The sequence below is a fragment of the Pedobacter gandavensis genome, assembly GCF_032677645.1.
Classification (GTDB): domain Bacteria; phylum Bacteroidota; class Bacteroidia; order Sphingobacteriales; family Sphingobacteriaceae; genus Pedobacter; species Pedobacter gandavensis_A.
On the sequence record NZ_JAVTSB010000002.1, the window covers coordinates 403,700 to 461,370 of the forward strand.

Below are 57,671 nucleotides of genomic sequence, written 5' to 3' on the forward strand. Positions count from 1 at the left end.
ATCAACGCATCAATCGTTGTAACTGTAAATTTCAGTGACGTAGTATCTGTAACAGGCACCCCCAGAATCAGCCTCAACACCGGTGGTTTTGCCAATTATACCGGTGGAACCGGCGGTAAAGCCCTTACTTTTAACTATACGGTAGCGCCTGGCGAAAGCAACGCTCACCTTGATTATAGCAGCATCGCTGCACTTGAATTAAACGGAGGAACTATTCTGGATTCACAAAATGATCCTGCCCAACGCACACTTCCGGCTATTGCAAGCCCGCTTTCTTTGGCCGGTAGTAGTACCCTTGCAATTGATGGCGTTGTCCCGATCGTTTCTTTCGCTGGCTCCAGCACTGCCAATGGCAGTTATGGTCTCGGACAAAACATCGACATCGTACTCACATTTCCTGAGAACGTAACCGTTACAGGCACACCAACACTCGCCCTAAATAATGGAGGTATTGCTACATATTTCTCCGGAAGCGGTAGCCCAATTTTAACTTTCCGCTATACGATCGGCGCAAATCAGAATACTGCTCATCTTGAATATGCCGCTGCGAACGCACTTGCCTTAGCTGGTGGAACGATCAAAGACGCTGCATTAAATGATGCAACCCTTACCCTGAAAGCGCCGGGATTACCCGGATCTTTAGGCAGCAATAACAGCTTCATCATAGACACCACCATCCCAACAGTGGTCAGCGTAACCGGAACAAACGGGAATTATGGGATAGGATCAATTGTTCCCATAACGATTACCTTTTCAGAAAACATCATCGTTACCGGAAATCCTGAACTTGCCCTTAATGCTGGCATGCCTGCCGCAAAGGCAATTTATGCCAGTGGTACTGGAACGCCGAACCTGACTTTCAACTATACTATAGCGGAAGGTCAAGCCAGTCCGGATCTGGAGTATATGGGCACAGGTTCCCTTACCCTGGCAGGAGGAACATTGAAAGATGCGGCAAAAAACAATGCCCTTTTAACATTACCAGTCCCGGGATTATTAAATTCTCTTGCAAACACTTCGGCCATCGTGGTGAATACGACACGCCCAAGGGTAATGAGCATTCTAAGGAAAAGCCCGTCCAACAGCATTACCAATGCAGATGCAGTGGAATATACAGTCATCTTTTCTGAAGCAGTTAACGGAGTAGACGTTTCTGATTTTGAAAGCACTGGCTCCATTCCAGGTGCCGTCATTTCATCAGTAGCTGGATCAGGATCAGTTTATATCGTTGGGGTATCAACCGCAACTGTAAACGGAAACATGTCAATTAATTTAAAATCCAGCGGTACAGGTATTGTAAATGCGTTTTTAAATCCTATTAATACCGGATTTGGACCAAGTGATATCTATACCATTGATAAAACGGCACCAACCCTTACCGCCATCTCTATTCGGTCCAACAGCGCTGCCGGCACAAGTCTCGCCAAAGCCGGTGATATCATTACCATCAACTTCAGGACCTCTGAAACGATCAATACGCCTGTAGTGAACATCAATGGGAACACCGCCACAGTTCTGAATACCGCAGGGAATGACTGGGTAGCGACTTATATTACGAAGGCATCAGACAACGACGGATTGGTTCCTTTCAGTTTCACTTATTCGGATCTTGCCGGAAATACTGGTATCCCAAGAGGTACAACAACCGATTTCACCAATGTATTTTTTGATAAAACGGCACCAACTTTACCCTTCGTATCTATTGTAGCTAATAATGCTTCCTATCCTGCTTATGCAAAGGCCGGGGCTTTAGTTACCTTATCCTTCAGAGCTTCTGAAAGCATCACCACCCCAATAGTAACTATTGGAGGCGCAACGGTTACGGCATCTCCTGCGGGAGGATTTAACTGGGTAGCGCTCTATACGCTGCCCTCGGGTCTGGCAGATGGCGTAGTTCCTTTTACCATCAACTATACAGATACTTATGGTAATACCGGAGCGCAACAAATTTCAGTCAACACCGGCTCCATGGTGACCTTAGATAAAACTATACCTACACTAAGTAATGTGAGTATCAGCAGTAATAATCCAAATCCTGCTTTAGCGAAACCCGGAGATCAGGTGACCCTTACTTTTACTGCTTCCGAAGGAATTCAATCACCAGGCGTATTCTTTTATGGATCAGCATCGATGAGTATTGTACCCCAGGGAAACAATGTATGGACTGCAATAGGAGTCCTGAGCGCCTTGAACACGGAAGGAGCAGTTCCTTTTGAGATCCGTTATTCAGATTTTGCAGGAAATGCAGGTACTGCAGTGACTACGACCAACGATGCTTCTACCGTTAGATATGATAAAACGCTTCCTGTTCCACCTAATTTCCTGGGTGTAACGCCTGGAAATCAACAGAATACGATGACCTGGTTTTTAGACTCAGACTATGCGAAATATGAATTGATTGGTGGAGCTACCGGCGCGTTAGGTAATAATGTGCTGACCACCATTACCGCGGCTAATGCCACTAATCCAATGAGCTTCACGCAGACGGGCCTGACGAATTTCCAGACCTATTACTATGCACTTCGGGTAACTGATGCTGCAGGTAATATAAACACCAGCAGTACATTCAGCGGAATACCTCTAAATGCACAGACCATCACTTTTGATCAACCGGTTGCTGCAGAATATGGCAGTTCATTTACGCTCAATGCTACCAGTACTTCTGGTTTACCGGTTACTTTCACTTCCAACGAACCTGCACTGGCTACGATTTCCGGCAATACAGTAACTATAATAGGCGTAACCAGTCAGAAATCAGTGTCTATCATTGCTACTCAACCTGGAAATGCGAATTATTCTTATGCCCCACCGGTAGTCCGACTGTTGGAAATCAAGCCAAAACCGGTTACGGTAACGGCTACTGCGCAGACGAAAGTATTCGGTGGTTTAGATCCTGCCATAGCTGCCCCGACCATCAGTCCGGCGCTATTTGGCACCGATGTCAGCACAGGAACACTAGCCAGAGCATCTGGAGAAAATGCGGGTAATTATGAGATTGGTGTTGGTACTTTCACACTCGATCCTCTAAAATATGCCATTACTTATGTCCCTGCTAATTTCAGCATCAGCCAAAAAACAGTGACGATTAATCCGTTTGTAAATACAAAAGTATTCAACCAGAATGATCCTACACTAAGCTTTATGATTGATGTTCCCGGCGTGCCGGTTACAGGTGCACTCAAAAGAACTGCGGGAGAAAATGTAGGATCATATGGTTATGACCTCAGTGGAATGACAGTAGGTTCAAATTTTCAACTGGCACTGAATCCAACGCCTAAATTCAACATTACCCCTTTAACTATAGAGGTGACAGCGACCGCTGCTAGCAAACAATATGGCGATACGGACCCATCACTGGCTTATACTAATGTTCCTGCACTAAAAATTGGCGACAACTTTAGCGGCAGCCTAACCAGGGCTCCAGGAGAAACTCCGGGCAATTACGCGGTAAGCAAGGGAACACTGGCATTAAGCACAAATTATCTGCTTAATTTTAACCCAGCTACAGTGAACTTTACAGTGCTTAAAAAGGACATCAACATTACCCCTACTGCTGGTCAGGGAAAAGTTTATGGTGAACTGGATGGCAATATCAATTATGTAGCTAGCCCTGCTTTATTGAATGGCGATACCTTTAGTGGTGCTTTAGGCAGAGCTGCTGGTTCAGCCGTTGCTGATTACCCAATCTCTATCGGTAGTCTGGTTGCCCGTAACCCACAGAATTACAACCTGCAACTGAGTCCGGAAAACTATGCCATCACCAGAAAACCGATCATGGTAATTGCAACTGCGGTAAGCCAGGTTTATGGAGATGCTGACCCGTTGTCCTTGCCATATACCTTATCTGTTCCTTTGGCAACCGGCGATTCTTTTAGCGGCAAGCTGGCTAGAACTCCAGGATCTGCTGTAGGAAGCTATCCTGTTAACCAGGGAAACCTGGCTTTAGGTTCAAATTACGACCTTGATTTTACTACTGCAGATTTAACGATTACCAAAAAAGCTATCGCCATTACTGCGGTAAGCAAGGCTAAAAATTATGGTGAAAATGACCCTGCATTTGAGTACAATTTTAGTCCTTTGGTATCACCTGATGTGATTACCGGAACATTGACAAGAACACCAGGAGAAAATGCAGGCACTTATAACTTTGAGCTGGGAACACTAAACGCAGGTTCAAATTACACCCTGAACTTAAGTCCACTGCCTCAATTCACGATTAACAATGCGACCATTACAGTAACGCCAATTGCGGCAAGTATTCAATATGGTGATACAGAACCTGTAATCGGCTATAACTTTACACCTGCGCTTAAATCTGGTGATGTCTTTACAGGAGCATTGGCCAGAGCCGCAGGAAATACACCAAATTCTTACCTGATCAACCAGGGTACATTGGCTTTAAGCAGCAATTACACGCTTAACTTCAGCGCTGCTCCGGTGAACTTCGTGGTGCTTAAGAAAAACATTAGCATTACGCCTGCCGCTGGTCAGGGGAAAGTATATGGAGAGATAGATGGTACGATCAATTATACGTCGAACCCGGCTTTACTCAATGGCGATACCTTTAGTGGTGCTTTAGCGAGATCTACAGGTTCAGCTGTTGCTGATTATCCAATCTCTATCGGTAGTCTGGTTGCCAGTAATGCAGGAAATTACAACCTGCAACTGAGCCCGGAAAATTATGCGATCACCAAAAGATCAATTACATTAACTGCTACTCCGGTAACACAGGTTTATGGCATTGCAGACCCTGCTACTTTACCTTATACCTTATCTGATGCCTTGCCAAATGGCGATGTAGTTTCGGGATCTCTGGTTAGAGCTCCGGGATCAGATGTAGGAACCTATGCCATTGCCAAAGGGAATATCTCTTTAGGTTCGAATTATGATTTCAGCTTTAGTCCGGCAAACCTGACGATTACCCAAAAACCAGTAGCCGTTACTGCAGCTAACAAGAACAAAACTTATGGCGATACTGATCCGGAATTTACTTATACCAGCGCTCCTGCATTAATTGGCAGCGACAAGTTTAGCGGTTCATTAGGAAGAGCTGCCGGAGATGATATTGGCAAGTATGCCCTTACTTTAGGTGATTTAGCTTTGAGTAATAATTACCTGCTGACTTTAAATCCTGGTGCTGAACTGCAGATCACTAAAAAAACCATCCAGGTAACTGCCGAAGCGAAATCTAAAGTTTATGGTACTGCCGATCCTGTACTCACTTATCTGTTGAATCCGGCATTGGTGGCTACTGATACTTTTAGTGGTAGCTTATCCCGCCAACCAGGTTCGCATGTTGGCAGTTATGTCATCGGACAAGGTGACCTGACCCTAAGCACAAATTACCAGTTGAATTATACACCAGCTAATCTGGACATTACCGCTAAGGCAATTGCCGTTCAGCTGACTGCTGCTGGTAAAACTTATGGCGCCACAGATCCTGCCCTGGCTTATACTACGATTCCTGCGCTGGAAAGTGGCGATACATTTAGTGGTTCGCCAACCAGAGCCCCTGGAGAAAACAAAGGAACTTACCTGATTACTAAAGGTATATTAAGCGCTGGCCCGGATTACACGCTAAACTTTACCAATGCCAATTTCGTGATTGATCCAGCTCCGCTAACGCTGACTGCCGATGATCAGTCGAGATTTGTAGGATTGCCAAACCCTGTACTTACCGGTAAATATGCTGGTTTTGTAAATGGTCAGGATGCTTCAGTCTTAACTAGTCAGGCAGTATACAATACGGTTGCTACGGTTGCCAGTCCGATTGGAACGTATCCGATTGTCCCTTCCGGAGCGGCAGGTCTTAACTACACGATTAAATTTGTAAATGGGGTGTTAACCTTAAAAGCAGCTGCCCCAACCTCGGTATTACTGGCCGCGAAAACAGTTTATGAAAACCAGAGTTCCGGAACCTCAGCAGGTACGTTATCGAGTATTTCCGATGATCCACAAGCAACCTTTACTTATAGCTTAGTGACTGGAAATGGTGACACCGATAATGCTGCTTTCCAGATTTCCGGCGATCAGCTGTTAACCGCAGCCAGCCTGGATTATGAAAACAAAAAGGTGTACAGCGTGCTGGTTAGAAGTACCACACAACATGGTTTCTTCCTGGATCAGGCTTTCAAAATCAACCTGAATGATGTGAATGAAATTCCAACCTTAAACGCGATTGCCAATGCTACGATTTGTTATACAACGACTAGTCAGGCAATAGATTTAACCGGAATTACCGCAGGTCCGGAAAACGGACAACATATCAGTATCAAGGTAAGCAGTAGCAATGCTGCACTGTTGCAAAACTTAACGGTTACGCCAGATATGCTTTCTGGTTCTTCTGCCGGTAAAGCGGTGATTAACTATCGCATCAAAAGCGGCGCTTCCGGTGTTAGCACGATCACCGTTACGGTAAAAGATGACGGTGGCACCGATAATGGTGGTGTTGATACGTATAGCAAAACCTTTGTGTTAACTGTAAATGCCTTACCGGTAGTTTCAATTGCGGCCGATAAAGGAACCGACAACAACCCGAACAGCACTACAGTAAGTAAAGGGGAAACGGTTGTATTGACCGCCAGCGGTGGCAGCAGCTACGCATGGGCAGTTAGTAACAGCGCAGTTGGCAGTCTGAACGCCGCCAGCTTAACGGTGAGACCAAGAGAAACCACTACTTATACGGTTACCGTTAGCAATGCCAACGGTTGTACGGAGCAGAAAAGCTTTACCGTAACTGTATTGGACGACCTGGAGAAAATCAAAGCCACCAATATCTTATCTCCTAACGGTGATGGATACAACGACAAATGGATCATTGATAACATCGATTTCTACCCGAATAATGAGGTGAAAATCTTTGACAAATCAGGAAGAATGGTCTATAGTAAAAAAGGCTACGACAATACCTGGGATGGTATGCTAAATGGCAGCCCACTAACTGAAGGCACCTATTTTTATGTGATTGACTTCGGTAAGGACCGCCAGAGATTCAAAGGTTTTATCACCATCGTAAGAGAGAACTAATGAGCGCAGTTATTCTAACAACCACCGACCTTAACATCAACAAGATGAAAAATACTTATAAATTAGGCTTAGCGCTGCTTATGGTTTTCGCCATAGGTAGCAGCGCTAATGCTCAGCTCAATCCTTTAACGGCTCAATATTTTACCAACCAATACCTGATTAATCCTGCAATGGCAGGGACAGATCAGGGGCTGAAACTGAATGCCGCTTACCGTAAGCTCTGGAGCAATGTGCCCGGCTCTCCGCTAACCCAGAATATCACCGCCGACTATGGTTTTGATAAAGTAGGATTAGGCTTAAATGTCTACAATGAAAGCGCCGGTCTGCAAAGACAAACGCGTGTAGTTGGGACCTATGCTTATCACCTGAAACTGAATAATGAGGCCAACCGCCTGCATTTTGGAGTGTCCCTGGGTTTTATGAGTCAGCGCTTAGAGAATAGTGATATTTATGGCAATCCGAATGACCCTGCCGTTGGTCAGTACAACGACCGCCAAACTTATCTGGATGGTGATTTCGGTATCGCATACACCTCAGAAAAACTAACGGTTCAGGCTTCTGTTCCTAACCTGAAAAGTGTGCTGAAAAAGGATGTAATCAAACTAGCCGATGTTTCTACTTTTTATGCCGCAGCTAGTTACCGCGTGAAGCTGTCAGAAGGGGTAAATGGTTTCGACCTGGAACCGAAAGTAGCGTATAGAGGGGTTCAAGGGTATGATAATATCTGGGATGCCGGTGCGCAGTTAGCCATCGCCAATAAACAGGTGTTCCTGACCGGGTTGTATCACAGCACCGAAAATGCAACGTTCGGACTAGGTATGGATTTCAGGAATAAATACCTGATATCAGGCACGTATACGACTCAGACTTCGGCGTTAAGCGGGTATACGAATGGTAGTTTTGAACTTAACCTGAGGTTGAATCTTTCGAAATAATTATTAAGAAAGAGTTAGCAGGAAAGAATTAGCTGGAAAGAGTTAGCACTACTCCAGGTCTGGAAAATTTCATTGCTCCCTTTGAGGGGAGCATTAAAATCCCCCTGGGTCCTGTCGCAGGCTATTCTCTTTCTTTGGGAGGTTAAAGAAAACCGATACGGTCATGGTTGGGTTGACTAGCCTATCTGTGTACTAACCAATCGGTATTTCTGGGAGGCTAAAGAAAACCGATACGGTCATGGTTGGGTTGACTAGCCTATCCGTGTACTAACCAATCGGTATTTTTGGGAGGCTAAAGAAAACCGATACGGTCATGGTTGGGTTGACTAGCCTATCCCCTTTTTTGAGAGAAAAACAAAAATATTATTGATCATTTTAAGCAGGAGATTAGTTTAATCTCCTGCTTTGTATAACTTAGAATCCTAAAATTATGCTTCCAAGTCATCTTAAATTTAACTTTAGTTACGACCGGCAACAGTTGCAACAGGAATTGAATAATTGCCTGCAACAGGAATGGCCTATGCATTTCAATACCAAAGACTTTAATGGAGACTGGCGAAGTATCTCGCTGCGCTCGGCATCCGGTCTCAGCAATGATATTTATGCGCATAGTGGCAGCTATCAGGATACGCCATTGTTAAAAAGCTGTCCGTATTTCAGTAATATTCTGGAGTCCTGGCAATGCGAAAAAGAGGCTGTCCGGCTTCTGGCTCTAGCGCCCGGGAGTATCATCAAACCACATCGGGACCTGGGTTGCTCCTATTCGGAAGGTAGTTTCAGGATCCATATTCCAATAGTAACCAATCCCGGAGTGCATTTTATAATTAATGAACAACAGCTACATTTGCAGGAAGGCGAATGCTGGTATCTGGATTTCAATGAAACGCATAGCATTATTAATGAAGGAAATGAAACCAGGGTTCACCTGATTATTGACGGTATTAGAAATGCATGGACAGACGAGTTGTTCAAAATGCAGGGTTATCCAATTGATTTACCGCCTAAAGGTTCATCCTTTGATGAGGAAACTAAACTAAAGATCATCGCCGAACTGGAACTCATGGATACCGATACCGCCAGAACCCTGATCCTTCAAATGAGAAATAACTAAAGTACCGAGGCCTGATGAATCAATCACTTTTAACAAACTGGATTCCCTACAAACTCTCCATTTCGGAAAATGAAGAATGGATGCTCCATTGGATGGATCTGGAAAACCGGCAAATGCTGGAGCCCTTTTTTGATGAAACGATTACGCTCTGCTCCTGCCGACGTAAGGAAAAAAGACGATTGCCCAGTGTTAGTACCACAGATTTCTTATTAAAGGTGGTCGCTGACGGAATTCCACACCTTGCCCCTACGGCCTTTGTGTTTCATGTTTCGCGCTGCGGTTCTACCTTGCTAAGTCAGGCTTTTACCGGAGATTCCCAAAATATTATCATCGCAGAAGCACCTTTACTGGATGAGATCCTGAGGGCTTCAGAAAAGAAGGAAATTACGGAGGAGGAAAGAAAACAGTGGTTTATGGCAGCAATACAGCTGATGGGTCAGCTTAGAAATGGAACCGAATCGGCTTACATCATAAAGCTCGACAGCTGGCACCTCCATTTTTATGATCTCCTGCGCAGCTGGTTTCCTGAGACACCGTTCTTCTTTTTGTCGCGCAGACCCGATGAAGTACTGGCATCCCATGAGAAACGGGCCGGAATACATACGATTCCGGGAATGGTCAACAAAAAGCTACTTAAAATCGATCCACAGCTAAATTATGGCGGCAATTTTAGTCGATATGCAGCGGATGTTTTAAAAGGATTTTATGAACAAATGGGTTTGATTCAGCAGCTAAAACATCCCAAAAATGCCTTTGCAGATTATGAAGATGGGGTATCCACAATGGTCGCAAGATTTTCCGAATTTTCGGGGATCCGGATTAAAGATCAGGAACAGCTCAACAACCGCCTCAATTACCATAGTAAAACAATCAGTTTACCTTATCAGAAAGACCGGAAGCCGGAGCCAAGGCACCAGTATCCGTATTGTATGGAGGTTTACGAAACCATAAAAAGATAACCATGAAAGACTGTAGTTTCAGTACCTTATTTTACCAACATCACGAACTCATCAGAACCGGGAAAGCTAGTCCGCAAACCGAAGATTTCCTGCATACCGAAGATATATGGCTCAGTATGTATGGTCTCGGAAAATTCGAAACTTATTCATTTATCTATCGTGATTGCCGAGATTTTTCTCATTTCTTAACCTGGGCAACGGAATTAAAAGGTGCAGATTTTATCGATAAAGCAAGTCAGGAGTTTCATAACTGGCAGGAAAACAAAGGGGGCTCCCCTGTTCCTGAAGAACCAATTACGAGGGTACTCAGCGATGAACAGATACAATTCTGGGAGGAAAATGGTTATTTAAGAATTCCAGAGGCAATAGAAGCCGCGCATTGCGATCGCCTGAAAACAAGGATTTGTAAACACCTGAACCTGCATATGGATTTCCCGGAAACCTGGTATATTCCACATCCCGACTGGCAGGGAACGATGCTCCAGATGTATCAAAATGAGGATATAGAACTGGTTAGGCAGTCGCCATTCATCAGACAGATTTTTGCAGAACTCTATCAGACCGATTATCTGGTTCCAGTGCCTGAAAAGTTAGGCTATAACCCGCCGCAAACCGAAAGCTGGAACCCGGGTCAGGGAAAATTACATTGGGACCTGGATATCAACGAACCGATTAAATTCCATATTCAAGGAATGATATACCTGGATGAGGTTCCTGAAAACCGAGGCCCACTACAGATTATTCCTGGATTTCATCATCATTTCGAGGAATGGATAAAGGATTTTTCCAGCTTAGAAAGGGCGCATGATTATATCCGGATTACCGGTAAACCGGTACTTGTTCCGGGTGCAAAAGCGGATTTAATCTTATGGCGCAATACTTGTCCGCATGCCGCAAGTATGAACTCCTCGGACTTGCCGAGATTTGTGCAGTATGTAAGTTATAACCAGTTGTAAAATGGGTTTGATCATTTCGTTTTGTGGTTTGTCGGGCGCAGGAAAAACAACATTGGCAGTCGGAATTGCCTCAAAAATGAGGGAAGAAGGGATGAAAGTGCTGGTCATGGATGGAGATCAATATCGACAGTCGCTGTGTAAAGATCTTGGTTTTAGTAAAGCAGACCGGCTGGAAAATGTACGCAGAATCAAGGAAGAAGCAATGCGTCTGAATGCGGAGTATGACCTGATTTTAATGGCATTAATCAACCCATTTGAAGAAGGAAGGATTATTTCCGGCTCTTCTCAAAACCTGATATGGATTAAATGTAACCTGGAAACGTTGAGGGAAAGGGACACAAAAGGGTTGTATTTTAAAGCATACTTACCTGATGGGCATCCGGATAAAATTTATAACCTGACCGGAGTAAATGATACTTTCGAAATTCCTGAGGATGCCGGCCTGGTTATCGAAACAGATGTGATGAGTTTAGAAGAATCTCTGGATGGTTTGTATTTGTTTTTAATGGAAAGGGTTGGAAAGGGATTTCGCCAAAAAAAGCTTTCATGAAAAAAGAGGCAGGAACTACTCCAAGGCTGGAATATTTTAATACTCCTTTAAGGGAGTATTAAAATCCTCCGAGGCCTTGTCCTAGCCTATCCTCTTTTTTTGCGACGCTCAAGGCTACCATTCCAGGCAGGTCTTATCTTTGATTTAGATTTGAACAGATTTGTTTCTAAGCAAGCAAAACATATTATAATACCTGCTTTATTTTAAATAAATAAATTTATTGCGCTACATTTAACACGAACATAAATAATTTTAATAGCTATTGAAGTGTATTTACATTTCCGGATTTCCCGGAAACGGCGATACCTCTTCCAAAATCTCTTTTATGAAAACCTTAATTTTTACGAATAGCGCTTTATACTTAAATACCGCTTTAAGCATTCACGAACATTGCGATGTAGCAGGAATTGTTGTTCCTGAGGAACTAAACTACGAACTAATTGGCACCATCGCTTATGCGGAAAGCAGAGGCATTCCTTTGTTAAAAATCGCTAAATCTGACCTTGAGCAAGGTGGAAAAGTTGCTTCCTGGATCCAGGAACTTCAGGTGGAAGCGGTATTGGTGATGACTTTCCCATTTATCATTCCTGAACATTTACTAAAATCAACTGAAAAAGGCTTTTTCAACGTTCATTTCAGCAAGCTTCCTTCTTTTAAAGGATCTGCACCGCTTTTCTGGCAATTGAAAACCGGAGCGCTGGAAACCGGCTTAACCATTCATAGAATGACTACTACCGTAGATAGTGGACCTATGGTTTTCAGACAGGAATTACAATTGTACCCTGGCGAGAATTACGGTCTGGCAAAAGCTCGTTTAACCGCTTTACTTGGTGAAAGTATGCCTCAGATCCTGGAAAGAATCAAAGAGGAACAATACCTATACATTGCTGATGAAGAGAACATTGAAAGCTCTTACGGCATTCCGGAAATAACCGACCTGACCATCAACTGGGATACCGACACCGCCAGCGAAATTGAACATTTAGTAAATGCTGCAAACCCATTATATCAAGGTGCAATCACCTATATCGGCGGACAACAAGTAAGAATTTTTGAAGTAACCTCCGTAACCGGTGAATTCGACCCTGCTGAAGTAGCTCCGGGAACAGTTTTCCATATCGATCCGGAACACGGCCCAATGGTACTTACCTCCGATAAAGCATTGCTTTTATTGAATGTTGTAGGCACGATGGAAGGTATTTTTAGTGGTAAGAAAATGTGCGCAATCGGCCTGAAAGTCGGTGATCAGTTCATTACTTTAAGCTAAATTTCAATGCTAATAACCTTTGGAAGCTTCCTGGTTAACTCCTCCAAACAGAGGAAAACTACGGTGTTTCCCCATTGTTATTAACAGAAACAAAAACTCCTATCACAAAGAACTACTGATAGTTAACATAGTTATACGCATAGTTATTAACAATATTTGTTGATAACTATGCGTCAGTTAACAGCGCTTTAGGCACCCAATCCTGAAATAATCACAATTTATTGATCTGCATATTAGATAGATTCTCCTCATTCATACTCCCTCTTAATAACTTTAGGTCTTCCGGCTTGTTATCAACACTAAACTAAATTTGTATCTAAATGACTTACTGCACTTTAACAAAGTTATCATCAGGGTTATCCACAGAATATGTTGGTAACTTTGCGTAAGTCGCCTGAGAAATTGCAGTGATTTTTACCCCTGATAATCAACTACTCTTTTCTTCATTTCAGCATAAAAACAAGATAATTCTTTTCAAAATTGTCAGGTAAAGGCTTTGTTCTCTGGTGGCTTAATGGTATAACTTCCTCCTGCCCTGCTGGCATTGTTTCTTCAGAGGAATTAAAATCCATAGCTTTGCGTTTACTCGATAGACATAAAAAAGCTAAACCATGACATATCAGGAAAAATTAAGCGCGATACGTTCTCAAATGAAAGCCGACAATGTACAGGCCTATATCATCCCATCCGCAGATCCACACATTAGCGAATACTTACCAGACCATTATAAATGCATTCCTTTTGCTTCCGGATTTACCGGATCGGCAGGAACATTGGTGATCACGCATGATTTTGCCGGTTTATGGACCGACTTCCGTTACTTCGAACAAGCAGCAGAAGAGCTGGAAAACAGCGGTTTTGAATTAGTAAAACAAAAGATACAACACGCCCCTGAATACATACAATGGTTGGGTAGCAAACTTGAAAAAGGTGCTATTGTGGCCAGCAATGAAAAACTGGTTTCCATCCTTCTTGGAGACTTACTAACGCAACAATTCTCTTTCAAGGGGCTTGTATTAAGCGATAAAGACTATTTAAGTCCAATCTGGGAGAACAGACCTGCTTTACCCGCAGAAAAAGCCTACCTGATCGACGAAAAACATATCGGACAATCCGTGTCCTCAAAACTTGCTTCGGTGAGAACAGAATTGAGCAATAAAGGAGCAAACTATCATTTGATTTCTTCTTTAGATGACATGGCCTGGTTGTTTAACATCCGCGGTAATGACGTCAGCTACAACCCTGTAGTCTTAAGTTTTGCTTTAATCGGGCAAACGGAAGCGACCATTTTCATCAATCCGGAGAAGCTTACTGAAGCAGAAAAAGCATCGCTTTTAGCCAGTGGTGTACAGGTAAAACCATACGAAGCAATTGAAGCGGCCTTAGCTGCGATCCCTGAAAACAACAGCATTTTTATTGACCCTAAGCGCAATTGTTTTGCTTTTGCCAAGCAATTACCGGCCTCCGTAAAGGTGATTAAAGATACCAACCCTTCCACCAGTTTAAAGGCGATTAAGAATGAAACTGAGTTAGCGAACACCCGTATTTCGATGGCGAAAGACGGTGTAGCGATCACCAGGTTCCTGAAATGGTTGTCAGAAAACATCGGAAAAATCAAGATTACTGAACTTTCTGCCGCAGCGGAATTGCGTAAATTCAGGGCTGCACAGGAAGGTTTTGTTGGCGATAGTTTCAACACCATCAGCGCCTATGCTGCACATGGAGCTTTACCTCATTACGGTCCGACACCAGAAAGCGACGTTGAGGTAAAAGCACAAGGATTATTCCTGGTAGATTCTGGAGGTCAGTACAATTACGGAACCACCGACATCACCCGTACCATCCCTATGGGCAACTGTACAGGAGAAGAAAAGACCGACTACACCTTAGTTTTAAAAGGTATGATCGATGGTTGTAAAACCCGTTTCCCTAAAGGCACTTGTGGTTACCAGATTGATGCCATTACCCGCAAACCATTATGGGATTACGCCATTAACTACGGTCATGGTACCGGACATGGTGTAGGGTATTTCCTGAATGTTCATGAGGGTCCGCAGGTGTTTAACCCTACTGCAACACCTGTAGCTATCGAATTGGGAATGATTACTTCCATTGAACCAGGCGTTTACCGTCCGGGCAAACATGGGGTAAGAATCGAAAACCTGGTGAACACCATTACGGATGTGAGCAATGAATTTAACGAGTTTTACGCGTTTGAATCCTTAACTATCGCTCCGATCAGCACTGAAATCGTGAAAACGGAGTTAATGGAGCAAAATCAACTTGACTGGCTGAACAGCTATAACGCGATGGTATTCGAAAGATTGAGCCCGATGTTAGCAGCTGATGAGGTGAAATGGTTGAAATCTTATACTAAAGCTATTTTTAAATAACACTCCTTGTGGGTTGGTTTTTAAAGGCCAAAGAAAACGAATTTTATAGTCAGCGACTGGAATCTTTTGCCTTGAAGAAGGCAAAATTTCCTATGTCTTCTCCTACAAAACTCGTATTTCTTTGGGATATGTAAAAACAAGAAAGGGAGAAAGAAAGGGTGTTATTCCCTTCCTTTCTCCCTTTTATATTATAGAGAACTTCTGTTCTCTTTCGCTGCTTCCCTTTTTCCTACCCTTTCTCTTGCCCTATCCTTCCCTTTTCCCTCCACAAGCATATTGGACTCGCGAGATCTGTGGGCAATTAGTAAAAAAAGAAATGTCCTTAGACGACATTCAAATGTTTGCCCTTCAGCAAATATTTGAGGAGGAAAAGGATTTTCTTTTTTTAAATTGGGCTAATAGAGCGGTCCAAATGCACATAACCACCATCGACGTAAACAAGTTGACCAGTCGTATGACTAGACACCCCCGACAATAAAAACACCGTTGTATTCGCAATCTCTTCTGCAGTAGTCATTCTGTTCTCAAAAGGGATTTTCGCTTTAATCTCTGCCAGTTTCTCCACCGGATTCGGGATTGAATTGATCCAGGTCTGATACAGCGGCGTATAACATTCCGCGACGATCACCGAGTTCACTCTGATTCCGTAAGGCAACAATTCCACTGCCCATTCTCTTGTTAACGCGTTTCTACCACCATTTGAAGCGGCATACGCTGAAGTTCCACCTTGCCCTGTATCCGCCACTTTAGAGCCGATATTGACAATTGCACCTTTAGATTTTTTCAGTGCAGGCAGCGCATGATGTGCCATTAAATAATAGTGAACTACGTTTTTATGCAAACTTTCAACGAAGCTTTCATAATTACCATTTTCGAGTCCGACGCCATCATTTACGCCAGCATTATTTACTAAACCATCAATTCTACCATACTTTTCCAATACGGTTTGTATTGCTTTTTCACTGTCCGACGGGTTGGTTAATTCGGCGACCAACTGAAATACCATACCTCCGTCAGCAGTAATATCATCTGCCAGCCTTTGGTTATCGGCTGCATTTCTTCCCACGATTACGGGTATCGCACCTTCTTTTGCCAGGACTCTGACAATTGCTTCGCCGATACCTTTGGCTCCACCGGTAACGATGATTACCTTATCTTTTAATTGCAAATCCATTAAAGCTTATTTTAGGTTGTAAAAGTTCTTTGCATTGTTTCCCCAGAAGTCTTCCTGTACCTCTATAGGGAGTTTTTCGGTATAATTTCCGATCAGACTGAGCACTCTGCCATAGTCGGCTGCTAAAAGACATACCGGCCAATCGGAGCCATACATCACCCGTTTGGGACCAAAAGCGTCGAAAACCACATCCAGATAAGGTGTGAAATCCTTGACTTTCCATTTCTTCCAATCGGCTTCTGTGACCATCCCTGACACCTTACAGCTTACATTTTCATGTTTTGCGAGTTCGATAATGTCTTGTTTCCAATCTTCGATTAAACCCTCTTTAATATTAGGTTTAGCGAGGTGATTTAAGACAAATTGCTGGTTTGGAAACATCGAGACCAGTTCTTTTGCATATTTCAGCTGATGCGGATAAATGAGAATATCGTAAGTAAAGCCGTAGGCACTTAGCTTGCTGATCCCGTTTAAAAACTCAGGCTTCAGCATTAAAGCAGGGTCAGGCTCCCCCTGGAGGATATGCCTGAACCCTTTTAACTTTTCATTTTTACTCAAACTATTCAATTGATCATCGATATCAGCTGCCTGAAGATCTACCCAACCGACCACACCTTTGATAAAAGGATGGGCGGCGGCATGGCTCAATTGAAAATCATTCTCTTGCGGACTTTGATCCGACTGTACCACGATACAGCCATCGAAGCCATAATGCTCCAGAATACACTTGAGGTGCTGGGGTAAGAAATCATCGCGAAGCACGTCCATATCGTCCGTGATCCAGCTGTCTCTTACCTCATCATAATTCCAGAAATGTTGGTGTGAATCAATTTTTAACATAATCTACGAGCAGCTGTTTTGAAGTACCAAGGCCATCAATACCAAGCTCCACAACATCACCCGCTTTCAGGTATACCGGAGGGTTAAAGCCTAAGCCAACGCCCGCAGGAGTACCTGTAGAAATCACATCCCCTGGCAGTAAAGTCATAAACTGACTCACATAAGAAATCACGAAAGGGATGTTAAAAATAAAGTTCGATGTATTACCATCCTGCATTTTTTTACCATTAACGGTAAGCCACAGGCGAAGGTTATTTACATCAGCAATTTCGTCCTGCGTAGCAAGGAATGGGCCTAAGGGTGCGAAAGTATCACAACCTTTTCCTTTATCCCAGGTACCATTTCTTTCCAGCTGAAACTCACGTTCCGACACATCATTGTGTAATACATAACCGGCGACGTAATCCAGTGCATCAGCTTCATCAACATAAGAAGCTTTTTTGCTGATGACGATGGCCAATTCCACTTCCCAATCCGTCTTTACAGAGTTTTTAGGGATGGTAATGTTATCATTAGGACCTGTTAATGAAGTCGTAGATTTCATGAAAATCACAGGCTCAGGTGGCATTGGTGCATTGGTTTCTTTCGCATGATCAGCGTAGTTTAAGCCGATACAAACAATTTTAGAAGGACGTGCTACAGGTGATCCAAGGCGGGTATCCGCAGGAACAACAGGTAATTTACCTTCATTTTCTTTCACAAAAGCAGCCAGTTTTGTCAGGCCGTCATTTTGAAAAAACTGCTCGTTATAATCTGCACCGAAAGCAGAAGTATCATACCAAATATCGTTTATAATTACACCGGTCTTTTCCTGATCGGCAAGACCCCATCTGATTAATTTCATTGCTGTTTATCTATAATTTGTGTGTATTCTATTGTATTAATTTTCCAGTAGCTAATATAGCAACATGGACATTTTTATTACCCTGGTATTGGTTAATTGTTCAATTTAATAAAACCACCATCAAGCGGGTAATCATTACCAGTCACAAAGCCTGCTTCTTCCGAGCAAAGGTAAAGTGCTAAAGAAGCTACCTCTTCTGGTTTTCCCATACGGCCTATTGGCTGACTTTTCGATAACTTTTCAAAAATCTCTGCTTCTTGTCCGGCGTAATTCTTTGCGATAAAGCCATCTACGAAAGGCGTGTGTACCCTTGCCGGAGAAATGCTGTTACAACGAATCCCCTCTGCCATATAATCACGGGCTACAGAAAGTGTCATGGCGAAGATCGCACCTTTACTCATCGAGTAGGCAAAACGGTCTGAAATCCCGACTACCGCCCCAATAGAGGCCATATTTAAAATCACAGCAGAACTACTGTTCTTCAATGCCGGTATGCCTGCATATAAACAGTTGTAAGCTCCTTTTACATTTACGTTGAACACTTTATCGAAATCTTCTTCAGAAGTATTGTCTGCTCTCCCGATATGTGCGATACCCGCGTTATTCACCAGGATATCAATTGCACCGATCTTTTGAAAAACTTTAACGACTGCTTCCTGGTTACTCACATCGCAACCATAGGCATCGGCTGTACCGCCTTCGGCCTTGATTTCGGCTACAACCTGTGCTGCGGCTTCTGCATTTAATTCAATGATGTGAACGTTTGCCCCTTGTTTAGCAAAGAGCATGGAAATTGCTTTTCCGATACCACTGCCTCCACCTGTAATAATTGCTGATTTTCCTTTTAAACTAAACATATGATGATAAAATAATGAAAACTTTTATAATGAAACACCTCTTTTCCAGGGAATAAAGTCATCCTGATTCAGTAACACTGCTTTCGGTGTGATTTCTCCACTTGCTGCTTTGATACAATATTCCAGGATTTCTATGCCCATTTCTTCGATTGTTTTTTCTCCGCGGATGATGGCACCGGTGTCGATATCGATGATATCGCCCATTCTGGTCGCCAAAGCCGTATTTGTAGCGATTTTAATCACCGGACAAACCGGGTTACCCGTTGGGGTTCCCAGACCAGTGGTAAACAAGATCAGGGTAGCACCACTTGCTGCTTTTCCGGTCGTTGCTTCCACATCATTGCCAGGCGTACAGACCAGACTCAATCCAGGTTTCGTAACCGGGTCGGTATAATCCAGCACATCCACAACTGGCGAAGTCCCTGCTTTTTTGGCTGCACCCGTGCTTTTAATCGCATCGGTAATCAGACCATCTTTAATGTTTCCAGGGGAAGGGTTCATATGAAAACCGGAGCCTACGGCATGTGCCTGTGCATCGTATTCCTGCATCAGGCGGATAAACTTATCAGCGGTTGCTTTATCTACACATCTGTCGATAATATTCTGCTCTGCGCCACACAACTCCGGAAATTCTGCCAGCAGGACTTTAGCGCCCAATGCCACCAGTAAATCGGAGGTATAACCTACAGCAGGGTTGGCAGAAATACCGCTGAAACCATCGCTACCGCCACATTTAACGCCTACACACAGTTCGCTTAAAGGCGCTGCTGCACGTTCAATCTTATTAATTTCGGTTAAGCCGACAAATGTTTTCAGAATCGCTTCTTTAATCAATTGCTCTTCACTCTGACTTTGTTGTTGTTCGAAGATCAGGATGTTTTTATCAAATGATGGGTTTCTCTTTTTCACATCATTTAACAGATCCTGAGTTTGTAAATGCTGACAACCGAGGCTCAATACCGTGATTCCGGCAACGTTTGGATGGTCTGCATAAGCAGCCAGCAAATTGCTCAGTAAGGCAGAATCCTGTCTTGTGCCACCACAACCACCCTGATGATTCAGGAATTTGATGCCATCTACATTTTTAAACACCCTGTTTTTTACCGGTTCTGCAGAAGAAATATGGTCCAGCTGGAAAGATTCCAGTGAAGCTCCTTCATTGAAAGCGGTTAGCAACTGGTCTGTAAAAGACCTGTATTTATCCGTTACCGCATAACCCAATGTATTGTATAAAGACTCTTTAATCACGTCCAGGTTCCTGTTTTCGCAGAAAACCGTAGGAATGAACAGCCAATAATTGGCGGTGCCCACTCTGCCGTCTTTACGGTGATAACCCTTAAAAGTACGGTTGGCAAACCTGGAAACATCCGGTTTTTGCCATTGGTAATCGACATCTCTGAAACTATAATCCTGAGAAGCATGGTGGATATTATCGGTAGTCATCAGTCCGCCTTTTAAAATCGGGCTGGTTGCTTTGCCTACCAAAACGCCATACATCAAGACCTCATCATCCACTTTCATATCCTGGATAAAGAATTTATGTTTTGCGCGAATATCATCCTGTAAGATAATTTGCGAATTGTTCCATTCGATGACCTGTCCTTTTGGTAAATCCTGAAGGGCTACCAGCACATTATCATCGGGATGGATTTGTAAAAAACTGTTGTTATTGCTTGCTGACATCGACCTTTATAATTGAAATATTTTATCCATCATCATCCATTTCTCTCCGGGTTTAGCACCCGGCAGAGCCTGTTGATACTTCCACATCAGTGTTTCCCACTCCTGTACCTTCTCATTTGAAGCATCCATAGCATCTTTTTGCGCAAAGCTAAAGTCGTCATTTACTTCCATGATCATAAAAAGGCGGTTTCCTACCCTATAGATCTCCATATTCTCGATACCGGATGAGGTGATACTTTCTATGATTTCCGGCCATACGGCCTTGTGCATCGCTTCATATTCTGCGATTAACTGATCATCCGCTTTTAAATCCAGCGTTAAATAATACTTTTTACTCATAAATTTATTTTGAACTATCTGCGGTAATTGGAACTACTTTATGGCCTTTAATACCAAATAGGAATACCACTACAAAACATATTAAAGGAACGATATATCCGAGTTGAATGTTGTGGGTAATGTCTGCAATATGACCCATTGCCAGGGGTAAGAGTGCGCCACCAACAATCGACATAATGATCAGGCTGCTACCAAATTTAGTGTCTTTACCAAGGTCTCTGATGCCCAGCGAGAAAATCGTTGGAAACATAATTGACATAAAAAACGCGATCCCGATGACGGTATATATAGCAATCATACCGGTAACGGTCATCGCCACAGCAGAAAGCAAGATACAGATAAAGGCGTAAATCGATAGTAATTTTGGCGGGGCGATAAACTTCATCAGGAATGTTCCAAAGAACCTGCCGATCATGAAGGCCATACCAACACCAAAACCGGCATATTTTGCCGCTTCCATCTCGTCAATTCCAGCAGCTTTAGTGGCATATAAAATGAAAAGACTGAATACACATACTTGTGCTCCTACGTAGAAAAACTGGCTTACTACTGCCCAGCTCAGGTGTTTATGTGCTAAGGCATGAATGATCCCGGTTTTCTCTCCGGCTTTTTGTTCTGTTTCTTTAATCTCCGGTAGTTTCAGGAACACGAAAATAATCGCGATCACCAGGATGATGCTACCCAGGATCAGGTAAGGCATTTTTACGCTGGATGCTTCGGAAGCCAGGGCAATTTGTCTGGCCGACTCCGTCATGGCGTTTAGCTCTTCTTCTGTATTTCCTTTGGTGAGGATGATTTTAGCGCCGATAATAGGAGCTAAAGTCGCGGCCAAACCGTTGAAAGATTGTGCGAAATTCAAACGGAAAGTAGAAGTTTCCTCAGGCCCCAGTAAAGAAGCGTAAGGATTTGCTGCTGTTTCCAGTATGGTTAATCCACAGGCAATGACAAAAAGTGCAATCAAAAAGAAAAAGTAGGATTGCATATTTGCTGCGGGAATGAATAAAAAGGAACCGATGGCAAATAAGAGCAATCCGATGATGATTCCTGCTTTATATCCGTATTTCTTCATTAAAAATCCGGCAGGCAGCGCCATCAGGAAATAGGCAATGAAAACGGCCGAATCCACCAATGAAGCTTGCATCGTAGACAGGCTAAAAGACTTCTTTAGATGGGGAATTAAAATCGGATCTAGATTATGAACAAAGCCCCACATAAAAAACAGGGACGTAATCATGATAAACGGAAACAGGTATTTATTTTTGGTCATTGGTTTAGGTTATTTGGTTACTCAAAGGACGCGAATTCTCGTACATTTTATTTAATGATATTATCATATCATTAAATGATTTTGGCTACTTTTCCCTAAAAAGCAGGGTAACATTTGACAATCCGAGCGTACTATGTGGAGAAAGTGGTTTATTTAGCTGCCAGCTGAAAGGATAATATTTCCCCTTTTCAAAAGAGATAGCAGGTAAGGTTTTAGCATATAATTCCTGTGGCTGACTGATATCAATGCCCAGGTCTATTTTCTTTTGATAACCATTGTAAAGCTTAACCAGCAATTGGTTTTTACCTTTCTTTAGTGGCAGTAAAATCAGCTCGTTTAACTGGTTTTCTTTAAAAGGATTATTGTGTTTGGCCAGCTCTACGCCATTTAGGGTAATCAACACGCCATCGGTACTGGTGATCCCCGCCAGGAAAGGCTGATCCTCGCTTGCCGTGATTTCCTGTAGCAGGTAAACCGCTGTGCTCCGGTCTGCTTCCAATGTATATTTTTCATTGTTTTTCCAACCTGTTTTCTTTGTCCAGTTTAAAGCGGTTCTTTTGCCAGCCCAGGGTTTTGTTGGATCTATATTTTTAACAGCTCCCGGGAAACCTTCAATCCCTGTTTCCAGTGCATCAGATAAGTATATCGGGCCCCAGCTTAGGTTGCCGTTTTGCTTTATCGCCTCGGTTTTTCCACCTGTGAAAGTCAGCAGGTTCACTTTACCGTTTAGCTCCAGATCTATCGTTTTTCCTTTTTCCTTTGCAGAATAATAGATGACAGGCGTGTAAGTCCCGTTTTGTAGCGGTTGCAATGTCCAGGATTCCTTGATGGTGCTTTGAAATCTGGTATTGTAATCCACACCCGAGCTGCTGTAATGTTTAAAAGCGTTCTGAGAATTTAGGTTTAACCCACCCGCAAGCAAATTATGGGAAGTATTTAATCCATGTACTTCAGCAGATGCAGTAACCACAGGACTTATTCCTCCTACAGGCATCGATTTAGAACCAGCTGTAGTCCCTGCATTTGACTCTCCAGCAGACAAAGGAATCACGTTTGAAGGTGGCACGCTATAGCCATTTACAAACGTTAAAGTGATGACTTTAAACTCCTGATCCGGATTTATACTTGATGGAACGTTGATTTTAACGCCCTGATCGTTCTGCGAAAAGCTGATCTTTTGATTTTTCTCGCCCAATACGCCTACACTTTTGATCTTTCCACGGAGGCCAGGCAAAATGATCTGTCCATTTTCAGGATTAGTCATGACATGCAAATAAAGCTTGTTCGGTTTCGCCGTTAAGCTACCCCATTTGAAAGCGATATGAAAAGGATCGGCATCCGTACCATAAATTGCTTCTCCGTTTTTATCCAGCCATTTTCCGATGTTGAGTAAAATATCCTTTTCAAAGCCAACTACTGATCCATCGCCTTTTGGGCCGATATTTAACAGGAAGTTACCCCCTCTACTCACTACGCGAATCAGACTGGTTAACTTTTCTTTAGTTTTAAGGGCTTCGCTACCTCTATCCTGCCATGACCTGTAACCCCAGGTATCATCAAAGAAAGACGCTGGCGACTGCCATGGTACGCCAATCGCATAATCAGGCTCCTGATTGTCACCCATCACATTAAAATCGCCCATATCGTTCCCTATACGGCTTCCAATCATACAATCGGGTTGTAGTTTATGTACCAAATCCCTCAGTTCTTTACTTTCTGCGGCGTTCTGAGAACCCATATCGAACCACAATTCAGAGATCGGACCGTAATTACTCAGTAATTCTGTGATTTGTTTTTTATTGTATTGTACATGTTCAGGCGTGATATAATCGGAATTGCTGCTGGAAATCGGGGAAGCCTGAGGATAATGCCAGTCGATCAGAGAAAAGTACAAACCGAACCTTAATCCGGCACGTTGACAAGCCTCGGAAAGTTCTTTCAAAATATCTCTTTTGAAAGGCGTCGCGTCCACTACATTGAAATCTGTTGTAGCCGTTTTAAACATACAGAAACCATCATGATGCTTGGAAGTGATCACAATAGAGCGCATCCCTGCTTTTTTGGCCAGGGAAACTATGGAATCTGCATTCCAGTCTTTAGGATTAAACCTTTTAGCAACTCCGGCATAAGTATCGCTATAAATCCCTGCATGGGCCTGAATCTGTTCACTTAAACCTTTACTGATCTCCTTACCTTCCCATACGCCGCCTAACACGGAATAAATCCCATAATGGATAAACATACTATATTTCTGATCTTGCCAGGCTTTCAATGCTTTAGGGTCGTGTTGTGAAAAACCAACGCTACTACATAAAAGGAGTAGGAGCAGTAAAAAACCTGATTGCTGTTTTGTTGTCATTTGATCTATTATTTGGTTATAGCCCGGACGTCTTAGCCGGTTAAGGTAGCCAAAAGCACCTAAATTCAAAGTAAGCAGATTGTTAGCGGGAAAAATTACTGTATTTGTCAAAAGACTAAACGATTTTGGCAGCAGCAAAATTGTTACCTATGCGCTAAGACCTCAAAATCGGAGTTTCCCCGGACCAGAAAAAATCAGGGCATTAAAAAACCCGGCAATTGCCAGGTTTCCTATATACCACCATGCGATGTTATAAAATGCCATAAATTATAGCTCATCTGCCAGATCAGCAGCAATAATTTCAGCGTTTGCTTATTTGATCATTTTCAACAAATACGCGCCATAACCACTTTTCACCAATGGTGTAGCGATTTTACGCAATTGTTCTTTATCGATAAAGCCCATGCGGTAAGCGACCTCTTCGATACATCCGATTTTCAATCCCTGACGTTCTTCGATCACCTGCACAAACTGTCCGGCTTGCATGAGCGAAGCGAAAGTTCCGGTATCTAACCAGGCTGTTCCTCTACTCAATACACCAACTTTCAGCTTATTTTTCTCCAGGTACACCTTATTCACATCCGTGATTTCATACTCACCACGAGGGGAAGGCGCGATATTTTTAGCAATCTCTACCACACTATTGTCATAGAAATAAAGGCCTGGAACCGCATAATCAGACTTAGGCACCTCTGGTTTCTCTTCGATAGAGATCGCGCGGTTTTCTGCATCAAATTCTACCACACCATAACGTTCCGGATCAGAAACGCGGTAAGCGAATACCACGCCACCATCTGGATCAGCACTCGCCTGTAACAGATTCGACATGCCATCACCGTAGAAGATATTATCGCCTAATACTAAGGCTACTTTATCTGTACCGATAAAATCGGCACCGATTACAAATGCTTGTGCTAAACCGTTAGGAACGGCCTGTTCTGCATAAGAGAACTCACAACCCAGGTCCTTACCATCACCTAATAACTTCTTAAAGTTTGGTAAATCATGAGGGGTAGAAATGATCAGAATTTCTCTGATTCCTGCAAGCATTAAAGTCGACAAGGGGTAATAGATCATTGGTTTATCATAAACCGGCATCATTTGCTTACTCATTACCAGAGTTAAAGGGTGCAATCTTGTACCGCTTCCTCCTGCTAAAATTATTCCTTTCAAGTTATTTTTGGTTTTGGTGATTATATATTTTGTCTTTTATCCTCCCTGGTTGTTAGCCACGCTATTTTCCAGTTCCGTATACCATTCGGCACCGTACTTTCTAATCAGCGGACCTTTCAGAAACTGATAAACCGGCACTTTTAACTCTCTTCCGAAAGAACAAGCATCGTGGCAAATGTGCCATCTATCATAGTTTAACACTTCAAATTCAGGGTATTGTGTGACGCGAATCGGGTATAAATGGCAGGAGATCGGCTTTTGCCATTCTACCAGGCCAAGCTCATATCCTTTTTCGATACCACATTTGGTGATCCCGTTTTCGAAAGTCACGTAGGCACATTCTTTATTTCCATCCACACAAGGCGTCGTCAGGTCACCATCAGCATCTACTACTGAAGTCCCTTGTTCTTCGATGGCCTTAATTCCTTTTTCTTCCAGCAGGTGCTTGATTTTAGGATAAATATCCTTTAAAATAGCGGTTTCTGCGACATCCAAAGGGGCACCCGCGTCACCTTCAACGCAGCAAATGCCTTTACACTTGTTTAAGTTACACACAAAGCTTTCGCTGATCAGGTCCTCGTGAACGAGTGTATTTTGTACTTCTATCATTTTATTTATTTTACTATAGCTAAAGGATACTTCAATCCTTCGGCTGATTTAATTTCCATGGTCACTGCGCCCACTAAGATCTCCACCTGGGCCTTTACAGGCACCCTGTTTCCATCATCGGTAACCCAGAGGTATAATCTGCTATCTTTTCTAAAGATCCTACCAGGCTTAATTGAAGGGCTAAATTTCAAACACCTGATCTTTCCCAGCTTAGTTTTCACGACCTCACGGCCTACAAACTGAATCTGGAGCTGACTGATTTCATCGCCTAAAAAATAGTTTACTTTGACCTCATCACCAGGATTCAGCTTGCTGATGTCCAGGCTACGGGCAAAATAATAGGTAGAAACCAGGTCGAATGTCTGCTTATCAGGGGTTTTAAAAGTCCCTTTTGTGGCCACTACTTTTTGCTCATTCTGATAGAACCTTGCTTTATCTTCTCTTCGGTAGCTGCCCTCACGGATCTTCTCCTGGTAGAAATAAGGCTTAAGATTTACCCGATCTATATAAGAATCATAATGATCTCGTATTTTATAGAAAATATCGAAGGAACCCGAGGTCTCGCCATCTACAGAGAGGCGGTAAGTCGGCTTACCATCAAATTTAAGGTCAGAATCCAACACTTTTATGGTGCCTTCAGCGGCGGTAATGAAACCGTACCTCAATTTATATTTCAACACTTCCCCAACCTGAAAAACAGGTTCTTTAACAAAAGGAAGCTCTTGAGCCACACCCCTGAAACTTAAAAAGGCAACAATGATGATCAATAATGATTTCTTCATATCAGGGTTTAATCAAAAAACAATCCAAACTTAATCCTTTCGCTTGTAAATCGGCACGGTAGAACAAGGTTCCCCGTACATGATGCTCTTCACAACCGGCGTAAGCAGGCTGGTAATCTCCACATAAGCGGCAACAGACACATCGATATCTGCACAGCCTTTAATCACCACACGTTCACCTGCGAAGGCATTGAGGTCTACCTTAGCCAGGGCTTTGGTAAACAATACGGCTTCCAGGGTCTCCAGGCTACCAAATACCACTTCATTGGCAAAAGGTTTAAATTTATTGGCCAGCAACATATAGGCCCATGTAGGCACGATGGCATCGGCACTACAGATGATTGCGATATTCTTTCCGGTATAGCTTGCCCAGTCGTGGGTTTTAATAAACTCTCTAAAATCTTTCTCTCTCAACATGAGGCCATGAAAAAGATTGTCTTTGATATCATAAACCACCCTTTCACCGGCATCGTAATACTCTTCCAGGTTGAAGGTGATCAAGCCACTTGCAGCTACTTTGTTAACGAAGTTTTCTTGAATGTCCATGCTTATAAAATAAAAAAACCGGAAGCAAAAATACTTCCGGTTACAAAATTACGTAAAATAAGATTAATAGAATTTCACTCTATTGTCTTTTATCTTGGCTTTATCCTGCAAAGCCTGGAAAGCTGAACCTAAAGCACGTTGAGCAATTGCCTGCATCATCGCTTCTTTTTGTTTGTAGGTATTCGCTAGAGGTGCTGGATTGATGAAATTATCTACTGAGAACACATAAACGCCACGCTCGCCATCTACTGGTTTAGAAACTTTAGCTGGTTGAGAACCGAAAACGGAACCTACCAATTTATTTTCCTGACCACCACCTGGAATGATTGGGTTAGCAAACACGATATTCTGAACCGGATTAACGGCTTTTCCTAATTTCTGTGCTACCTGATCAATATTTCCTGCGCCTTGTAAAGCTGCATTCGCTTTTTCAGTTAATAATTTCGCTTTTACTGCATTGCGCACTAAAGGCTCGATTTCTTTTTTAACGCTTTCTAATGGCAAAGCACCTTTTGGATTCACAGCAGTTACGCGTGCAATCACAAATGCATTGTCCATTTGGTAGATTTCCTTAAGGATATCACCTTTATCAGCAGCATACGCATCGCGGATCAACTGACGAGGGTTATCTAAACCTGGAGCGAAACCTTGAGAAGCAGTCACTTTATCAGCTACACCAACAGTGTAACCTTTTTTCTGTGCCAGCTCGCTGAAGTTATTGTCTTTTGCTTCGGCAAGGAAGCTACTTGCTTTCTTGTAAGCTGCGTCTTTAGTTTTATTACTTGGAGAAAGGTTTTTCTCGATATAAGCCAGTTTAGCTACTTTCGAGTTACCGATTTGTTTCTCCACTTTGATTAAGTGAACACCGAACTGAGAAGTTACTACTTTAAGATCGCCTGGTTTACCATTGAAGGCAGCGTTCTCAAATTCAGGAACCATTTGTCCGCGGGTAAAAGTACCAAGGTCACCACCTTTATCTTTCGAACCATCCACACTGTATTGTTTTGCCAATGTTGCGAAGCTCGCACCACCTTGAATCAATCCTTTCAGGGAATCCGCTAATTTAATTGCTTTATCAACACCACCTAATTTAGCTGGATCGATTAAGATATGACTTGCTTTTACTGAATCCGGAGAGAAACGGGTATCTACAACTTTCACTAATTTGTAAGAGTTGCCAGAGAATACCGGACCGTAGAAAGTACCAGCAGGAAGGTTAAATACTACTGAATCAACAGCAGGATCTAATTTACCTTTCGTTAAGTACGTATAAGGAACTTTAACATCAGAGTTTAAAGCCGCAAATAAAGAATCGTTAGCAGCAGTTTTAAAGTCGCCGGCTAATTTTTCTACCTGAGTTTTAACGGCAAGAGAATCTTCTTTTGTTGGGTTAACGCTAAAAGTTACATACTCAAATGAGCGGGTTTCAGCAGGGCTGTTAAAGCGTTCTTTGTTAGCATTGTAATAATCAGAGTAATCTGATTCTGTTAATTTCACACTTGCATCAGGGATACCAGCGTAATCAAGGGCTACATATTTGAAGTTAGCCAATTTATTACGGTTGATATATTCATCATTTGCTTCCAGTGTGGTAACATATACTGAATTACGAACCAGGTTCGAATATTTCTGTTGTAAAGCTTGTTTTTCGATTTCCGCCTGCAACATATCCCATTGTTGTTTCAACTGTGGGTTTTTTGCCTGTTGTTTTAGAGAAGCGATTACTTCTGCGCGGTTCACCTGACCAGTCTGCGGGTTACCGAAGTACTGAACAATCAGTGGACTTGGGTTATTACCTTGCAATAAATCAAATAATTCATCACCAGACACCGTTAAACCCAGACGGCTGTACTCTTTACCTAAAAGAACCGTTGCAATTTCACCGTTCCAAACGTTGTCTACAGCCATTGCCTGCATTTGGGCATTTCCTGAGCCACCGTATTGTTGTTTAAACTGCGCTAAACTCTGGTCTACTTTAGGACCAAAAGTATCAATGCTAATATCTTCACCGTCAATCGATCCGACAACCTTTTGAGATTCTGCCCAGAAAGGCTTACCTACGTTAACTGCATCACCAACTAAAAATGCAACAATTGCAAAACCGATGGCACCGATCAAAATGTACCCTGCGCGATTCCGCAAAAATGTCATTAATCCCATAATATCCTTATTTATAATTCTTTTTTAAGAGGTCGCAAGATACAACTTTTGCTAAAAAAAGAAAATATAAAATTGTTTTTGATTAAGTATTTAAAAATTAAGGAAATATGGGCTTTTAAAAGGGCAGATTATTCGCCGAAATTTTTGTCAACGTAAGTCTCACCGAAGCCTTGTTCGAAATTAAAAACGCTAAAATCCTGCGTAGCGCTGAAATTTACGGCATTGATCACCGTACCATCAGGTTTGGTGATGACCCCTTTTGGCGAGTAAAACATTTTTTTATTCTGATCCCAGGTCAGCTCTTCCGTATTGAAAGTCAGCTGTTCATCGACCACCACCACATTACGTTTAAAGATGATGATTTTTTCTACGTCTTTGGAGATCGCATAATCGGAGGTAATGGAACCTTTGACCTTCAGGCTATCGTTCAGGAAATTGATCTTTACCCCCTCTGGCATCTCCTGATAGGTGGCGCCGTTTTTAGGGGTAATCTTATCCATGATCGGGGCTGTACCCTTCGCTTTAACCACCGAAGAATCACTATAAATGATTTCTACGCCAATGGTGCGGTCGCGGTTTTTAATGATCTCATTCTTAGCAAGGGGCACGGCTTTTTTCAAGTCGTCGTCCCCACAGGAACTCAGGCAAAGCTGGAATAAGCACAATATGGCCAAACCAGAGGTAATGCCTGAGGATTTCATCAGCTGCTTAATAAAGCTTATTTTTAATAAACCAGGTATCATTAAGTGTAAATGCAAGATGCAAGTTGATGTAATTTTCTTTAACCAATCCTTTAGAAAGGGTGCCTCTCTGACCAACTTCGGCAGTTACGTTCATTTTGTAAATCGAGTATCTGCTGGAAGCCATTGGCAATCCTAAACCGAAAGTAACGGCTTGTTGTTTGATGTCCATACCATCTCTCTGGATGTAAGTCTTATCGTAAGTATATCCGATACGGTAATCTACACGGGCAAAATAGTTGTTGATTGAAGAGATATCCGGTGTGTACTGACCACCGGCAGAAACGCCCCAGCTGTCTTGTAATCCTTGATTAACACCTGCAATCGTTAGTTTTTTCCAACCACCCATTCTATAATCCGCACCAATCAACCATTTATTATCCTTTTGGATCGTGAAACCGAAGTTATGTGTTAATGGCAGTTTTAAGCTTGATTTTGCGCCATCAATGATAGAAAGTGTATCTGATACGCCGGCATCTTCTCCATCAGCTTGTCTGAAAAACTGAGAAGCTACATAAGTTCTGGTTGAGTTTACGTTAGAGGAAGCTGAACCTGAATACCCTAAGGTGATTCTTTTCTTAGTCCCTAATTTAATTTCATATTGAGCACCGTAAGAGAAACTTACACCGCCTACACTGTTTTTATCCTGTTCTCTGGTATAAACCGCATTCGGTCTTTGTAACTCATAAGTACTGTTATTCTGTAGATCTCCGAAGATATATTCTACGTTCGCACCTACTCTGAAATTCTCACCAATTGCCTGACCAACACCTAAATAAGCTTTAGACAAACCACCCTGACCAGTAAAAGTACGGATCACCTCGCTACCATCCAATTGGTTGGAAGTCTGATAATCATAACCTACCTGCGTAAAAGGCATTAAACCAAAGCTTAATCCTGTTTTCCCTTGAATCACCGGGAAAGCAAATGCGATGTGACCTAAAGATCCGTTAAAGCTTTTTTCTGAAAGGCTCCCTTGTTTCAGGGTGTTTATCGTTCCTGAAAGGCCAACATCAGCAGTAGTCATGGAGATTCCGGCATAAGAAGCAGGATTTTGCATGTTGATATTGTTGTAACCATTCGGCTTATACACACCGGCAGAAATTCCACCCATTGCCCTAAACTGAGGAAGCACTAATGGTTTCACATTTCCAAGACCATATCTGGAATATGGAGATTGAGATGTAATCTGTGCCTGGGCAGTAATGCCGGTGAACACTACCAATACCGCTGCTATATAATTAATTTTTTTGTACATATTCGAACGCAATGACTTCATTTAATCCTTTTATAACCAGATACGGATCGTGAATAATTTGAGGCGCAAAGATGCTGTTTTTTAATTGTTTCAGCAAAAAAGCCCCGTTACCCCCTGTGATCAGTACCCTAAGGTCTTTATTTTTATTATTCTGTTGGGCGATAAAGCCCTCCACTTCATTAATTACTCCTTGTAAAACTCCATTTTGAATGGCGGTAGTGGTATCGGTACCCTCCGGTATGCGCTCCGCTTCCCTATCCCAATCTACCAATGGCAAACGCCCGGTATAATGGTTTAATGCTTTAAAACGCATATCGATTCCTAAACTTATGCTTCCTCCAAAATACTCACTCTGGGCGTTCAGCAGGTCGTAGGTAATACAGGTTCCTGCATCTATTATGAAACAGCTTTCCCCTTTGTAGTAATGATTCGCGGCAATGATTTTTGACCATCGATCCAGTCCCAGGGTGGCTAATGTCTGATAATTATTCTTTATTCCGGTATTCACTCCGGTAGAGAAAGGAAAATAAACAGTCTTGTCCTTCAACAGCTGTATGATTTCTTCCAATTCGGGACCTACACTGGAAATGGTGGAGCAGACAATCTGGTATTTCTCTATCAGGCCAGACAATAATTCCGGAGTAATTTCTTTGAATGCTTCGTTATAAACAATCGCTCTGCCGTCAAAAACAGCAACCTTACTGTTTGTATTCCCGATATCTATAACCAGATTATGCACCAAATAATTGTTCTAATAATTGCACTCCAAGTCCAACCTTCATGGCACAAAGCTATTAATCTTTAGCAAGTTTCAAGGGGGCAAATTGTTAAAAAAAGTTAAACAAACAAAAAGTACTGGATTGCTAAAACCAAAATCAGGAATAAGCTCTCATAAAACCAGCGCTTTTTGGCATTAGAAAAATAGTAGGCCAGCAACACCGATCCCGGTGGCACGCAAAGCAGGAAATGGTAAAGTCTGAAATCCGGCTTGGTATAAAAGCTGAGGATGGCCACTACAAACATGATAAACAGCATCTGAAAGGCCTTTCTGGTGCTGATAAAGCTCCTGAAGAAGTTTTCACGAAGCTGGATAATCGCCAGAACCATCATCACCAATACCGGTACTAAGACCAGGTAATCGTTGTAATTGATCTTGAATACCGAAGGGAATTTATTCCCCAAAGGCAGCCAGATTTTGTAAAACATCGAAAGGCTGTCGTTCCAGTAATAGAAGACCCAGACGAAGAAAAATATGGTTAAAAAGCCTACCAGACCAGCCATCCACTCTTTTCCGTTAAAAGAACGGTACAGCAGCAGGGTAAACCAGATCATGACCAGCATCACAATAAAAGGAAAATAAATCAGGGTACCGATGGCAATCAGCATCCCGGTATCGAACATGATCATTAAAGCATTTGGAGACTTGCCAACTTTCAGCAGTTTATCCATGATCCAGATCAGCAGGAAATTACAGATTAAGGTCGGACTTAACACCAGGAAGGGCATAAATAATCCCGCAGCAGTCACATAAATCAGGGCAGGCAGAAAATTCGGCTTGTTCAGCAAACCATGATTATTCACTACCCTATTGAATAAAATCGCCTGGATATAAATGATAATGGCGGCAAAAAACGCGTTCCCTATGGGTGAAAAGCTGTTCTGAACCGGAATCTGAATAAAAAACTTGGTATAAGGTTCCAGGAATTCAAAATTCAGGTGTTCTGGCGGGTCTGCAAAAATCGCCATGCGCATAAAAAAAGTATATGCGAATAACAGGAGCAGGTTAATAGGGTTTAAATTTCTAAATTGATTGATCATGCCTGTATATTAGGGCAAAGTAAAGCAAATTATCTGGCAAAATCCTTTACTACTTTCTCAATTACCGCAGCAGTTTGATCGGGGAAATGGAACTGATGTTCCTGAGCTTGTGCCACCCAATCCTTGATGATGGGTAACCAGTTCCTGTTGCTCGCCCAGATCACCGGCAGTCCGAATTTCTTCAAAGCGAAAGCATTACATTGCTGTTCATATTGGAATTTCATCGGGGCAACCAGTAGTTTTTTACCCAGGAACAGCGCTTCCGCAGGGCCTTCAAAGCCACCACCGGTAAACAATCCCGTGCAGGAAGCCAGGCTTTTATTGAACAGTTCGTTGTTGATCGGACTAACTTCTACGTTGCCGTCTATGTAACTTAACCGGGTGTGTTTAGAAAACACCTGCCATTTTACCTGTGGAATCTGTTTCAGGATAGGCACTAAATATTTATCGTCGATTGCAGGCAGGTACACGGTATAATGGCCAAGATTGCTGACCTTCATATTGCGGATTTCCGCACGAATTACCGGTGTATAGATGAAATCGTCGTATTGTTCGAAATGGAAACCTACGTAATTCGTGGCTGGGGCGTAATATTTCATCACGAGCTGGGCCCAGTCGATACTTTTAGGTTTAGGGACTTTTTTAGATTGAAAAGAGGCCTGGTGACTTAAGCCTACACTTTCCAGTCCTTGTGTACGACAGGCCCATGCCGTAACCGGTTCAAAATCATTCAAAATCAGGTTGTAATCCTTCAAAGGAATGGTTCTCATGTCTTTTACAAACCGTGGAAGGTTCATGGTTTTCCAGGTTTCATAATGATCTACGCCACCTTTTTTACCAAAGACAAAGCTGAAACCATGCAACTGGTATTTCACTTTTTGCACCAATTGAACATCTGCCTGGGTACCGCTGATCAGTAAATCTACGTCGCCATATTGCTGCAATAGTGGAACGATTTCCCTTGCTCTGCTAATATGTCCGTTTCCTGTACCCTGAATAGCGTATAGTATTTTCATCCGCACCGAATATCTACAATTTTTACGCTTTAGACAATTTCTAATTTAATCTTTTGAAGCAGCACATGGATATCCAGTTTGCTGTGGAGGTCTTCGCTGTCGGACAATTCGCCTTCTTCGAGTTCTTCTTCTTCAAAATCTTTGGGATCATATTTAAAGATCTTCCATTCCTTTTCGGAGTACTCCAGGGCGGTGAGGTTTTCTACCCAATCCCCACTGTTTAAGTACAATACTGATCCTTCTTCGCTGGTAATGGTCTTCATTTCCGGCTGATGGATATGTCCGCAAACTACATATTGATACCCGTTTTGTATGGCCAGCTCTGCTGCCGTACTTTCAAAGCTATTGATGAATTTAACGGCATCTTTAAAAGCTGCTTTAATTTTTTTTGAGAAGCTCATTTTCTCCCTGCCGAAAAATTTAAGGACCCAATTGGTGAAACTATTGATGAGAATTAAGGAATCGTAACCGACAGCCCCTAATTTGGCCAGCCATTTGGAATGTTGCATCGTGACATCGAAAATATCGCCATGAAAGAACCATGCTTTCTTGCCATCCAGCTCTAAAACCAGTTTGTTTTGCAAGTGGAAAGCACCCAGATGCATGTCGGCGAATTTCCTTAACAGCTCATCATGGTTGCCGGTGAGGTAGTAGACAGGCACCCCTTCTACCACAAATTTCATGAGTTTCCGCAGCACTTTCATGTGTGTTTCCGGCCAGTAGCGCTTGCTAAACTGCCAGATGTCTATGATATCGCCGTTAAGGACGATTTGCTTTGGTTTGATACTTTTAAGGTATTTTAAGAGTTCTTTGGCGTGACAGCCATACGTTCCAAGGTGAACGTCGGAAATGACCACGATATCGACGGCTCTTTTAGACATCATCTTCCTCCAGCCAGAGGTCGTAAGGGCTGAAAAAGAAAGCAATCCCGACGACTAAACAAATGATCAACAATAATTCCTGCATAGGTTTAACAGTTTATGATGCAAAACTGCAATACCAAAATGAAGCCCGTGTTAAGGAATCGTTATTTGTTAAGCCATCAGAAAAAGCTGCCTGCCTGAAGAAAATCAGGTTGTTAAAAACAACCGCCAGGGTCTAAAAGCTTGCTGCATAAAAAAGGCCCGGTGTTTTTCAACATCGGGCCTTTCGTTTATTTTAAAGCGTTATGCTGCTTTTTTCTTTTTACGGTCTGAGTAGAAAGCGAAACCTAAACCAGCAAGCAGTAAGATCGAACCTACTAAAGAGATATTCTCGCCCATATAGTAAGAAACCGGCTCAAATTTAAACTCTACTTTATGATTTCCTGCTTCTAACTGCGCAGCACGTAATACGTAATCAGCTCTGAAATAAGGTTTTTTAACCCCATCCACATACATATTCCATCCTTTATCGTAGTAAATCTCAGAGAATACCGCGATGATATCTCTTGGCGCGCTGTAAGAATACACCAGGTGATCCGGGTGGTAGCTTTCTAACTTAATAGATGCCGAAGGATCTGCACCCAGACGTTTAGTATCGATTAAAGGCTTGTATTGAATGTCTACAATGGCTTCTTTCTTAGGATCAAAGCTACTGATGGCCTTCATTTCCTCATCCGCATTCTGTGCAAACTGTACATTCTGAACGATCCAGGCATTACCTGCAGCCGTTGGATTGCGTTGCATTTTATAAGAACCGTTTTGTTGATCCTGGGTGATGATATATTTCGTGTTCAACATATCCAGCACATCCTGATTCACGCTTTTAGAAAGCTGATTGTCGATCAATTCCTGGAAACGTTTCAACTTAGCAGCATGGTAACCACCAATTGTTTTGTGGAATTGTGAAGTACTCGCATCTGAGAACGTAGAGATACTTAAATCAAGTACTCTAAAGTTCGGATCCTTATCCGCCATGATGAACGTATCTACGTCACGAGGCTGGAAATGGTTGGTTAAATCGCTTTTGCTGGCGAAGTTGCTGTTATTTAAATAACGACGATCTACCTGCCAAAGGTCTGTCAAAATCACTAATCCAAGGATGATGATGGTCGTTTGCGCGTTTAGTTTCTTATTGATGAAAGCCCAAATCAGTACGTAACCAATCGCAATTAAGAATAAAGAGCGTAAAGCATCTACACGAGCGATATCTGCACGATCCTGAATTAAGGCATTCGTAATGCTTTGCGCTACTCCGCTGTTATTATCCAACATCTGAGTCAAGGCCTGTAGCATTTGAGGATGTGTAGAAGAAGTAAAGCTGAAGAAAGCAGTTGGCATTACCGCTACCAATAAAGCAAAACCACCAGTAATTGCTCCTGCAATGGTTAATCTTTTAATCAATGTTTTTTGGTCGTAACCACCATCCTGTACTTCTTTAATGGCAAGAACCGCTAAGATTGGCACCAATAATCCAACGAGTGCAAGAATAGATTCTACTGCTCTGAACTTGTTGTACATTGGGAAATACTGGAAGAAAATATCGGAAACGAAAGGAGCATTTTTACCGAAAGACAACAGCATAAACAACACTGTAGTCCCTACGATCCACCATTTCAACCTGTTTTTCACGATTAGTAAACCGAATACGAAAAGGAAACATACGATAGCACCGAAGTAATACGGTCCTGAAGTACCTGGTTTTTCGCCCCAGTATTGTTGCAGACCAAGTTGTCCGGCCAATTGCTGAATCGCCTGGGTAGGATCACCACCGGTAATTCCCTGTAATGCTTTATAAGTATGGCTTTCTGGTTTTACGATCTGGTCGATGCTGGTTGCACCACCATAAAGGTTAGGAATCAGGAAGGTGAAACTTTCGCCCACACCCTGGCTCCAGCCATAGGCATATTCTTTTGAAAGGCCGTTTTTCTCTTCGGCTTTATCGGTTGTGATGTTAGATTTTCCACGGTTAGACTCTAATCCGTATTCGTAGGTTGTCCACAGTTTACCCGCGTTTACCATTAAAGCCACCACTAGAGCAAGGCCTAAGAAAGTCATTGACCTACCGAAAGCGGCTAGTTTTTTCTCTTTAACGGCATGATAAACTTCGATACCGATAAAAATCAATAGCGCAATCATCAGATAATAAGTCATCTGGATGTGGTTGGCTCTGATTTCGAGGGCGAGGAACAAAGCGGTTAAGCTTCCTCCCAACCAATATTTACCCCTTAGGGTGAGGATTACACCGGCAATAATCGGAGCGATAAAAGCAATGGCCAGAGCCTTGTTGCTGTGTCCGGCGGCGATAATAATAAAGTTATAGGAGGTAAATGCGAAGGCAATTGCACCTACTGCGGCGAGCCATGGATTAACCCTGAGCACACAAAACAGCAGATAAGCACCTACCAGGTACAGTAAAACTGCGTCCACCGGATCGGGGAACACGGCTTTAATCGTCGAGATCACGTAAGTTCCTATATTCATTGGGTGTTGCACCCAAATCTGATAGGCAGGCATACCGCCAAACATTTGATTCGTCCAAAGAGGGCCTTTGCCATCTTTAGCCTTATAATCCATAATTTCTTTAGCAGTAGCTTTTGCCTGGATGACGTCACTTTGTGCAGGAGCTTTTCCTTGCATTACAGGACTGAAATAGACAAAACAGATGATCACAAAAAATCCAATGATGGCCAGGTGGATGCCATTCGCTTTTAACCAATTATTCATTAAGGTTTGTTTAAGATTTAAACTAACCCCAAAAATATAAAATTGATACAGATTAGGAAGGAAATTTATCGATTAGACTAAAATACTTTATTTCACTTCCTCGTAATCCACGAAATCACCTAGTTTATCGGTTTTACCACCCTTAGTTTGAGGCGGCATGTAATCGATAGTAATCGCGCCCTCAGGCTTGCTGTCTTGCTGTCCGGCCTGGCCCTGAGCTTGTCTGGCTTGGTTTTCAGCCTGACGCTGTACCTTGCTAAACATACTTTTTAGTAACATAGGAAATATCAGGCGCAAAATTAAGCGCAAAAGATAAATGACTAAAAAGGTGACTACAATAAATTTTAAAAATGCCATTGTGTTAAATTAATATTTACAAATATAGACGGAATTAGAATTTCATTATTACAAAATTCCGCTGATTATTGCTTTTTCATTACAATAAGCGGCTTAGTCCTCTAAGATTTCAGCTACGCGACCTACCTGTCCATCTTCTAAACGCACCTTAATTCCTCTGGAATGGAAGGCCGATGAAGTGAGCAGATTGGCCACAATCCCTCTGGTTAAATTTCCTGATCTCTGGTCCTTTTTAAGGATAATTTCTACTTCCAATCCTGGATATACGTCTTTTCTATTTTTTCCGTCCATTGTTATTTCAATTGATCAGCTGTCGCTGCTTTACTAAATCTTTCTTCAAATACTTTTTCCATGGCAAACATCTCATCGCGCAGTCTTGCCGCCATCAGGAAGTCCATTTCTTTGGCCGCTTTGGCCATATCTTTACGCGTTTTCTCAATTGACTTCTGCATTTCTGCTTTGGTCATATATTGTACAATCGGATCTGCGGCCATGCTGACTTCGTCGATCTCCACATAGGCTTTTGCCCTTGCAGCGTTTCCGGAGAAGTCCAGCACAGAAGTTTGTTCCATAATTGCTTCCCTGCTTTTTCCTACTGTTTTCGGGGTGATGCCATGCTCCAGGTTGTAGGCAATTTGTCTATCGCGGCGCCTGTTGGTTTCGCTGATGGTTCTGGCCATAGAATCCGTGATCCTGTCGGCATACATGATTACCCTACCCCTATCGTTACGTGCGGCCCTTCCGATGGTCTGGATTAAGGCCCGATCAGAACGTAAGAAACCTTCTTTATCGGCATCGAGGATGGCTACTAAAGAAACTTCCGGTAAATCCAGTCCTTCTCTCAGTAAGTTGATCCCGATTAACACATCAAATTCACCCAGGCGCAATCCGCGGAGGATCTCTACCCTTTCCAAAGTTTTCACTTCGGAGTGAATGTAACGACATTTGATATTTAAGCGATCCATATATTTGGTCAGCTCTTCTGCCATTCTTTTCGTTAAGGTGGTGACCAGGATCCGATCACCCATTTTAATGGTTTTATCGATTTCATCCAGCAGATCATCCACTTGATTTACGGCAGGTTTCACCTCAATCAGCGGATCTAATAGTCCGGTAGGGCGAATCACCTGCTCTACGACTACCCCTTCCGTTTTCTGCAATTCGTAATCTGCGGGTGTCGCACTTACATATATCGTTTGCGGTGCAAGGCTTTCAAATTCATCAAAATTGAGCGGTCTGTTGTCCAATGCGGATGGCAAACGGAAACCATATTCTACCAGCGACATTTTACGCGACCTGTCTCCACCGTACATGGCACGGATTTGCGGAACTGTAACGTGACTTTCATCAATCACCATCAGGTAATCATCCGGGAAGTAATCCAGCAAACAGAAGGGTCTTGTTCCCGGGGTCCGTCCGTCAAAGAATCTAGAATAGTTTTCAATTCCGGAGCAGTAGCCGAGTTCTTTCATCATTTCTATGTCGAAAGTGACTCTTTCTTCCAGCCTTTTGGCTTCCAGCATATGGCCATCATTGACCAGTTGATTTTTACGGATTTCCAGTTCTTCCTGAATCCCCCAGATGGAGGAGGTAAAACGATCTTTTGGCGTCACGAAAAGATTGGCAGGATAAACGGCCATATCTTCCATTTTATCCAGTGTTTTCCCCGTTACAGGGTCGATCAGGCTCAATTCTTCAATGTCATCGCCAAAAAAGGAAACGCGGTAAGCCTCATCCAGGTAAGCCGGAAAGATATCTACGGTATCCCCTTTTACCCTAAAGGTACCCCGTTTAAATTCGGTGGTGGTTCTGGCGTATAAAATCTCTACCAGACTATGTAAAAAGCTGTTTCTGGAGATTTTTGTGCCTACTGAAAAGCGGAATACCGATCTCGAAAAATCTTCCGGATTTCCCATACCATAAATACAGGAAATGGAAGAAACCACGATCACATCCCGACGGCCAGACATTAAGGCCGAGGTGGTCCGTAATCTGAGTTTTTCTATTTCTTCATTAATACTCAGGTCTTTTTCAATATAAGTATTGGTGCTGGGCATAAATGCCTCAGGTTGGTAGTAATCGTAATAGGAAACGAAGTAATTGATGGCATTCTCCGGGAAAAACTGTTTAAATTCTCCGTAAAGTTGTGCCGCCAGCGTTTTATTGTGACTTAAAATTAACGTTGGCTTTTGAGTTTGCTCGATCACATTGGCAATAGTAAAGGTTTTACCCGATCCTGTTACGCCCAAAAGTGTCTGATAATTTTCTTCGTTATTCACCCCTTCTACCAGTTGCTTAATGGCGCTGGGCTGGTCTCCGGTTGGTTTATAGTCTGATACAAGCTGAAACTTCATGTGTAAATTTCCTTATTTATCGTGATGTTGAGTTCGATTTACAAAGATAACGATTTATTTGCTGGCGAGGCGTCAGGAACTCAACATCAGCAGCAGAATATCCTGTCCTTAGCGCCGAGCCAACTCCCGCTTTAGATCAAGCATTAAAATCTTAACACACAATATCATAGCTCGTAAAATAAAACACAAACAGGGGCAAAACAATTTTAAATTTCAACTGTATATTAGTTCCTAAGGTGTTTGCCAGCTCCATGTCCCAGAGCACCAGATACCGGGTGATTTATAAAATTTAAAAAATACACCTATGAAGCTTCTTGTTTATGCTCCATTGATCAGCCCCCGTATCAAATACATTTTCAATTTTATGTTCAAAGAGCTTTTAGGCCTGGAACCGGAATACCCTAAAAATCTCGCGGAATTTCTCCGTTCCGATGCCCCGAAGCTTTGCTATGCCAAACATCCGGTAGAAAAAACGCTGTTTTTTAAGAGCGCCGGATTACTAACGGAGCATTCGGTAAAACGTCAAAAGATCAAAATCGCTGATTTTGGCGGGCAAGCCGTTCCTTTTGCAGTAGAAGGAAGTACCCTTCCCTTTGACCCTTTTGCCGCTTCCTTTTATTTTCTGAGCAGGTATGAAGAATATTTGCCTTTCGACGAAAAAAAGGGCCCCGGATTTCCGGCGAAGCTAAGTCTGCAACATAAACTAGGTTTATTACAGCTCCCGGTGATTGATGGATGGGCGATCATTTTGAAGAATATCTTACACCTTCATTTTCCAGATCTTCAGTTTCCAAAAAGAGATTTCAGCTTTAAGGTCGCCTATTCGCTAAATCCGGAGCATCAAAAGAGCGGGATTGCTGCCGGGTTGGCTCCCGGGGTTCATGTTAATGGTCTTCCTGTTGTTCCTACTACTGCCTTTCCCCGCGTTCGAACCGGCGTTCAATCGGCAAAAAAAGCCTTTGGTTTCCTCAATCAACTGGTAAAAGATCAATTTGGAGGAAAAAGAAAAGCGCAGCAAATGACAAGTATCCGGCAGCTGATTGCCGAAATGGAGAAAACCGGAAAAGCTGCTCCCCCGGAATTTCTGCTCCCAAATACCCAATTACGAACCAATTGGCAAGAAATATTGAGCCTTCCAAAAAGCTATATCAAACTGTCCACGAAAAACATCTCCCGGGATTATAGCATGTATTATGCCGATACACCCGGTTTCAGAGCCGGAACCTGTAGCCCTTTCTATTGGTATGATTTGCAAATAGAGAAGCAGTCTCAATTGAAAATATTTCCTTTTGCAGTCAGTTATGCAGGAATTACCAACGGAAAGAAAACTAATAAAGACCCTTTGCTGTTACTAAATGAACTGATGGACCAGGTGAAATTTGTGAATGGCAGCTTTTATAGCCTTTGGCAACATCAAACAATCGCCCTGGCCTGATCAAACTTGATTTACCTTTCTACCCTTACCTGTTTTTAGCTGTTTAGTCTTTACACCCTTTATTCTTAGCCCGATGATTTTCAACCTGGACACCACCAACTCCATTGCCAACATTTTTCTTGCCGAACTTCGCGATGAAAACATACAGAAGGACGCCATGCGTTTCCGTAAAAATATGGAACGTATGGGAGAATTTTTCGCCTACGAAATCAGTAAAACCCTGGAGTACGACAGAAAAGAAACGCAAACTCCTTTAGGAATCGCAAAAACTGCAAAACTGGTCGAACAACCGGTATTGGCAACGATTTTAAGAGCCGGAATCCCCTTACATCAGGGCTTACTGAATATTTTTGACCAGGCAGAATCGGCTTTTATTACCGCTTACCGCAAATTGCATAAGAATGGGAACTTCATTGTAGAGGTAGAAAATGTGTACTCGCCCGACTTAAATGATAAGGTGGTGATCATTGCAGATCCCATGTTGGCAACCGGCATGAGTATGGTGCTTTGCTGCAAAGAATTGTTGACCAGATACCGCATTAAAGAGCTCCATATCGTCTGCGCAATCGCCAGTACAGAAGGGATTAACCATGTGAAAGCCAATCTGCCAAAGGCAAAATTATGGTTCGGTGCTATTGATGAAGAAATGACCAGTAAGTCTTATATTGTACCCGGATTAGGCGATGCAGGAGACCTCGCTTATGGCGTTAAACAATAGCGGCTTAACCCGCCAAAAAACAGACCATGGCCAGCACAAAAAGACCTGTTATTAAATTAGAGATCTCTTTATTTGATAAAATAATTGAAGGTATCGGCTTTTTACTGCTAATCGCCATGTGGTTATGCGTCCTTGTGCAATATTCTGGTATGCCGGATTTGATTCCGATTCACTTTAATTTTTCTGGCAAAGCCGATAGCTTTGGTCACCGATCTGATATTTACAGTCTGCCAATGCTGGCTACCGCACTATATATGCTGCTGACTTTTGTCAATAATTATCCGCAATATTTCAATTATCTAACGCCAATTACCCCGGAAAACGCCCACAGACAGTACGTAATGGCCACCAGATTACTTCGATACTTAAAAGTTCTGGTTGTTGTTATCTTTGCAACACTCATCAGCATGACCATTCATTATTGATGAGCCGCCTAAAAAAAACAACATGATTAAACATATTTTCTTCGATTTAGACCATACGATTTGGGATTTTGACAAAAATGCAGAGGAGACCCTGATGGAATTATACCATCATTATGAACTTGCCGCATTGGGTATGGCCTCTCCTGCCACATTTATTGCCACTTACACGGAAAACAACCATTTGTTATGGGGACAATATCACCTCGGACAAATCACTAAAGAGACCTTACGTTCTGAGCGATTCAGCAAAACTTTTATACAATTGGGTGTAAACCCGGAGCTGATTCCTGCACAATTTGAAGACGATTATGTGCGCCTTACCCCCATCAGAACCAACCTGTTTGAAGGTTCAAAAAAGGTGTTAACCTACCTGAAAGAGAAGTATACGCTCCATATCATTTCCAATGGGTTTAAAGAGAGTACCTTGACAAAAATGGATAAATCCGGTTTAAATCCTTATTTTTCAAATGTGATCATTTCTGAGGATGTAGGTGTGAACAAGCCAGATAAAGCAATTTTTGAGTACGCCTTGTCGAAAGCTAAAGCCACAAAACCGGAAAGTATCATGATTGGCGACAGTCTGGAAGCAGATATTCGTGGCGCACAGGATTTCGGGATCAAAGCGATCTTTTTTAACCCGCTACACAAGGAAAAACCTGCCGATGTGGCCTGGCAAATCAACCACCTGGAAGAATTATTGCAACATTTTTAATGGGCTATTCCTGAGTTTTTAGTTTATAAGTTACATTTCAATGCCGGAGAATCTGCTGAAAAAGAAAGCTGCTTCTGGAATACGTTTTAATCACCTACAACAACCGAAAAACCGCTATGAAAAAATTGCTCTTCCTTTTTGCAGTACTGCTGCAAACGACCTTTAGTTTTGCCCAGAATGGACGCGGTTCTTCCGAACTTTTCATTGAAATCCCTGCCAGGGGTAACTATGTGGTTTATGTAGACAATGAGTTCGCAGGATCTGCTTACGGACGCTTCCGCTTTTATGACATCAGGAACAATTTTGCGACGGTGGTGGTGATGAAAGACAGTACCGAGCTGCTTCGCAAGCGCGTTAATGTGCCCATGAATGCCCGTTTAATCGTGCGTTATTCGCAAAAAACCGGCTGGAGACCTATTGCTACCTTAAATTTATATGACCAGGGACAATACGCCCTGGACAATTGGGACAGGCCCCTGATGAATAACAGACCTGGTCCTGGACCAGGCCTGATCCTGGAGGAAGTAGCCATCATGACCCCTTCGGAATTAGAATTGCTATTGCCCATGATCAGAAAAGGCACTTTTACTGATGATAAAAAACAGATGATCAAAGTTGCCTTAAAAAACACAATGGTTACTGCAGATCAGCTCATTCCCATCATAAAAACATTAAATTCTGAAACGGACCGCGTGGAGGCAGCAATAAAAGCCTACCCTTCCGTGGTAGATAAAAATAATTTCTACAAAATAGCCGGTATATTAAATGGTTATTTTGAGAAAAAAGAGATCATGGATTTCATCGAAAAACAACCTTAAACTACCATGAGTACTGGCAAAAATTATCAAAAGATTCAACAACTGGCATCGTCTTATCAAAACAAACTCGCAGTCTTAAATGAAGATCGTTTTCTGGAAACTCCGCCTATCGGGGGCTGGTCTTACAGCGAGGTATATTTTCATATTTTTGATGCCAGCATCCTTTCTTTAAGGGAAATGACGGGCACGGTAGATGGGAAAGGACAGCAAAAACCGACTGCTTTTGCCGTAAAACTGATCCTGTTTTTTGGCTCCCTACCACCGGGAAAGAAATATAAAGCACCCAAAAGACTCGCCGAAAGGGTTAAAAAAATCAGTAAAACGGAGGCTGTTGAATTAATGGATCAGTTCCTCGAACAGCTATCGAAAGACATGCTACTCATCCAAAATGCAGATAAAACCTTGAAGACGGCACACCCGAAACTGGGCTACCTGAATGCACCGCAATGGTTGCGTTTTATTGAAATTCACCTGAACCACCATCTGCAACAATTACATAGGATTGACCTAAGCTTTAAACGATAACCCAACAATTTTCACATCTTTGTTAATCTCTATTTGAAGATTATTAAAATGTATATCATGATGAAAAGAATCCTTTATATTAGTTGTTTTGTACTGGCACTTTCTGCCTGTAACAGCGAACCTAAACAAAGTCAGAATGTGATTACCCCAACACCAGGTGGTCTTCCTACAGCTGGCCCGGTTACCGCAAGCGGAGAAAAACCAGCAAACAATCCAGCGCATGGACAACCTTTTCATGATTGTGCATTACCAGTTGGTGCCCCATTAAACGCACAAACAGCAACACCAGCTAACGGATCTGCTCCTGCTGCACCAGTTGTTGTTCCTCAAACTGCACCGGTTACTGCGGAACCAAAAGTTCCTGCAAATCAGAAAGAAGCGAAATTAAACCCGGCTCATGGCCTGCCAGGTCATGATTGCGCGCTCCCTGTTGGTGCACCTTTAAGTTAATTTAAGCAGGTCAGGCAAGCATGAAAATCCCTAATATTCCTGGTTTTGATCAGGAAGCAATAGAGAAATACGCAAAAAATGCAGGATGGTTGTTAATTGCCCGGGTGGGCAGTCTGGCGATAAAAATCGTGGTCAGCATCTCTGTAGGAAACTATTTAGGCCCCAAAGAATTTGGGGTTTACAATTATCCGCTCGTATTTGCTACGTTTTTCATTGCCGCCGCCGCTTTAGGATTAGATGGTTTTGTGACCCGGGAACTCTTACGTTTTCCGGAAAAGAAAAACCAGTTACTCGGCACTGCTTTTACCCTGAAACTGATTGGGGGAATCATCGTGCTTCCCTTGGTTTATATCGCTTATCACCTGGTGATGGGCCTCACAAAACTCGACGCGCCATTATCCTATATCATGGTGGTGAGTTTTACCGGGATATTCCAGGCATTTAACATCATCGACAGCTATTTCCAGTCTAAAGCACAAGGGAAATTTATCATGAGCGTTCAGGTCATGGGAAACCTCCTTTCTGCCGCTTTTAAAGTGCTGTTGATTGTTTTTGGCATGGGACTAAACTGGTTCATTGCCGCTTTACTAGTGGACGTGATTGCCCTGGCAATTGGTTACGTTTATGTTTACCAAAAAGAAGGCGGATCCATCTTTCAATGGAAGTTTGAAAGCCCTTTAGCGCGGTTTTTACTAAAAAATTCCTGGCCAATGGCCTTTTCAGCCATCCTGATTTCCATCTATATGAAAATCGATGCGCTGATGATTCAGGGGTATTTAGGTTCTGCGCAACAGGGGATTTATTCTTCTGTGGTACAACTTTCTGAAGCCTGGTATTTCATCCCTGTAGCTATTGTAACGGCGGTTTTTCCGGCCATTATGAATGCAAAAAGAGATGATCCGGCAAGGTATCAAAGGAGAATGCAAAATATGTACGACCTGATGGTCTGGATCAGTATGAGCATCGCCCTTTTTATGACGGTTGCTTCACCATTAATTTACAAATTATTTTACACACCGGATTACTGGCCGGCAGCGCATGTATTAACGATACATATCTGGGCCGGGATCTTCACTTTCCTGGGTACTGCCAGCGGTCAGTTCCTGATTGCTGAGGGTTATACCAAACTTTCCATGCTCCGTACTGGTGTAGGGGCGGTTATTAACATTATTTTAAACATCTGGTGGATTCCTAAATATGGGATTACCGGTGCCGCAGTCGCTACGCTGATTGCGTATTTCAGTTCCAATTTCATGATCCTGCTCATCCCAAAAACGCGGCAACAAGGCATCATGATGCTCAAATCTTTGTTCCTGATTACCCTGTTTGAAAAGATCAAAAACAGACCTCAGGCAACTAAATAATTTATCTCTCCCAATAATTATACGGATATATTAGCTTTTTGCGTTTAACATTTTAACTTTGACAGTCAAATGACCTGCTTCCGGGCCTTGAGCTATGGGGGTATAAACCGGTATAAAAACAAACAATACAGGTGAACCGTAGCATGTATGCTCATGACCGTTCCATCTTACAAAAAAACACATATTTACAGATGAATTCCTTAAGAAAGGTAGTAAGATCAATCGTATTAAAACCGAAAAACATACTGGACCTCATGCAGTTGAAGTCCAAAATTAAAAACTCCACAGGCCCGCTGAACATCATCATTGGATCAGAAAATACGGCCTATGAAAACTGGTTGCCTACCAATATAGAAAGCTTAAATTTATTGGAAACAAGCTCTTTTGAAAAGCTGTTTGGCGATAAAAAAGCTTCGAAATTCCTTGCAGAACACGTTTTTGAGCACATCAGCTATGCTGATGCTTTAATTGCTTTAAAAAACTGTTACGCATTTATGGAGCAAGGTGGCAGCATCAGAATCGCTGTACCAGACGGTTTTCACCCAAACCCAGCTTATATTGAGCAGGTAAAACCTGGCGGACATGGCGAGGGTTCTCATGACCATAAATTGTTATACGACTATAAACAACTGAGCAAAGTATTGGAAGATGCTGGTTTCCGTGTTAAACTTTTAGAATATTATGATGAAAATAAACAATTTCATTTTGTAGACTGGAAAAGTGAAGACGGCCATATTTTAAGGTCCAGAAGGTTCGATAAGCGTTTTAACGAACCACTGGGTTATTCTTCTTTGATCATTGACGGCATAAAAGACTAATCAAATGGCCATCATCACAGAAGATATCGTAGCCTCTTACAACGACTTTTACACCGGGAACGATGTAGAATGGCGTATGCTTGGTGCAAAATCCAAAGCAAAAAACCTGATAGAGGTATGTCAGGGAATTCAGCCAAAGAAAATATTGGAAGTAGGAGCGGGTGATGGCAGTATTTTACATTATTTAAATGAGTGGAACTTCGGGGAGGAGCTTTATGCGCTGGAAATTGCGGATAGTGGCGTCGATCTGATTAAAAACCGCAATTTGAAAAAGCTAAAGGAGGTGCAGCGTTTTGATGGTTATACCATACCTTATGCTGACGACAGCTTTGATCTGGTCATTCTGGCGCATGTTTTAGAACATGTGGAACATGAACGGGTTTTACTGAGGGAGTTAAAAAGAGTAGCGAAATACCTGGTAATTGAGGTGCCTTTAGACTACCGTTTTGGTGTAGACCGAAGGATGAAACATTTCCTGGATTATGGCCATATCAATATGTACACCCCTACTTTGATTCGTTTCCTCTTACAAAGTGAAGGTTTTGTGATCGAAGCGGATAAAACATCCCTTACGCCTATTGATACCATTAAATTCTGCGAATTTAAAGTCAAGAAAACACCGAAAACGGTGCTCAAAACCTTGAAAATTGAGCTGGAACACCGCATTAAAAATATCCTGGGTTCGATCCTTGGGAAAAATAAACGGGAACAATTTGGGAACGCCTATACCGTTCTTACTAAAAAGTCAAACCAAAACCTGGAGATCTTCTAATTATGCAAGTATTTGCACCCATCGCTTTATTCGTTTATAATCGTCCGAAACACACGGAACGCACTTTAAAATTCCTTAAACAGAATACACTGGCCACAGAAAGCCGGTTATTTGTGTTTTCTGATGGCTTTAAATCCGAAGAAGATGAAGCTAAGGTATTGGAGGTTCGCGAGTTATTGAAAAATATTGATGGGTTCAGGTCTGTAGAAGTGATTGAGCGTCCCCAAAACATGGGTCTGGCCAATTCGGTCATTTCCGGTGTAAGTCAGCTGGTTAAAGATTACCAGCAGGTGATTGTGATGGAAGACGACCTGATCGTTTCTCCGCATACCCTAACTTATTTTAACGACGGACTAACCCGTTATCGTAACGAAGCCAAAGTGATGCATATCGGCGCTTACATGTATCCGCTGCAAGAAAATGAACTCCCTGAGACATTTTTTTACCGCGCAGCAACCAGCTGGGGATGGGCAACATGGGAACGCGCCTGGCAACATTTTGAGCCGAATATTGATACCTTAATGAGTCAGTTTGATTCTAAAAAACGGTCTGAGTTTTCAATTGAACATAAAATGAATTTCTGGAAGCAGATGGAGGATTTCAAAAAGGGGAAAAACAACTCCTGGGCGATCCGCTGGTACGCTTCCATCTTTTTAAAAGGAGGATTGACCTTGAATCCTGCACAATCACTAGTTAATAACATCGGTCATGATGGTTCTGGAATTCACTCCGGCATCAACGACATTTACAATGTGATCATCAATCCTAAGCGGATCGAACAGTTTCCGGTGGAAATTAAAGAGAGTAAAGCCGCTTATGAGACGATTAAAAGCTTCCTGTCGACCAGGAAAGGAAGTTTATGGGAAAGGATCAAAAGATATGTTAAACAGCGGCTGGCTTAAGGTTTAGCACCTGTTGAACGATCTTACTAAGAAAACACAGGTTTCCTATGAATTTCTACTTACCTTAACAGTTTAACAAGCTTTCGGAAGGTAAATGGATTTTGGTATAAGACAGCTGCTATACAGCTTGTATAGTCGTGCTTGTTGAGGAAGGCTTGCTCAGGAGTTGCCGGAGGGTTGACGAGGGATATCCCTACGGCAACCGTCACCAAGTCCTCAGGAACCCTCCATCAACTCTCCGGCAACCAGCACCAGTATAGCACGTGTATAGCATTAGAATCGCATCGCTATTCCATTAGTATCAGATTGCGCGATAGCCTAATCTGGTATTTGATCCGACTTCAGTCTGAGGAATTCATTTAGTTTCTTTTGAATCTTATATTTTAACAACCTTTCTTCGGTTTGATGGTCCTTATACATCAATAACCCAATCTCCTGCCCTTGTCTGGCCATTTCTGCCCTGTATTCCAGGTCGGCTTTATCTTTGTCCATCAAAGTCAGTTTTTTCATTTCCGCCACAATTTTGAGGTTTTTTGCCCAGGCATCCACTGCGTTATTTTTAATCAATTGAAGTTTCTGTTCTTTGGGCATCCCCCAGGTCATGTTATACACCTGTTTGAAAAGATTTTCATTGACCATAAACTGCTCACGAAGCTCCTGATACTGTTTTACCTGATATCTTGGCGAAAACCACAGAACCCCAAATCCCAGTCCGAACACGAGTAAAAAGGCTAAGGCTGCTCTTTGATAAAGCTGAACACTTTGCTTAAAAAAATTATGATTATATAATAAATAAGTCAGCACAAAACCAGCTAAAATTCCACCAAAATGGGCTGCATTATCCACATTTTTACTGAACAGGCCGTTACCAAGCATATAAACCGCTACAAGAATGGTACTAATCAATAATGCTTTTTTAGCATTTTTTTCAAAAGCATTGCTGATTAACAAGGCCAGAAAAGCGCCAAACAGGCCCATAATAGCACCGGAAGCGCCGATTGTGAAGATAAATTTATAAGGAACCACACTAATCAATCCACCACAAAGACCGCTTAACAAATAAACAGCAAGTGTTTTCAAACTCCCCAGCTTATTTTCCACCATCAGGCCAATATAAATGAGCGCATATAGATTAAAGAAGAGGTGAGAAAATGTCAAATGAATAAACTGATAGCTGATTAAGCGCCACACCTGCCCTGCCAGCACCTGATCCCTGGAATTTGCCCCAAGATTCATCAGGACATCTTTCGCGACACCCTTTAATTCATAACGCTCTAATCCGGCAGCTCGCCCCTGCTCATAATGGCTCAGTAACAAGCCTAACATCAGGAAGTAATATAAAATATTCAGGATCAAAAGAATGGGCGTAACGACATACCCCTTTCGCGGAACAAATAAATAGAGTACGTTTTTGATCTTATTCTTTATGGCTAAGGGGGCTTTTTCGAAATACTGGTCGTCCTGCGTAGCAATATGTGCGTGGAACTGCGCCAGGCGCTCTTCCCAGATGTCTTTCAATTGAAACTGCACATACTCAAATTCATCAAAGAATTTCTGCAGGTTCTCTTCATTTTTTCCGTAATCGGTAAACAGCATTTGAACGCCAACGCATTCGCTTTTGAAAATGGCAAAGTTCAATTTGATCCGGATAGAAATTTCTTCGCTATACGATTGAAAAGAAAGGCCGGTATAGGCAATTAAGCCAGATTCGGAGACATGGCTTAATTTCCAGCCGAGGTTTTCGACAACTTGCTGTGCAATGATAAGGTATTGGTCTGCCGGGTAATCCCCTAATGGTATATATTTTTCAACTTTAGGCGAATAGCCCCAGCATAATCCCATATAAATTTACATTTTTCTTGCTTCTAAGATAATGTAAGGAGATAACATTTTCGAATTAAAAGGAATAATCTTCGTAAAAACTTTTCCCACAAACCACATAGTTTTCTTTAAAAGACGTACACTTAATGGTTTTTGCTGCTCATTCTCGAGCCATAAGCTGAAATTCCCAAAGTATTTAGACTGTACCACTTCCAGTCCAGCTTGTTGGCAAATATTGGCCAGCAGTTTTGGATCCATACAATCAATGTTGTGTTTATCGTAATTTTCGCGGTCAAATGATTTCTGGAACCAGCCGTTCAGCGCTTTAAAATTAGGAAGGGTAATGAATAAAGTTCCTCCTGGTTTCACAAAAGCAATGTGACGGTTGATGATATCAGCGGTATCGTTAAAATGTTCGATCAGTCCACAAGATAAAACCAGGTCGAATTGTTGTGTTGGCTGGTAATTGAAAAGATCAGTTTCTACAATATTGATATCACTTGGTTTCAATTGATTGGCTTCCAATAGTGAATTGGTAACCGGTTGATGCACGAAATAATCCAGCAGGGTGACATCTAATTTAAAATACTTTTTGAGGAACACCGCATAGTATCCCGGAAAACCGCCCAATTCAATTGCCGTTTTTACCCCCTGTTTGTTGATAATGTCGCCAAGTTCCTGATGAAACAAGTAATTTGATGGAATATTGACCGTTAAGCCGGCTTTACTTTCCCAATAATTTACCCAAAACTGTCTGTTGGTTAACAGGTTTTCCATATGATATTTTTAACTATTTTAGTGTTTTATGTACTGTTGCTGCTGAATTAATTGTTTTTAACGGCCTGATTTATTGTCATATCAGGATCATAAACCATTTGTAAGCGTAGAGCTTAGGATTGTTTCGATATTTAAATTAATTTTAGCGGCATACGAACCAGCATAGCTAGTTTGGAACGAAAATACAGAAGAATTTAACAATAACAGCTAATTTTGATAGATTGAAAGTAGTTCACCTCAATACATACGAAGGAAATGGCGGCGCCGGAAGGGCATGCCTGAGGCTAAATGATGCGCTAAATGCACATGGCGCGGATTCTGAAGTGATGGTTTATTTTCAATTTAAAGAGAGCAAACTGACTACCGCCTTTAACCGGAGTCCATTCCAGAAAGCAGTGGCTGTTTTTAAGATTCTGGCCGAACGATATTTGTCGAAAGCCTTCTCTAAAGCACTAAAAACCCCTTTTTCATTACAATGGTTTGGCAGGTCTGTGATTCATCACCCCAAAGTTAAAGCCGCAGACATTATTCATTTGCACTGGATCAATCATGGATTTTTATCGCCAAAATTTCTGGCGCAGATCGATGAGCTGGATAAACCGGTGGTCTGGACTTTTCACGACAGCAATGCCTTTACGGGTGGTTGCCATGTGCGCTATTCCTGCGAGAATTACCATAAAGAATGTGGCAATTGTCCGCTGTTAAAATTTAGCGGTCCGGATGATTTTTCCCATAAAAACTGGTTAAAGAAGAAAAAAGCCTATTCAGAATTGAATTGTCACATTGTGGCGCCGAGTCATTGGATGGCAGATTCTGTAAAGTTGAGCAGTTTAATGGGCACAAGAGCAGTTACTGTGATTCCGAACACCATTGAAACCAAGGTTTTTAAACCTTATGTAAAATCTGAGGCCAAGAAAATATTAAAGATCAATCCGGAAAAATTTGTGTTGATGAGTGGTTTTATGCCTTCAAAAAACGACAAACATAAGGGGACCTCTTACCTTGTTGATGCTTTAAATGATCTGGCGGGCAGACCGGGGATCATCAAAGAGAACATTGAACTGGTGATTTTCGGTAATAAAGACCAGGTGGATATGCCGGAATTCCCATTTAAAACGACTTTTCTGGGCACCATTAACAACGATAGTCACCTGGCGAAGTGTTACTCTGCCGCAGATGTGTTTATTACTGCTTCTCTGGAAGACAATCTGCCGAATACGGTTATGGAGAGTCTGGCTTGTGCAACGCCTGTGGTTGCCTTTAAAACGGGTGGTATCCCTGATATGGTGAAACACCTGGAAAATGGTTATCTGGCCAATTATAAGTCTTCGGAAGACCTGGCTACGGGAATTGAGTGGTTGTACCACGACGAAAATGCCCCTGATATTCAAAAAGAAGCCCGAAGAACGATTTTAACTGCGTTTTCGGAGGAAGTTATTGCAGAAAAACACTTATTATTGTATCAATCGCTGATTAATTTACATCCACATTAATTTTACCCCCTACTCTATGCAACCAAAGCTCAGTGTCATCACCATCGTTTATAATAATGTAAAGGATATTGAGCGCACCATGCTTTCTGTGTTGAATCAGACTTATCCGAATATTGAATACATTTTGATCGATGGCGCCTCAACGGATGGCACTAAAGACACGATTTACAATTATAAATCACGGTTGGCGCAGTTTATTTCTGAGCCTGATCAAGGGATTTATGATGCGATGAATAAGGGGTTGGCCTTAGCTACCGGCGATTATGTATTGTTTATGAATTCGGGTGATGAGATTTATGCACCGGTAACGGTTGCTGAGGTTTTTGAAAGTGCCTCTGCTGCCGATATTTATTACGGAGAAACGGAAATGTACGATGAAAACTGGCATAGTCTGGGCCAAAGGAGACACCGCGCTCCGCAAACCTTTAGCTGGAGAAGTTTCAGGTATGGCATGTGTATCAGTCACCAGGCGATTTATGTAAAACGCAGTCTGGCAGGGCCTTTCGATTTGCAATATAAGTATAGTGCAGATATCGACTGGATCATCAGGGCCGCTAAAAATGCCTCGAGTATTGTCAATACACACAGTTATGTGGCCAAATATCTGGTTGGCGGGATTTCTAAAAAGAAACACATGGCGAGCCTGAAAGAACGTTTCAAGATCTTTACCAAATATTATGGTTTTATCCCAAATGTGATCAACCACCTTTTCATTGCGGTTAATTTAGGCCAGTATTATATCCGCCACCGTCGTACCAACGATTAAGGGCCTAAAAAAAGGGAAAAGCTTTAACGCTCCCCCCTTCCTGTATTTCTTTTGATCTGTTTTCTTTTGATCTTTTTGGTTTTTATCGCTTAGTAAGCTAAGGATTTGTAGACCATAAAGCGGCTTCTTTCACAAAAACTCTACGGTTTAGTTTCAATTGAGAAACAACCAGTTCTGCAAAATCTTCTGCCTGCATCACGCGATCAGGATTTCCGTCTGTTAATTTCAAGTCGATTGCCATATCTGTAGCTACAGTACTCGGCACTAAAGTAGTGACACGAATATTGTGTTTACGACCTTCCTGCATCAGTGATTCCGACATTCCGATTAATCCGAATTTGGAGGCGCTATAAGCACTGGTTACTGCGGCACCATTTTTTCCTGCGGTAGAAGATACGTTGATGATATCACCGGTTTTTCTTTCGATCATTTCCGGAAGAACGGCACGGGTTACATAGTAAGGGCCTAAAAGGTTTACTTTAATGATTTCTTCCCATTTCGCTGGTTCCAGTTCCATGAAAGAACCGAAGGCACCGATACCGGCATTATTGATCAGGATATCAATTGCACCAAGTTCTGATTTTAAAGATTCAACTGCGGTATTTACGGCATTGATGTCGGAAACATCCATCGTCGCAATAGCCGTTTTAACGCCATATTGTTTCAATTCTGCAGCAACTTTCTCTAAATCAGCGGTAGTTCTTGCGGCTAAACCTACGTTCACACCTTCTTGTGCTAAAGCGATGGCAACGGCACGTCCAAGTCCTTTTCCAGCACCGGTAATGATTGCATTTTTTCCTTTCAATGATTCCATGTGATCTTGTATTTATGTTTGATAGTGCCCAAAATTAAGAAAAAAGAAGGGCTCCTTCAGGGCTTTGACTGACTTATGACTTCTAAATAGAAAAAGCCCCTGAACATGACGTTCAAGGGCTTTTAAAATATTGATAATCCTAAAAATTAGGAAATTTTGTTGTTTTTACGTGCTGCTTCAGTTAAGTGAATCTTACGTAAACGCATGCTTAAAGGAGTGATCTCGATGTACTCATCAGCCTGGATATATTCCATAGCTTCTTCCAGAGAGAACTTAATTGCCGGAGCAATACGGTTGCTATCATCAGTACCAGATGCACGCATGTTGGTTAATGCTTTTCCTTTAACGATGTTTACTACTAAATCATTGTCACGGATGTGCTCACCCATAATCTGACCTTCGTAAACTTCAACACCCGGATCAACGAAGAAACGTCCACGGTCTTGTAGTTTATCAATTGAATAAGCAGTAGTACTACCTTTTTCCATTGAAACTAATACACCACTTAATCTTCCAGGGATTGTACCTTTCCAAGGCTCGTAAGCTTTGAAACGGTGAGCCATAATCGCTTCACCACCAGTAGCAGTTAATACGTTATTTCTTAATCCGATGATACCACGTGCAGGGATTTCAAACTCTAAATGTTGTAAGTCGCCTTTAGGCTCCATAATCAACAATTCACCTTTACGTTGTGTTACTAATTCAATTACTTTACCAGCAACTTCACCAGGAACGTCAACGATTAAAGTTTCAATAGGCTCACATTTTTTACCATCAATTTCTTTAATGATAACCTGTGGCTGACCTACCTGAAGCTCATAACCTTCGCGACGCATGGTCTCGATTAGCACTGATAAATGGAGAATACCTCTACCGTATACTAAATAAGCATCAGGAGATTCTGTTTCAACCACTTTCAAGGCTAAGTTTTTCTCCATTTCTTTGTAAAGACGTTCTCTGATACGTTGAGACGTAACAAATTTACCTTCTTTACCGAAGAATGGTGAGTTATTAATTGTGAACAACATATTCATCGTTGGCTCATCAATTTTGATAACAGGCAATTGCTCTGGTGCATCAAAATCAGCGATAGTATCACCGATATCAAATCCTTCAATACCTACAACAGCGCAGATATCACCAGATTTTACTTCAGTAGCACGGATTTTTCCTAAACCTTCGAAAGTATATAATTCTTTTACTCTTGATTTAACAGTTTTACCGTCACGTTTGATCAAAGTAACCGGTTGGTTTTCTTTGATTGAACCGCGGTGAACACGTCCAACTGCAATACGACCTACGAAAGATGAATAATCTAAAGAAGTAATTTGCATTTGTAATGTACCTTCATTTGATGGTGCAGGAGGAATGTTAGCTACAACAGCATCTAATAATGCGAAGATGTCAGTAGTAGGGTTTTTCCAGTCTGTACTCATCCATCCTTGTTTAGATGAACCGTAGATTACAGGGAAATCTAATTGATCTTCCGTAGCCTCAAGGTTGAAGAACAATTCAAAGATTTGCTCATAAACTTCTTCCGGACGACAGTTTTCTTTATCTACTTTGTTTACAACAACGATCGGTTTTAAACCAAGGGCTAAAGCTTTTTGTGTAACGAAACGAGTTTGAGGCATTGCACCTTCAAACGCATCACACAATAACAATACTCCATCAGCCATTTTCAATACACGTTCTACTTCACCACCAAAATCGGCGTGACCAGGGGTATCAATAATGTTGATTTTTACATCCTTGTACATAACAGATACGTTTTTGGAAACGATGGTAATACCACGTTCACGTTCCAAATCGTTATTGTCAAGTATTAAATCTCCGGATTGTTCGTTATCACGGAAGATTGAACAAGAGTGTAAGATCTTATCAACCAGTGTAGTTTTGCCGTGGTCAACGTGTGCTATGATAGCTATATTTCTTATTTTTTGCATAAAATGCGTGTAAATTTTTGCGCAAAGATACAGTTTATTATCGACATATCAATCAATTAGTTAAGAGCAAATAATGAAAAATAACGAGGGCTTTC

The 57,671-nt window shown here is 42.2% G+C and carries 48 protein-coding genes (1 of these 48 cut by a window edge); 21 read left to right on the forward strand and 27 right to left on the reverse strand.

What is annotated here, in order from left to right:
• The 8 genes from R2Q66_RS05150 to R2Q66_RS05185 all read left to right on the forward strand — a co-directional run.
• Positions 1–7,026, forward strand: the 3' portion of a protein-coding gene (locus tag R2Q66_RS05150; protein WP_316746932.1) for an MBG domain-containing protein. Its footprint begins 891 nt before the window's first position; 7,026 of the gene's 7,917 nt are visible here — the last part of the coding sequence; its start codon lies beyond the left edge, outside the window; the stop codon is at positions 7,024–7,026.
• Entirely contained in the window at positions 7,026–7,961 is a 936-nt protein-coding gene (locus tag R2Q66_RS05155; protein WP_316746933.1) for a PorP/SprF family type IX secretion system membrane protein, read from the forward strand. The genes R2Q66_RS05150 and R2Q66_RS05155 overlap by 1 nt, the downstream gene beginning before the upstream one ends.
• Positions 7,962–8,391: 430 nt before the next feature.
• On the forward strand, positions 8,392–9,072 hold the full coding sequence (locus R2Q66_RS05160; protein ID WP_316746934.1) for an aspartyl/asparaginyl beta-hydroxylase domain-containing protein: 681 nt from the start codon (positions 8,392–8,394) through the stop codon (positions 9,070–9,072).
• A 14-nt stretch (positions 9,073–9,086) separates the two neighbouring features.
• Positions 9,087–10,031 (forward strand): hypothetical protein, encoded by a 945-nt coding sequence (locus R2Q66_RS05165; protein WP_316746935.1) that lies wholly within the window; start codon positions 9,087–9,089, stop codon positions 10,029–10,031.
• Positions 10,032–10,033: 2 nt separating this feature from the next.
• Entirely contained in the window at positions 10,034–10,987 is a 954-nt protein-coding gene (locus R2Q66_RS05170; RefSeq protein WP_316746936.1) for a phytanoyl-CoA dioxygenase family protein, read from the forward strand.
• A gap of 1 nt (position 10,988) precedes the next feature.
• On the forward strand, positions 10,989–11,537 hold the full coding sequence (locus tag R2Q66_RS05175) for an adenylyl-sulfate kinase (protein WP_316746937.1): 549 nt from the start codon (positions 10,989–10,991) through the stop codon (positions 11,535–11,537).
• Positions 11,538–11,862: 325 nt separating this feature from the next.
• Complete coding sequence (locus R2Q66_RS05180) at positions 11,863–12,804, forward strand: methionyl-tRNA formyltransferase (protein ID WP_316746938.1); 942 nt, start codon at positions 11,863–11,865, stop codon at positions 12,802–12,804.
• 611 nt (positions 12,805–13,415) lie between these two features.
• Entirely contained in the window at positions 13,416–15,197 is a 1,782-nt protein-coding gene (locus tag R2Q66_RS05185) for an aminopeptidase P family protein (protein ID WP_316746939.1), read from the forward strand.
• A gap of 385 nt (positions 15,198–15,582) precedes the next feature.
• Here the strand turns inward: R2Q66_RS05185 and R2Q66_RS05190 are convergent, their stop codons facing one another.
• From R2Q66_RS05190 to uvrB, 23 genes are all read right to left on the reverse strand, one after another.
• Entirely contained in the window at positions 15,583–16,371 is a 789-nt protein-coding gene (locus R2Q66_RS05190; RefSeq protein ID WP_316746940.1) for an SDR family oxidoreductase, read from the reverse strand.
• 6 nt (positions 16,372–16,377) lie between these two features.
• Positions 16,378–17,211 carry an amidohydrolase family protein gene (locus tag R2Q66_RS05195; RefSeq protein WP_316746941.1) on the reverse strand — a complete coding sequence of 278 codons (834 nt, stop codon included), beginning with the start codon at positions 17,209–17,211 and terminating at the stop codon, positions 16,378–16,380.
• Complete coding sequence (locus R2Q66_RS05200; protein WP_316746942.1) at positions 17,198–18,055, reverse strand: fumarylacetoacetate hydrolase family protein; 858 nt, start codon at positions 18,053–18,055, stop codon at positions 17,198–17,200. Before R2Q66_RS05200 ends, R2Q66_RS05195 begins: the two co-directional genes overlap by 14 nt.
• Positions 18,056–18,147: 92 nt before the next feature.
• Positions 18,148–18,912: an SDR family oxidoreductase gene (locus tag R2Q66_RS05205; protein ID WP_316746943.1), complete on the reverse strand. Its 765-nt coding sequence runs from the start codon at positions 18,910–18,912 to the stop codon at positions 18,148–18,150.
• Between the two features lie 24 nt (positions 18,913–18,936).
• Entirely contained in the window at positions 18,937–20,595 is a 1,659-nt protein-coding gene (locus R2Q66_RS05210; RefSeq protein WP_316746944.1) for an altronate dehydratase family protein, read from the reverse strand.
• Between the two features lie 6 nt (positions 20,596–20,601).
• A complete protein-coding gene (locus R2Q66_RS05215; RefSeq protein ID WP_316746945.1) occupies positions 20,602–20,934 on the reverse strand; it encodes an L-rhamnose mutarotase in 333 nt (110 codons plus the stop codon).
• Between the two features lie 4 nt (positions 20,935–20,938).
• Positions 20,939–22,201: an L-fucose:H+ symporter permease gene (gene fucP / locus R2Q66_RS05220; protein WP_316746946.1), complete on the reverse strand. Its 1,263-nt coding sequence runs from the start codon at positions 22,199–22,201 to the stop codon at positions 20,939–20,941.
• A gap of 85 nt (positions 22,202–22,286) precedes the next feature.
• Positions 22,287–24,560, reverse strand: a complete 2,274-nt coding sequence (locus R2Q66_RS05225; RefSeq protein ID WP_316746947.1) for an alpha-L-fucosidase — start codon at positions 24,558–24,560, stop codon at positions 22,287–22,289.
• Between the two features lie 312 nt (positions 24,561–24,872).
• Entirely contained in the window at positions 24,873–25,733 is an 861-nt protein-coding gene (rfbA, locus tag R2Q66_RS05230) for a glucose-1-phosphate thymidylyltransferase RfbA (RefSeq protein WP_316746948.1), read from the reverse strand.
• Positions 25,734–25,769: 36 nt separating this feature from the next.
• Positions 25,770–26,342: a DUF3109 family protein gene (locus R2Q66_RS05235; RefSeq protein ID WP_316746949.1), complete on the reverse strand. Its 573-nt coding sequence runs from the start codon at positions 26,340–26,342 to the stop codon at positions 25,770–25,772.
• Positions 26,343–26,347: 5 nt separating this feature from the next.
• Positions 26,348–27,124, reverse strand: a complete 777-nt coding sequence (locus tag R2Q66_RS05240; protein ID WP_316746950.1) for a DUF3108 domain-containing protein — start codon at positions 27,122–27,124, stop codon at positions 26,348–26,350.
• A gap of 30 nt (positions 27,125–27,154) precedes the next feature.
• Entirely contained in the window at positions 27,155–27,670 is a 516-nt protein-coding gene (locus R2Q66_RS05245; RefSeq protein ID WP_316746951.1) for a DUF2480 family protein, read from the reverse strand.
• 63 nt (positions 27,671–27,733) lie between these two features.
• Positions 27,734–29,830 carry a peptidylprolyl isomerase gene (locus R2Q66_RS05250; protein WP_316746952.1) on the reverse strand — a complete coding sequence of 699 codons (2,097 nt, stop codon included), beginning with the start codon at positions 29,828–29,830 and terminating at the stop codon, positions 27,734–27,736.
• Between the two features lie 128 nt (positions 29,831–29,958).
• Positions 29,959–30,531, reverse strand: coding sequence for an LPS export ABC transporter periplasmic protein LptC (gene lptC / locus R2Q66_RS05255; protein WP_316746953.1), 573 nt, complete (start codon positions 30,529–30,531; stop codon positions 29,959–29,961).
• A gap of 7 nt (positions 30,532–30,538) precedes the next feature.
• Positions 30,539–31,849 (reverse strand): hypothetical protein, encoded by a 1,311-nt coding sequence (locus R2Q66_RS05260; protein WP_316746954.1) that lies wholly within the window; start codon positions 31,847–31,849, stop codon positions 30,539–30,541.
• The gene (locus R2Q66_RS05265) at positions 31,812–32,567 is read right to left on the reverse strand and encodes a type III pantothenate kinase (RefSeq protein ID WP_316746955.1); all 756 of its coding nucleotides are present in this window, start codon (positions 32,565–32,567) and stop codon (positions 31,812–31,814) included. The genes R2Q66_RS05260 and R2Q66_RS05265 overlap by 38 nt, the downstream gene beginning before the upstream one ends.
• 98 nt (positions 32,568–32,665) lie before the next feature.
• Positions 32,666–33,646 (reverse strand): DUF6427 family protein, encoded by a 981-nt coding sequence (locus R2Q66_RS05270; RefSeq protein WP_316746956.1) that lies wholly within the window; start codon positions 33,644–33,646, stop codon positions 32,666–32,668.
• Between the two features lie 29 nt (positions 33,647–33,675).
• On the reverse strand, positions 33,676–34,662 hold the full coding sequence (locus tag R2Q66_RS05275) for a glycosyltransferase family protein (protein ID WP_316746957.1): 987 nt from the start codon (positions 34,660–34,662) through the stop codon (positions 33,676–33,678).
• A gap of 29 nt (positions 34,663–34,691) precedes the next feature.
• Complete coding sequence (locus R2Q66_RS05280; RefSeq protein WP_316747041.1) at positions 34,692–35,543, reverse strand: UDP-2,3-diacylglucosamine diphosphatase; 852 nt, start codon at positions 35,541–35,543, stop codon at positions 34,692–34,694.
• 285 nt (positions 35,544–35,828) lie between these two features.
• Entirely contained in the window at positions 35,829–38,309 is a 2,481-nt protein-coding gene (locus tag R2Q66_RS05285; RefSeq protein ID WP_316746958.1) for a YfhO family protein, read from the reverse strand.
• Between the two features lie 87 nt (positions 38,310–38,396).
• The gene (locus R2Q66_RS05290) at positions 38,397–38,666 is read right to left on the reverse strand and encodes a DUF4834 family protein (RefSeq protein ID WP_316746959.1); all 270 of its coding nucleotides are present in this window, start codon (positions 38,664–38,666) and stop codon (positions 38,397–38,399) included.
• A gap of 93 nt (positions 38,667–38,759) precedes the next feature.
• Complete coding sequence (locus R2Q66_RS05295; RefSeq protein ID WP_316746960.1) at positions 38,760–38,957, reverse strand: YwbE family protein; 198 nt, start codon at positions 38,955–38,957, stop codon at positions 38,760–38,762.
• A gap of 2 nt (positions 38,958–38,959) precedes the next feature.
• Complete coding sequence (gene uvrB / locus R2Q66_RS05300) at positions 38,960–41,020, reverse strand: excinuclease ABC subunit UvrB (RefSeq protein WP_316746961.1); 2,061 nt, start codon at positions 41,018–41,020, stop codon at positions 38,960–38,962.
• Between the two features lie 304 nt (positions 41,021–41,324).
• Here uvrB and R2Q66_RS05305 point away from each other — a divergent pair, with 304 nt between their 5' ends.
• From R2Q66_RS05305 to R2Q66_RS05355, 11 genes are all read left to right on the forward strand, one after another.
• Positions 41,325–42,455, forward strand: a complete 1,131-nt coding sequence (locus tag R2Q66_RS05305; protein WP_316746962.1) for a DUF7033 domain-containing protein — start codon at positions 41,325–41,327, stop codon at positions 42,453–42,455.
• A gap of 73 nt (positions 42,456–42,528) precedes the next feature.
• A complete protein-coding gene (gene upp, locus R2Q66_RS05310) occupies positions 42,529–43,173 on the forward strand; it encodes a uracil phosphoribosyltransferase (RefSeq protein WP_316746963.1) in 645 nt (214 codons plus the stop codon).
• Positions 43,174–43,199: 26 nt separating this feature from the next.
• Positions 43,200–43,598, forward strand: a complete 399-nt coding sequence (locus R2Q66_RS05315) for a DUF1648 domain-containing protein (protein ID WP_316746964.1) — start codon at positions 43,200–43,202, stop codon at positions 43,596–43,598.
• A gap of 22 nt (positions 43,599–43,620) precedes the next feature.
• Positions 43,621–44,310, forward strand: coding sequence for a YjjG family noncanonical pyrimidine nucleotidase (locus R2Q66_RS05320; RefSeq protein ID WP_316746965.1), 690 nt, complete (start codon positions 43,621–43,623; stop codon positions 44,308–44,310).
• Positions 44,311–44,426: 116 nt separating this feature from the next.
• Positions 44,427–45,128 carry a DUF4476 domain-containing protein gene (locus R2Q66_RS05325; RefSeq protein ID WP_316746966.1) on the forward strand — a complete coding sequence of 234 codons (702 nt, stop codon included), beginning with the start codon at positions 44,427–44,429 and terminating at the stop codon, positions 45,126–45,128.
• Positions 45,129–45,134: 6 nt separating this feature from the next.
• Positions 45,135–45,653, forward strand: coding sequence for a DUF1569 domain-containing protein (locus R2Q66_RS05330; protein WP_316746967.1), 519 nt, complete (start codon positions 45,135–45,137; stop codon positions 45,651–45,653).
• Positions 45,654–45,710: 57 nt separating this feature from the next.
• Entirely contained in the window at positions 45,711–46,103 is a 393-nt protein-coding gene (locus tag R2Q66_RS05335) for a hypothetical protein (protein WP_316746968.1), read from the forward strand.
• Positions 46,104–46,123: 20 nt separating this feature from the next.
• Entirely contained in the window at positions 46,124–47,467 is a 1,344-nt protein-coding gene (locus R2Q66_RS05340) for a flippase (RefSeq protein WP_316746969.1), read from the forward strand.
• A 191-nt stretch (positions 47,468–47,658) separates the two neighbouring features.
• Positions 47,659–48,285, forward strand: a complete 627-nt coding sequence (locus R2Q66_RS05345) for a hypothetical protein (RefSeq protein ID WP_316746970.1) — start codon at positions 47,659–47,661, stop codon at positions 48,283–48,285.
• A 4-nt stretch (positions 48,286–48,289) separates the two neighbouring features.
• Complete coding sequence (locus R2Q66_RS05350) at positions 48,290–49,057, forward strand: class I SAM-dependent methyltransferase (RefSeq protein WP_316746971.1); 768 nt, start codon at positions 48,290–48,292, stop codon at positions 49,055–49,057.
• 2 nt (positions 49,058–49,059) lie between these two features.
• Complete coding sequence (locus R2Q66_RS05355) at positions 49,060–49,959, forward strand: glycosyltransferase (RefSeq protein WP_316746972.1); 900 nt, start codon at positions 49,060–49,062, stop codon at positions 49,957–49,959.
• A 318-nt stretch (positions 49,960–50,277) separates the two neighbouring features.
• On the opposite strand, the gene R2Q66_RS05360 is transcribed toward R2Q66_RS05355, so the two are convergent.
• Positions 50,278–51,801, reverse strand: coding sequence for a rhomboid family intramembrane serine protease (locus R2Q66_RS05360; protein WP_316746973.1), 1,524 nt, complete (start codon positions 51,799–51,801; stop codon positions 50,278–50,280).
• Between the two features lie 6 nt (positions 51,802–51,807).
• On the reverse strand, positions 51,808–52,557 hold the full coding sequence (locus R2Q66_RS05365) for a class I SAM-dependent methyltransferase (protein ID WP_316746974.1): 750 nt from the start codon (positions 52,555–52,557) through the stop codon (positions 51,808–51,810).
• Between the two features lie 221 nt (positions 52,558–52,778).
• On the opposite strand from R2Q66_RS05365, the gene R2Q66_RS05370 reads away from it, so the two are divergent.
• Together R2Q66_RS05370 and R2Q66_RS05375 are read left to right on the forward strand one after the other, a co-directional pair.
• Positions 52,779–54,050, forward strand: a complete 1,272-nt coding sequence (locus tag R2Q66_RS05370) for a glycosyltransferase (RefSeq protein ID WP_316746975.1) — start codon at positions 52,779–52,781, stop codon at positions 54,048–54,050.
• A 16-nt stretch (positions 54,051–54,066) separates the two neighbouring features.
• Complete coding sequence (locus R2Q66_RS05375; RefSeq protein ID WP_316746976.1) at positions 54,067–54,816, forward strand: glycosyltransferase family 2 protein; 750 nt, start codon at positions 54,067–54,069, stop codon at positions 54,814–54,816.
• A 97-nt stretch (positions 54,817–54,913) separates the two neighbouring features.
• On the opposite strand, the gene R2Q66_RS05380 is transcribed toward R2Q66_RS05375, so the two are convergent.
• Both R2Q66_RS05380 and typA read right to left on the reverse strand, forming a co-directional pair.
• Entirely contained in the window at positions 54,914–55,630 is a 717-nt protein-coding gene (locus R2Q66_RS05380) for a 3-ketoacyl-ACP reductase (RefSeq protein WP_316746977.1), read from the reverse strand.
• A gap of 146 nt (positions 55,631–55,776) precedes the next feature.
• The gene (typA, locus tag R2Q66_RS05385; protein ID WP_316746978.1) at positions 55,777–57,576 is read right to left on the reverse strand and encodes a translational GTPase TypA; all 1,800 of its coding nucleotides are present in this window, start codon (positions 57,574–57,576) and stop codon (positions 55,777–55,779) included.
• Between the last annotated feature and the right edge of the window lie 95 nt (positions 57,577–57,671).

Coding starts and splice junctions, on each gene's coding strand:
- R2Q66_RS05205 (WP_316746943.1), bottom strand. CDS start 18,912: ATGTTTAGTTTAAAAGGAAAATCAGCAATTATTACAGGTGGAGGCAGT.
- R2Q66_RS05365 (WP_316746974.1), bottom strand. CDS start 52,557: ATGGAAAACCTGTTAACCAACAGACAGTTTTGGGTAAATTATTGGGAA.
- R2Q66_RS05290 (WP_316746959.1), bottom strand. CDS start 38,666: ATGGCATTTTTAAAATTTATTGTAGTCACCTTTTTAGTCATTTATCTT.
- R2Q66_RS05175 (WP_316746937.1), top strand. CDS start 10,989: ATGGGTTTGATCATTTCGTTTTGTGGTTTGTCGGGCGCAGGAAAAACA.
- R2Q66_RS05155 (WP_316746933.1), top strand. CDS start 7,026: ATGAGCGCAGTTATTCTAACAACCACCGACCTTAACATCAACAAGATG.
- R2Q66_RS05295 (WP_316746960.1), bottom strand. CDS start 38,957: ATGGACGGAAAAAATAGAAAAGACGTATATCCAGGATTGGAAGTAGAA.
- R2Q66_RS05190 (WP_316746940.1), bottom strand. CDS start 16,371: ATGGATTTGCAATTAAAAGATAAGGTAATCATCGTTACCGGTGGAGCC.
- R2Q66_RS05165 (WP_316746935.1), top strand. CDS start 9,087: ATGAATCAATCACTTTTAACAAACTGGATTCCCTACAAACTCTCCATT.
- lptC (WP_316746953.1), bottom strand. CDS start 30,531: ATGAAATCCTCAGGCATTACCTCTGGTTTGGCCATATTGTGCTTATTC.
- R2Q66_RS05330 (WP_316746967.1), top strand. CDS start 45,135: ATGAGTACTGGCAAAAATTATCAAAAGATTCAACAACTGGCATCGTCT.
- R2Q66_RS05180 (WP_316746938.1), top strand. CDS start 11,863: ATGAAAACCTTAATTTTTACGAATAGCGCTTTATACTTAAATACCGCT.
- R2Q66_RS05245 (WP_316746951.1), bottom strand. CDS start 27,670: ATGGACATTCAAGAAAACTTCGTTAACAAAGTAGCTGCAAGTGGCTTG.
- uvrB (WP_316746961.1), bottom strand. CDS start 41,020: ATGAAGTTTCAGCTTGTATCAGACTATAAACCAACCGGAGACCAGCCC.
- R2Q66_RS05275 (WP_316746957.1), bottom strand. CDS start 34,662: ATGAAAATACTATACGCTATTCAGGGTACAGGAAACGGACATATTAGC.
- typA (WP_316746978.1), bottom strand. CDS start 57,576: ATGCAAAAAATAAGAAATATAGCTATCATAGCACACGTTGACCACGGC.
- R2Q66_RS05170 (WP_316746936.1), top strand. CDS start 10,034: ATGAAAGACTGTAGTTTCAGTACCTTATTTTACCAACATCACGAACTC.
- R2Q66_RS05380 (WP_316746977.1), bottom strand. CDS start 55,630: ATGGAATCATTGAAAGGAAAAAATGCAATCATTACCGGTGCTGGAAAA.
- R2Q66_RS05345 (WP_316746970.1), top strand. CDS start 47,659: ATGAATTCCTTAAGAAAGGTAGTAAGATCAATCGTATTAAAACCGAAA.
- R2Q66_RS05375 (WP_316746976.1), top strand. CDS start 54,067: ATGCAACCAAAGCTCAGTGTCATCACCATCGTTTATAATAATGTAAAG.
- R2Q66_RS05280 (WP_316747041.1), bottom strand. CDS start 35,543: ATGTCTAAAAGAGCCGTCGATATCGTGGTCATTTCCGACGTTCACCTT.
- R2Q66_RS05235 (WP_316746949.1), bottom strand. CDS start 26,342: ATGATAGAAGTACAAAATACACTCGTTCACGAGGACCTGATCAGCGAA.
- R2Q66_RS05325 (WP_316746966.1), top strand. CDS start 44,427: ATGAAAAAATTGCTCTTCCTTTTTGCAGTACTGCTGCAAACGACCTTT.
- R2Q66_RS05200 (WP_316746942.1), bottom strand. CDS start 18,055: ATGAAATTAATCAGATGGGGTCTTGCCGATCAGGAAAAGACCGGTGTA.
- R2Q66_RS05340 (WP_316746969.1), top strand. CDS start 46,124: ATGAAAATCCCTAATATTCCTGGTTTTGATCAGGAAGCAATAGAGAAA.
- R2Q66_RS05305 (WP_316746962.1), top strand. CDS start 41,325: ATGAAGCTTCTTGTTTATGCTCCATTGATCAGCCCCCGTATCAAATAC.
- R2Q66_RS05225 (WP_316746947.1), bottom strand. CDS start 24,560: ATGACAACAAAACAGCAATCAGGTTTTTTACTGCTCCTACTCCTTTTA.
- R2Q66_RS05250 (WP_316746952.1), bottom strand. CDS start 29,830: ATGGGATTAATGACATTTTTGCGGAATCGCGCAGGGTACATTTTGATC.
- R2Q66_RS05185 (WP_316746939.1), top strand. CDS start 13,416: ATGACATATCAGGAAAAATTAAGCGCGATACGTTCTCAAATGAAAGCC.
- R2Q66_RS05240 (WP_316746950.1), bottom strand. CDS start 27,124: ATGAAGAAATCATTATTGATCATCATTGTTGCCTTTTTAAGTTTCAGG.
- R2Q66_RS05360 (WP_316746973.1), bottom strand. CDS start 51,801: ATGGGATTATGCTGGGGCTATTCGCCTAAAGTTGAAAAATATATACCA.
- R2Q66_RS05270 (WP_316746956.1), bottom strand. CDS start 33,646: ATGATCAATCAATTTAGAAATTTAAACCCTATTAACCTGCTCCTGTTA.
- R2Q66_RS05195 (WP_316746941.1), bottom strand. CDS start 17,211: ATGTTAAAAATTGATTCACACCAACATTTCTGGAATTATGATGAGGTA.
- R2Q66_RS05355 (WP_316746972.1), top strand. CDS start 49,060: ATGCAAGTATTTGCACCCATCGCTTTATTCGTTTATAATCGTCCGAAA.
- R2Q66_RS05210 (WP_316746944.1), bottom strand. CDS start 20,595: ATGTCAGCAAGCAATAACAACAGTTTTTTACAAATCCATCCCGATGAT.
- R2Q66_RS05335 (WP_316746968.1), top strand. CDS start 45,711: ATGATGAAAAGAATCCTTTATATTAGTTGTTTTGTACTGGCACTTTCT.
- upp (WP_316746963.1), top strand. CDS start 42,529: ATGATTTTCAACCTGGACACCACCAACTCCATTGCCAACATTTTTCTT.
- fucP (WP_316746946.1), bottom strand. CDS start 22,201: ATGACCAAAAATAAATACCTGTTTCCGTTTATCATGATTACGTCCCTG.
- R2Q66_RS05350 (WP_316746971.1), top strand. CDS start 48,290: ATGGCCATCATCACAGAAGATATCGTAGCCTCTTACAACGACTTTTAC.
- R2Q66_RS05260 (WP_316746954.1), bottom strand. CDS start 31,849: ATGAAGTCATTGCGTTCGAATATGTACAAAAAAATTAATTATATAGCA.
- R2Q66_RS05315 (WP_316746964.1), top strand. CDS start 43,200: ATGGCCAGCACAAAAAGACCTGTTATTAAATTAGAGATCTCTTTATTT.
- R2Q66_RS05160 (WP_316746934.1), top strand. CDS start 8,392: ATGCTTCCAAGTCATCTTAAATTTAACTTTAGTTACGACCGGCAACAG.
- R2Q66_RS05215 (WP_316746945.1), bottom strand. CDS start 20,934: ATGAGTAAAAAGTATTATTTAACGCTGGATTTAAAAGCGGATGATCAG.
- R2Q66_RS05320 (WP_316746965.1), top strand. CDS start 43,621: ATGATTAAACATATTTTCTTCGATTTAGACCATACGATTTGGGATTTT.
- R2Q66_RS05285 (WP_316746958.1), bottom strand. CDS start 38,309: ATGAATAATTGGTTAAAAGCGAATGGCATCCACCTGGCCATCATTGGA.